The sequence below is a fragment of the Paenibacillus oleatilyticus genome (genome assembly GCF_018998565.1).
In the GTDB taxonomy this organism is placed as follows: Bacteria; Bacillota; Bacilli; order Paenibacillales; family NBRC-103111; genus Paenibacillus_G; species Paenibacillus_G oleatilyticus.
Genome location: NZ_JAHNZO010000026.1, coordinates 57,672 through 114,487, shown reverse-complemented (window position 1 = coordinate 114,487; position 56,816 = coordinate 57,672). Strand labels below are relative to the sequence as shown.

The following is a 56,816-nucleotide window of genomic DNA, read 5'->3' as shown; positions in this document are numbered from 1 at the left end:
GGCTTCAGCAGACGAATGAACGCCAGCAGCGGCTGCGACATCCATTTCTTGGGATGGACAAACAGCTGCAGATCAAACCGAATATCGGGGTGGACAAATGGCAGCACTTGGAGGCGCCCGCGCCGCACCTCCTCTTCGACGACGATCTGCGGAAGAAGGGCCACGCCGAGCCCGTTCATCACGCACTGCTTGATCGCCTCCGGGTTACCCAGCTCAAAGCGGATGAGAAACGAGACGTTGTGCGCTCTTAATACGTTCTCGAACATACCCCGGTAATTGCAGCTTTCCTCCGACATGATCAGCTCGACTCCGTTCAGATGATCTACGCTTACACCGCCGGATAATTGCGTGAGCGGATGGCCGGGCGGCGCAATCAGCACCAGGGGCTCTTCCCGAATCGTCTCGCAGCGAAGAGCGGGGTCGACCGGCTTGCCGTCGAGCAGCAGGCCGATATCGAATTCCCCCTCCTTCACTTTGCTGACGATCAGCGACTCGCGTTCCGCTTGGATATGGATGTTCAATTCGGGAAACCGTTCCCTCAGCTGCTGCAAATAAGGCGGAAGGTAGTAAGCCGCCAGCGAATCGATCGTGCCGATCGTCAACGTCCCGCCGACCTGTTTTCCTACGATTTCTTTGGATTGCGCATACAAATCCAGCATCTGCACGGCGAGCTTCAGCAGCACTTCGCCGGGCGGCGTAAGCCGAAGCAGCCTGCCGTGACGCTCGAACAAGGAAACGCCGTATTCCCGCTCCAGCTTCTGAATTTGCATGGTGACACTGGACTGCGCATAGCCAAGCTCCTCGGCGGCCCGGGTAAAGCTTTGGCGTTTCGCAACCTCGCGAAACGTCTGAAAATATGTCAGATCCATGTGATGTTCGCCCCTATTATCAATATTATTGATGATAACTATCACTTATTATAGCTAACTCCGATGATTCAAACCATGGTAAAGTAGAGCCAAAGAAAAATTATTCGAACCCCATGGAGGAATGTAAAAAATGCTAACCCAAGAGCAGCTAACTGGTGTTTACGTCCCGATCGTCACCCCGTTCGACAGTAACGGCGCCGTAGATCTAACTTCATTCGAGCGGCATGTTCGCTGGCTTGCGGACCGCGGCATCCATGGCCTGGTCGTCAACGGGACGACGGGAGAATCGCCGACGGTAGCATGGGAAGAAGTCGAGGCTTTGGTAAAGACCGCCAAGAACGCAGTCGGCGGGAAGCTGCCGGTAATCGTCGGCACCGGAACGAACGATACCGCTTCGACCGTGAAGCGTACGGAGCTTGCGAGACGGCTGGGTGCGGATGCCGTGCTTATCGTTGTCCCTTACTATAACCGCCCGTCGCAGGAAGGCATCGCCGCCCATTTCCGCAAAGCGGCGGAAGTCGGCGTCCCCGTCATCGCCTACGATAACCCGTCCCGTACCGGGGTGGGCCTGACGGCACAGACGGCCGGAGCCATCCTCGAACTGGATGGGGTGATCGGTCTGAAGGATAGCTCCGGCGGCATTCAGCTGCTTACGGAATTGTCCCGCTTGAACAGCAAACCGGTGCTGTGCGGCGACGACTCCTACGCTTACGCGATGCTTTGCTGCGGGGCCAAGGGCGGCATCCTCACCGCCTCCAACGTAGTGCCGGAAGCTTTAGTAGAAATGCACCGGCAATTCGCCGAAGGGGACTCGAACGGCGCCAAACAAATGTTCGAAGGACTGCTTCCGCTCATCCGGCTTCTCTTCAAGGAATCGAACCCGGCGCCGGTGAAGTGGATTCTGGCTCATCGGGGCATTATCGCCTCGGAGGCTCTCCGCCTGCCGATGACGGGCATCAGCGCAAAGCTCCGGCAGGAGCTCGAAGCTTATTGGAACCGAATCGGTGAGCCGGTAAAGTAAACCGGTAGTCTGAACAACATCAACCGCCAGACGCACGAAAAAGCCCTCCGCTGCAAGCGGAGGGCTTTTTCGGACCCAAACCTAATGTTTCATACGGGAAAACAAATCGATAAACGCCCCGCCAACGAGCCAGTAGCTCACGATGCAGCTAAGCACGATGAGGATAACGTTTTTCAAAAACTTCATTTCTTCAACTCCAATATCATTTAGGTTCGCCAACGATAGAAGCGCCAAGCTTCACCCGCTTCCGGCGTACGGTGCCTAAGTACGGCTCCAGACGTCTTTGGACAGAAGGACCGTCATCTATTAGACGATTGAACCTGGCAATAAGTTTCAAGCAAATGTTCTCTCAGCCAGAACCCCGGATCACAGGCGGCGCAAAACGGCGGTGAGACGACGGATGCCTTCCTCGATCCGGTTCTCCGGTTCCCGGGCGTACGACAGCCTTAACGAGCTGCCCTCCGCGCCGTATACGCTGCCGGGCATGACCGCGACGCGGTGAGCCTCCATCTCCCGGACAAGCTCGCCGTCTGGGATTTTCCGGTTCAGCTTGCACCACAGGTAATAGCCGCCCTGTGGCACGATCCATTCGGCCTGATTCCCGAGATGCTCCTGCAGCGCGGTCAGCATCCGGTTGCGGCGGCGCGTCAGCGCCTGACGCAGGTCTGCGAGGTGACCCTGCCATACGCCCGACGTCAAGTATAGCTTCGTCACCTCTTGAAGGATCGTACTATAGCCGTAATCCATTTCCTGCTTCGCTTCGGCCAGCCGGCTCGCGACACCTGCCGGAGCTACGATCCAACCAGCGCGGAAACCGGGCGCGGCCATCTTGGACAGCGTGCCCATATATAGCACATAGCCGCTTCCGGATGATAGCGCCTTAAGGGATAGAGGCGGCGGTGCAGCCCCTTCCAACGCTAACAAGCTGTAGGGGTCGTCTTCGACGATGGGGATGCGGCGCTCCTCGCACAGCTCCAGCAGCCGCCGGCGGCGGGAAAGCGAGAGCGTCGTTCCGGTCGGGTTCTGATAGGTCGGATTGACGAAGATCATCCGGATTTTATGCTTGTTATACAACCGGGCCACTTCCTCAGGAATGAGACCGTGCTCGTCCACTGGAATTTGAAACAAACGCAAGCCTGCCGAGACGAAGAGCGCGCGGGAGTAAGCGTATGACGGTCCTTCCAGCCCGACCGCGTCGCCCGGGTTCAGCAGACAGTGCGTCACGAGATGCAAAGCCTGTTGGGCACCGGATGTCAGCAAGATTTCGTCCGGAGCGGCATTCACCCGGTACTGCTCCTTCAGATGCGCGGAGATCGCCTCCCGCGTCTCGGCTTCTCCTTTCGGATTGGCATAATCAAGCGGCATCGACAGCGTTAACCCCCGAAGCAATGCGCTGAGCTGCTCTGACGGCAGCAGGTCGGCCGACAGCTCTCCTCTGGAGAAAACGATGGTATCGGGAGCTGCTGCGATCTCCCGGATCCGCCGGACAATCGCCAGCGTCGGCACAAACGAGCCTCCGCTAACATATGAGTGCCAATTCAAGCCGCGCTTCGGTGTATCGCCCCATAACGTTTCGCTTACATGCGTGCCGCTCCCTTGCGTGGACTGCACGAAGCCTGATGCGCGCAAATCGGAGTAAGCCGCCGTGACGGTGCTGCGGTTAATGCCGAGCCGCACGGACAGCTCCCGTTCCGTCGGCAGCGCCGAACCCGGCAGCAGTTGACCGGAAACGATCTGCTGTTCAAAATAACGGGCGATTTGCCGGTACCTCGGTTCCCGGCTATCCGTATCTAACCTCCAGTTCACACGCATCCCCTCCAGGTTACCCCAGTATACGCCAAATTGGCTGAAGATGGTACCCTCCAATTGGATGCATACAATCTTCACCAGCTCTTTTATGCTCTCATTAGAACAAAATCGTCAGGTCAGGGAGGGCTCATGAATGTGGTTTGGGGAGAAAAAATACGCCTGGGGGCTTCTCGCGGTCCTCTGGGTTTTCGGCTGTATTGCAGCGTTATCCCGATTCGTCATGGCATACTACCAAGCAGCCATTACCGAGGATTTCGCCGTGGGGCGCAGCTTCATTTCGCTGTCCTGGTCGCTGAACCTGCTGATCGCTGCGCTGTGTATGCCGCTCGGCGGGTGGCTGGTCGATCGTTTCGGTGTCAAAAAGGTGATGGTGCTCAGTACGCTGCTCGGTGCGACGGGCTCCAGCGTGGTCTTTTTCGTACATCATCCCGTCGCCTTCTTTATCGGCTACGGCATCATTACCGGTCTTGTCGGGATCGGTTCGACCACAGTGTTCACGCTCGTGCTCCATTGGTTCAAGCGCCACCGGGCGAAAGCCATGACGATCATTAACAGCGCTTCGCCGCTAGGCCTCGCTATCGTCAGCCCGATTTTCATCAGCTACGAAGGACAGCTTACGTGGGAATACGCCTTCCTTATCACCGCCGCACTCGGGATCGGACTCGTTCTCCCCAGTACGCTGTTGTTCATCCGTGACGGGAGGAATTCCGGGAAAGGGACGGACTCCAGAGCGCCGGCTCAGGCCGCAGAAGCTTCAGGTCAGCCAGAAGAAACGGGCCAAACAGCCGCCCCCTCCCGGTCCGGGCTTCCGCTGCGCAGGCTGAGGGAGAATTTCGCGCCTTACTTCAGCTCCCCGGTTATCCCGGTCGTCATGTTCGCTTTATTCACCTGCGGGTTCAATATGGGCACCGTCGAAATGAACATGGTGGCCATTCATCAGCATGCGCACGTTCCCGGCACAATGATCGCATCGGCGCTCAGCCTCCTCGGGGTCATGGAGGTGGCCGGTTCGTTCGTGTTCGGCTATTTATTGGACCGTATTTCGCGGGCGCTCGCTCTGGCCGTATTATACGGCTTCCGGGTCCTCGGGTTCATGCTGCTCTGGTTTCATCTGGATTTGTCTCCGGTTCTGTTCTCCGTCTTGTTCGGCGCAACCTACATCGGCGCTATTCCGGGGGGACTGCTGCTTGCCGGGGAGACGCTCAAAGGAACGTCGACGCAGACCGGCTTTCTTCTGCTGTTCCATCAAGCGGGCGGTATTATCGGGGCGTTGATCGCCGGATTTTTGTTCGACAGCTTCGGCAACTACCAGTCGCTGATCGGGGTGAACATCACGATCGCCGCACTCGTGGCCGCCGGCTACGCCTGGGTACATCTCCGCAGCCGGAGCAAGCGCGAAGCCAGCCGGCCTTCTGCAGCGCAGGCCTGAACGGAGGCTTCAGTCCCGCTGCTGTTCCAAACCGACCCCCGGCATCATGCAAAACGCCGCCAGCGCTTCTGTACCAAGGAAAGGTACAAGGCCGCTGACGGCGACTGTTTTATTGCCTATTCGATTCAGCCTGTGCGCTTACACCCAGCCGCGGGCTTCCATCGCTTTGGAAATCCGCTCCATCGAGATCATGTAAGCGGCCGTACGCAGATCGGTTTTGTATTGAGTCGCCAGATCTTGAACCGCACGATACGCTTCCGTCATCGCCGTCTTGAGCTTGAGGTTTACCTCTTCTTCGCTCCAGTAATAGTTCATCAGGTTCTGAACCCATTCGAAGTAGGAAACCGTCACGCCGCCGGCATTCGCCAAAATATCCGGAATCACCTTCACGCCGTTGCCGAACAAAATTTCGTCCGCTTCCGGCGTCGTCGGTCCGTTGGCTGCTTCCGCCACGATGCGCGCTTTGATCTGCGCGGCATTGGCCGATGTAATGACATTCTCAAGCGCAGCCGGCACCAAAATATCGACATCCAGCTCCAGCAGCTTCTCCGGTTGAATGGCGGACGACGCGCCGTATGCGGACAGGTCTCCCTGATCCTTCAGCTCCTCCACGCGGTTCATATCCAGTCCTTGCGGGTCGTAAATCGCGCCGCGCGAGTCGCTGACGGCCACAATGCGGCAGCCCAGCTCCGACAGCAGCTTCGCCGCGATCCGGCCGGCATTGCCGAAGCCTTGAATGGCTACCGTCGCGCCTTCCGGCGTCTTGCCCATATCCTTCAGCGCCTCTTGAATCGTGAAGACGCAGCCGCGGGCCGTCGCTTCGTTTCTTCCCTTCGAGCCCCCGATAATCAGCGGCTTGCCGGTAATGACGCCCGGGCTGTTGAAGCCCTTCAAACGGCTGAACGTATCCATCATCCAGCCCATAATTTGCGGGGTGGTATACACGTCCGGCGCCGGAATGTCTTTCTCCGGTCCGACGATATCGGCGATCGCTTCCATGAATCCCCGGCTGACGCGCTCCAGCTCGCCCTTGCTCATTTCGCGCGGGTCGCAGATGACTCCGCCCTTGCCGCCGCCGTACGGGAGGCCGACAACGCCGCATTTGAAGCTCATCCACATCGACAGTGCCTTAACCTCGTCCAGCGTTACGTCCGGATGGAACCGGATGCCGCCCTTCGTCGGACCGACCGCATCGTTATGCTGGGAGCGGTAGCCTTCAAATACGCGAACTTCGCCGTTGTCCATCTTCACGGGGAACGTGACGGACAACACCCGTTTTGGGTGCTTCAGAATTTCTACGGCCTCTTTGGGCAAGTTTAGTAGAGAAGCCGCATGCTCGATTTGCCTTTGGGCGATTTTAAACGGATTTAGATTTTCGGCAGTCAGTGTAGTTACAGTCATCGATTCATCTCCATCTCCTTCTATGCTTTAACGTAATACTGAAATAATGAGTTGTTTTTTATTCTATAGGTATCGACTTCCACTTTCAACCGTTTTTTTTGACAAAATTCCGCAAATTACAATAAGCGTCAGAAAACTTCAAAAAACCTTTCACTATTTGTTATTTTTACTCTAAAAATAATGTATAATATAATTGACATCTATTCAAAATTTATCTGGTGGAAAGAGGAAAACATGCTGACGTTTGAGGAAAAGATCGCTGTAATCGAATCGTTTGCGGAGCTGGAGAGGAAAAACGTGTCCTTGGGCCGGGTAAACTACCACTACGAGCAGAGCGCTCATGACAAGAAGACCGTTGTGTATCACTTGCATCCGAACGGCAACGGCTTCGTCTATGCCGGCCATCTGTCCGGTTACGACATCGATGAGCGGGGAATGGTGAACATCCGGGATTTCACCGCAGACGAGCTTCGATCGATTGTCGAAGCCTCGATCCGCTCCCTTGCGCCCAAGACGGAAAAGGAACAAGCCGTTACCGGCGACGCGGAGATTGAAGAACCCTGGATCGGCCCGGATAAGCAGACTTTGCTGCTGCTGTACGAAAATGAGCTGTGGTGCGTCTACGCCGGCTTGAATCTCGAAGCGGCCTTCGAGACGTACGGAGAAGCCGAAGAGTATTTAGCGGAGGAAGGCTTCTCGCGGCAATAGGCCCCGCCTGAGGATACCGGCAACGGATAAGGTCGGCTCCGCAGCCCCGGCCAGGTCCATCACAGCAAAATGACGCCATTCCCCGTCGGACTGGCGTTTTTTCATTTCAACCGCCGCTTCCGTCTCGGGCCAGACCCATAAAGACATGTAATGAGAGACATACCAAGTAATAGACGAAAAGAAGCCCCGGCCGGGAATACGACCCGGACAAGGCTTCCACGAACACCAGCTTCCTCAAGAACGCGGCGGATCAACGCAGTCTGCGGGACCCGACTTCCGCTCCGTAATCGGCATCGTAGGTGCTCGCATTCCTCGAGTTATTGGCACGGAACGTATCGTATACCTCGTTGTCAAGGTCAGCCCGGGAGTCTACAAGCACAAGGATGCTCCCTTCCTTCACAAATTCGTTGTAGCGCTTCGCTTCGTCCTCAGGAATTCCCATGCCGATCAATCCACCGACGATCCCGCCGGCCCCCGCGCCGACAGCCGCCCCGGTTAAGGTCGCCGCAATTGGGCCAGCCGCAATAATCGGCCCTACGCCCGGGATTGCGAGCGCGCCAATCCCGGCCAACAGCCCGGCGATCCCGCCCAGCATGCCGCCTGTAGCCGCGCCTGCCGCGGCACCCTCCGGCGCTTTGGACCCGGTCTGATCCGCCACGGCGGATACGTCCTTCTTATCCTTCGCAATCACGGATATCTCATCCGCCCGATAACCTTGCCTTTTCAAGCCTTCGATAGCCCGAATCGCTTCCTGCTCGGTCTGAAACACGCCTACGATTTTTTTCTCGTTGTTCATGGTCATGACCTCCTCGGTTGGTAACGAACCGACAAGCGGTTCGTCGGCGTTTCGAAGCCGGACGGCCTGCCGCGCTTCGACGCGGGCCCGCCCGAATCGGCGCCTCTGGCAGCTTTCCGCTACACAGCTTCTTACCCCGAGGAAGGACAAGCTAATCATTCGGCTTTTCACCGGAGCCGTTTCTACGGATAGGCACATCTGACCCGATCACGCATCGCAAACCAGCACAGCTTCCCTCTTGCGGGTCACCGCGGCCGAACCGCGAGACGGACTTCTTCGATCCGTCAGCTCCCCTTCTCCGACCGTGGTCCGTCTGACGGGGCACTTGCTTCCGTGACGGCTTCAGCGGACCTTACAGCTACCCGTTTCAGGTCCTCCACGAACAAACGCATAAGTCCCGGCCTGCGCCGGACGGCGAGCGGATGGTAGCTGACGGTCGTCGGCAGCCCGCCGATATCGTACCAGCTCCCCCTGAGCCGTTTGACCTCCGCTTCCGAATCTTGAAAAAACGCCTGTACCGCCACGTTCCCCAAGCAGATCATAAGCTTCGGCCGCTTCAGTTCCAACTGCGAAAGCAAGTGTGCCCGGCAGCTATTCCTCGCGGCTTCTTTGTCGTATTTGCGAATCGGCCGGCATTTCAACACATAGGTCACGTAAACGTCGTTCATATCGAGTCCCGCCTCCGCCGCACCGAGCTGCAGCGTGGCACGGGTACCGCAGACGAAAGCGCGGCCCTCCCGGTCCTCCCGCGCCCCGGGATTATCCAGCAGCATGATGACCCGGCCTTCCGGATTGCCTTCCCCCCATATAACGCGAGTCCGCTGATTCGCCAGCTCGCATAGCCGGCAGGAGGCCGCATACGGCGGTGCGGCTTCCTCCGGCAGAGCAATTGGATCGTTGTCGGTCATGGATTCGGCTTCCTTCCCGATAAGATTGTCGGTTTACAGGATGTTCCGGAAGTTCTGCGTTTATGCATGTGGCGTGGCACAGTCTTCCATGGCTTCCTCAGACGAAGCCCGGCTAGCGAAAAAGCCGAATCACCCCCCGGCTTCGTCGGCTTTCGCATGTCGCCTCCGCTACATCCGCTCCACGATTGACCGGGCCATCCACACGCCGGCTGCACCCGCTTGGGCCAGCCCCCGGGTCACACCCGCGCCGTCGCCGCCGCAGTATAAGCCGCCGATCACCGTTTCAAGGTGCTCGCTCAGCTTCGGCCGGGCCGAGTAGAACTTCGCCTCCACACCATAGAACAGCGTATGGTCCGATGCGATGCCCGGCGTCACTTTATCCAGCGCCTCGACCATTTCGATCAGACTTTTCATCGTATTGTACGGCAGCACGAGGCCCAGATCCCCCGGAACGGCCTCCTTCAGCGTCGGCTCCAGAAATCCTTCCTGAATACGCCCTGCCGTCGAGCGCCGTCCGCGAATGATGTCGCCGTACTTCTGAACGATCACACCGCCGCCCGACAAATCGTTCGCCCGCTTACAGATTTCCCGCGCGTACTCGTTTGGCTTGTCGAACGGCTCGGTAAACCGATGGGAGACGAGCAGCGCGAAGTTCGTATTGAGCGAGCCGAGCGCCGGGTCCTTGAAAGCATGCCCGTTCGCCGCCATGACGCCGCTGTGGTTCTCGACCACGACGTGCCCCGACGGATTGCTGCAGAACGTCCGCACCCGTGTGCCGACCGATGTGTTGAAAATAAATTTACCCTCGTACAAATGCTCGTTAATCTCGCGCATGACAACATCGGACGTCTCCACCCGAACGCCGACGTCCACTTGGTTATTGAACATCGGAATGCGCCGCTTGCGGAGAATTTCCGTCAGCCAAGCCGAACCGTCCCGTCCCGGCGCGACGATCACAGCGTCCGCTTCCAGCTCCTCGCCGCTGGATAGCACGACGCCTTGCACCCGGTAGCCTTCCGCTTCTTTCACCGTCAGCACGTCGGCCACTTCCGTCTTGAAGCGCATCTCGATATGCCGCTTCAAATAGTCGTTGATCGACTTCAGAATTTGCAAATTTTTCTCGGTGCCCAAATGCCTGACTTGCGCCCGCAGAAGCTTGAGTCCGGCCGCGTAGCCGCGCTGCTCGATCGAGCGCACGACCTCCGTCATCGGGTCGGTGATCGTATCCGGAGCGCCGTGCCGCAGATTGAGGCCGTCGACGTAACGAATAAGCTCCAGCACCTGCGACGGCGGCAAATAATCGGTCAGCCATCCGCCGAATTCCGTCGTAATGTTGAACTTCCCGTCGCTGTAAGCGCCCGCTCCGCCGAACCCGGCCGTAATCGAGCAGGCCGGCAGACAGCCCGCGTACTCCTTTTTCCCCGCCGGGGGAGGACAAAGCCGGATCTTCTCTTCCAGAATCGGACACCGGCGGCTGTCGATATCGTGTCCTTTATCGATTAACAAAACGCGCTTGTGAGGCGCTTTCATCGTCAGCTCATAAGCGGCAAAAATCCCCGCCGGTCCAGCCCCAACAATAATCACATCAAAGCGATTGCTCATCTTCTTTTTCCCTCCATCGAACGAATAATCTCGTGCCTACCCGTCCGGAGACGCAAAAAATCCCGGCCTCGAACGGGTATGGAAAACCCGCCGCTCGTAGCCAGGAATTGTCGGTTCCTTGTAGAGACCCCCGGCCCGTCATGCCGAAGATATACGAACAGTCTCATCTGTGACGCTTATTCGGTTTACGTAAATTACGTTACCGGAATTTCAGATCGGCGTCAAGGGATTCTGTTAATTTTGTTCGTGTTTTACACAAAAATTAAACGAATACCCTGTAATCTCGTCCAATACAAAATAAAATCACGAACATTATCGCTTTTACCCGCTTAATATTTCTATCGTTCAATAGCCATGCGCCCCTAAATCTGTTGACGAGCCTTTTTTGCGGCCGACGAGGCGTCTATCGCCGGAGCCAGCAGCAAGCAGCTCGATGCCATGGCGGAGATCGCGGCGTCGGCCAGGCATTTGCCGGGGATGGCTCAAGAGCTTCAGCAATCGATCCACCGTTTTAAAGTTTGAGCCGGTAAGCAAAAAACGGCCCGGGCGGCTTCTCAAGGAAGCACACCAGGCCGTAAACGTTACCTGAACATATCCGCATGCTCGCGCAGAAAAGCATCCAGCGTACGCGGCTCTCTGCCGAGCAGACGCTTCACGGTATCCGTAGGCTTTTCCGGCAGCGCCACCGACATAGACTGGATTTCCGCCACATGGTTCGCGAGCCAGAGAGGCATATGGCCGAACTCCATCAGATCGCGGCGCAGCGCTTCGGGGTCCATATTGATGTACCGGACCGGCTTGCCGAGCAGGGCAGACAGCTTGTCCGCAATTTGCGGATAACTGAAAACCTCCGCCCCGGTAAGCGTGTACACATGGCCGGCGGCCTCACGGTTGGTCAGCGCTTCTGCGGCAACATCCGCAATATCCCGGCAGTCGATGAAATTGCACGCCGCATCGCCCATGCAGCCGTAGAATACCCCTTGGTGGATAACGGTCGGCGCCAGACGCTGCAGGTTTTGCATGAACGCGTAAGGACGCAGCACGGTAGGCGTGAGTCCGGATTCGGACAAAAATTTCTCGATTTTGTGGTGCCATCCCGCGACGGCTACCGGGGCGCTCGGGTCGTAGGCGGGACTGGATACTTTTACGATATGCCCGATTCCGGCTTCGGCGGCCATACGAATGATCGAAGTCTCCAGCTCCACCTGTCTCGGACTGTTGGACATCGCCATGAAAAGCTGGCTGGCCCCTGTGAAAGCGCGCCGCATCGACTCAGGATCGGCTGCGTCGGCTGCTGCAACCTCAATCGTCGATCCGCCCCACTCCCCAAGCTGATGACGCAGCTTCTCCGGCTCTCTGCTCAGCGCCCGCGCGGGCACACCGAGATCAACCAAACGTTTCACAAGCGCACTGCCAATCGTACCTGTTGCTCCTAGAATAACAATCATCTTTATCTTCTCCTTTGATTAATTAGTTTTTGGCTGCGGCGAGCCGCCAGCGCCAGAGCATGATTGTGCTTGCTATCGCTCCGGACATCGGGAAATCGAGCCATACCCGATCAACCCAAGCCGCAGGATCAAACGGCCGCACGATCCCGAACAAATAAGCCGTCACCCAGGCAGCCAATAAACCGAAGGCAATACCGCCCAAGGTAAAAGTCCCCGTGACAATCAGGCGATTCGCACCGGCAACCCAACGATTTTTGCCTCCCGCGCTTCGCAGCCAGAGGCCCAACATCCAGGCGATCAAGGCCGATGCTCCGCCAATGGTGGTCAGCGCCGCAATTTGAAGCCCCTTGTCGCCGGTAACCAATCCTCCGATTCCCGCCATGACGGCGGGGGAGATATAGGCCATGGCCACTTCCCGCCACAGCACAAAGCTTTTTGCGCGACAACCGGCAGACGCGATGTAAGGAGCGCCTCCCCGCTTATCTACGGATTCCATCCTGTTCATGCACTTGCTCCTTTCTTGTACTCATGTTGTTCGACACTTATTTATGCCGCATATAATTAGGAACCTAACTATATGTAGGTGAAAATGGGCTAGTGAACCTAGCCCGTTTTACCCTTTGCTTCCGTGTTGCTTTTTGTTGAATTCGCCCGTCGGTTTGTCCGGTTTGATCGTCTCGTCCGTAAGTGCCGAGATGCCTTGCGTTACCCGCCCAAGCAGGTCAAGAAATACGCCGCGCTCCTCGATACTGAGAAGGCCAACCATCGCTTCCAGCCTCGCGAAGTGCTCCGGGGCCATATCTTGAAGCCGCCTCGCTCCTTCCTCGGTCAGAACGACCGATCTCTGGCGGCCATCTTGAGCGCTGGTCCGGCGGGATACGAGTCCGTCCCGCTCCAGAGTGTCGATCAGCCCTGTCATTGTAGCGCGCGTAACACCCAAATTTTCCGCCAATTGCGACGGCAACGCTTCTCCCTCGTTATCCTCCAGTTCGACCAGCACACGGTACCGCCCTGTCGATAAACCGAATCTTGCAAAATGGACCTCGGAGGCATGCCCAAGCTTCGTTCCTGCTGCCAACAGCCTGGTAGCGACAAGAATGGCCTGTGCGTCAACGTCCAGCCCATAACGCTCAAGCTGCTGCTTCGATTGGACAAGCGAGGGAATCGCGTCATTCTGATTCCAAACTTTGTTATCTTTAGCCATGAATATAGTATGGCACCTAACTAATTTGTTGTCAAGAAATTTTTTCCTGTTCGCCGAGCTTGAGCTTGAATCTAGGGATACCGCACATTCTAATGATACTTACTATCTTGCCGAGCTTGCTCAAGGTTCACATGGAGTAATTCAACCCGGAAATCCATCTCCATTCGGTGAATGAGCGTGAGGATATCTTCCATTGTCAACATATGCAACGATTTTCCACGCTGACGAACAATACTTTTGAGTGTGAAAATAACTTCTTGGCACGTTTGAATCTGCAACAGCAGCTTAGCTTCTTCGCCCAACAAGATCTTATGCTTGGCTGCACCTTCCATATTTGTCCCTCCTATCAATGTTTTGATACTTTTATGAGTCTTACCCTTAAGAGTATGTAAATATTATATTACCTTTAAGCGTAAGTTTCAATGATATCTTTTGATTCTTATGCTATAGTAATTGTGAGTTATACTGTTAAACGTAACTTCTCTTTGGCGGAGGAATACCATATGAAAATCAAAATCCGATTGAAGGAACTGTTAGAAGAAAGAGGAATTAGCCAGCGGCAGCTCTCATTAAGAATGAATATGCGCCCCGCAACCATTAGCCATCTTTGTTCCGATTCCGTAGACAGAGTCTACATTCGCACGTTAGAGCAAATTTGCGAAGCCTTGGATATTACCGTAGACCAACTTATTGTCTCGGTAAACGAGAAAGAAGACGCGACCAATAAATAACATACCTGCGCAGCCTTCTATACGGCTGTAGAGCCATCTATTTTCTACGCACACCCTATGTTGGCGCTATCTTAGGTATGCAAAAAAAGGCACCTTCCTCCTCGATTTCCTCCCGCATCCTACACATCAATGAGCAGCTTATAGAGCTGACGGTTTCTTTCTATATGAATCGTATCACCCACAACTGACGCCGATTGTAGTAAAATGGAGATGGCATTCTCACTCCGCCTATATAGTAGGAAGCGTATTGCCGCATACAAACCGGACAAGGATTGCATTTTGACAGATTGAAGGGATATGAAAAATGAAACGCATGTTAGGCAAATTGCTCAACAATTACTGGAGCCCCTATGCCGCGATGGGAATTGCAGGTATTCTGAGCGCACTCTACTTTGGAATTACCGGAACCGTATGGGCTGTCACCGGCGAATTTACTCGTTTGGGAGGTCACGTTTTACAGCTTTTCGGCGTGGATATTTCCAATTGGGCCTATTACGGCTTGATTCGCATGGACGGAACGACCTTCAGCAGAACAGACGGCTGGATCGTGTGGGGCATGTTCATTGGCGCCTTGATTATGATCTTGCTCAGCAATAATTTCAAGATAAGAGTTCCGAAGCAAAAGCGCCGATTGCTGCAAGGGCTGATTGGCGGATTCATCGCGGGTGTTGGCGCCCGTTTGGCGCTAGGCTGCAATCTGGCTGCCCTCTTCACCGGCGTGCCTCAGTTTTCATTTCATGCTTGGATATTTATGATCGCTACCGCAATCGGCACTTACTCGGGCGTTAAAATCGTCAATACAAGATGGTGGAAAGGCAAGCCTGTCCTGCAAAAGGGCAATATAGCCCAAAGCGCTGCCAAGGCCAGAAAAATTCAACCCATTGCCGGGACCGTCGTTGCATTGTTATATGCATGTCTTATCGTTTACTTTTTTATCTCCGGCCGCACGATGTTGGGCGTAGCCGCTCTATTCGGGGCTGCATTCGGCATTTTGATTGAAAGAGGGCAAATTTGCTTTACATCTGCGTTCCGCGATTTATGGATCAGCGGGCGGGCCACCATGACGAAAGCAATCACGGTCGGCATGGCAATTAGTTCCGTGGCGACACTGCTCATCATCCTGATTTACGGCTTGGACCCGATTACCAAGATCGCCGCACCAAGCACATTTGTCGGCGGCGTGCTGTTCGGCATCGGCATCGTACTGGCTGGCGGCTGCGAGACAGGCATGATGTACCGGCTGATGGAAGGACAAATCGTGTTCCTGCCCGTATTTATCGGCAACATTATCGGGGCCACGGCCCTCGCCTACGCCTGGGATCATCTCGGTGTCTACAACGTGCTCGTACAAAACGGCGCCAAAATCAATCTGCTCACGACCATGGGGCCAGCCGGCGCGCTGCTGGTGACCTTGATCTTGCTGGGTATCGGATATGCCGTAGCCGTATACTGGCAAAAAAACTATCGCTTCGGCGTTGGATTCAAGAAAGGGGACTATAACAATGTCGGTTGAAGTTGATTTCACGTTGGATCTTAGAGGGGAATCTTGTCCATACCCTGTTATTTATACGCTGGAAACCTTACGGGACATGAAGAAGGGGGAGCTGCTTCATGTGATTGTCGACTGTCCGGCGGCTTTCCGCAACATCCCGGAAGAAGTCGTCAAGCACGGCTATACGTTCACGCAGGAACCTGTCAAAAACGGGCAGGATTTAAACTTTTATATTCAGGCGTAAAAACCAAAGGATTAGGTGCGAAAAATTCGCGGCCTAATCCTTTTTCTTATTGCGGTTTCGGCTATTCTATCGGCAATTTAGGCGTTGGCTCAACATTTGAGGTGTCATTTCCAAGTTAATGTATATCCTCCTACCTAGTGCATTGATATTCATAATGTCATGCCTCAGCATTGTTCTTGTTAAAATCATCTGCAAAAGGGTTATTTTCCGGCTCCACCCTTTCGATTTTTACTATTCCCCTCCATAAGATGATATAACCCTTCTTATCTCTTCTTCATGTTTCTCTCCAATTGATGATGACTAAAAAGCAAGACTAGACTTGTTAAGCGAACGGGCAGGATACCTATACGGTTTTGACGAATATGATGTTTTATACCAGAAATAGGAGGGATTCCTATCGGCTATCAAGCTATTAATTTCGTTGAAAAATTATCCAAGTTCAGCGGTCACTGGTCTCCGAAAGTCATTGGCGAAATGAATGACTATCAATTTAAATTGGCCAAGATTATAGGGGACTTTGTATGGCATGATCATCCAGATACCGACGAGGTTTTTATCGTACTCGAAGGGGAGATGTTCATTGATTTTCGGGATGGGCGGGTGAAAATTTCCCAAGGCGAGATGTTTATTGTCCCCAGAGGAGTTGAACATAAACCATTCGCCGACAAGGAGTGCCATGTCATGCTGGTGGAGCCTAGAGGTATCGTAAACACTGGCAAGACTGAGTCACATTTAAGGGCACCCAATGATGTTTGGATCTAGCGCATTTGGCTTCGTTAGCTTACCTCGTCAGGGAACGAAGAACGATTCAAGCTTGGGGTTAATCATTGGTGCTATTAAAAAAAGGCCCAAGCTGCGCTTTCCTAAGCGCACTTGGACCGTTAGCATTCTACGTCGTAACCGGTGTAATGTTCCGTGCTTTAAACACTTCGCTGACCACATTCAAGGCCCCGCATGCTTTCGGGAACCCGGCGTAGCCTGCGCAGTGCAGGACGATCTCCAAAATTTCCTCCGGCGTCAAGCCGACGTTCAGCGCTGCATGCACATGGAACGGCAGCTGCTCCGTCGCTCCCTGCGTGATGAGCGAGGTGATCGTAATGATCTCCCGCTGCTTCAGGTCCAGCGTCTTGCGCGAATACAAATCGCCGAATCCGAAGGATACGATCTGATGCGCCATATCCGGGAAAAAAGCGCCGATATTCCCGATCGTCTGCGCTCCTTCCTCTCCGACCATCTCCACTAACGTCTTCATACCTCGTTCATACCGTTCGGCGTTCGTCAACCGGTCTTCGCTTCCCATCGTACTCACCTCTGCTTATGTATTCATGGTCTTAACAAGGTTACCCGCGCGCCATCGTCGGCGGAATTTCCAGCGGGTCGGCCATCACTTCGATCACGGCCGTACGCCTCATCGCCAGCGCCTGCGTCACCGCAGCATGCAGCTCGGCTTCGGTCGAGCAGCGGAACGCTTCCGCTCCCATCGCTTCCCCGAACTTGGCGGCGTGCACCGGCACCGTATAATTCGTCCCGATCGCGCGGCCCAGATGCCGGGCCATCCCTTTCTCCACCATATCCAGACTGCCGTTATTTATCACAACGAAAATGACCGGAGCGCCGGCATTCACTGCCGTCGATATTTCGGTGCCGTTCATGAACAAGCATCCGTCCCCGGTCAGGCAGACGATCGTTTTGTCCGGCTCCGCAAGCTGGGCGCCGACGGCATACCCGATCGCGCGGCCCATCGTCGCATACACTTCTTCGAAGTAGAACGTCCCCGGCACCTCGATATCCAAGTGCTTCACCGCATAAAAGGAATGACTGCCCGCATCGCCGTACACCACGGCCTCCTTCGGCAGCGCTGACCGCAAGACGCGCATCGTCTGCCGTCCTGTTAGCCAGTGGCTCTCCGCCGGCTCCTCCGCTTCGGCGGCTGGTTTCGACGCGGCTGCAACCTCGGCATAAGAGCTTGTAAGCTCTACCCGACGGCCATCCGTCAACCGTAGCAGCTCCTGAAGATTGCGCTTCAAGTCTCCAAGCACCGGGAGCACCGGTACGGGTACCGCTTTGCCGATAAACGTCGGCTCGTAGTCGAAATGGATCATCCGCTGCGGATACATGTCCGGCGTCAGTCCGGGCAGCTCCAGGTCGCTGAGCTGGCTGCCCACGACAATCATTACGTCGACGCCTTCGCTCATATAGGCTTTGGACGTCTCGTTGCCACCAAGACCGAACGGTCCGAGCGACAGCGGATGCCTGGATACGAACGCGCCCTTGCCGCCTGGCATTGTCATCACGGGAATATTCCATCGTTCGGCCAACTGCCGGAGCTCTTCGTAGGCCCGGCAAGCGTGTACGCCGCCGCCCACGAACAGCACCGAACGCCTTGCTGCATCAAGACATTCGATCACTTGATCAAGGTTAGCGGAAAGAATGGCCGGATAATGCGTCGGCAGCGGAATTTGAAAAGGTCGGACTTCCTCTGTCAGAACGTCCAAGGGGATGGAGAGATGGACGGGGCCTTTCACCCCGGTGCAGGCTTGTTCGATCGCATGGCGCAGGTACGTCTCCAGCAGCTCGCCGCGCTCGACGCGCGCGCTGAATTTCGTTACCGGCTCAAACATCTTGACGAGGTCGGTGCCGAACAGCGTGCTGTCCTGCCCGAGCACCTTGCCGATCTCTTTGATCGGCGGCTGCCCGGTCAAGAACAGGACGGGAACGCCCGTCGCCTTCGCTTGTCCCGCGGCGGTCAGCATGTTGACGCCGCCTGGCCCCGCTGTGCCCAGCGCCGCGCCAAGCCGCCCGCCTTCGAAAGCGTACCCCGCCGCTGCGAACCCTGCACCGCCTTCATGCTTGCTCAGCACGAAGGCGATGCCCTGCCGGTCCATCTCCATGACCAGAGGCGTCACCGGCTTTCCTGGGATGCCGAATACATGGGTAACGCCCCATCGAATCAAATGCTCCACTAATAATTGAGCCACAGTTTTCATGGTGATCCCCTTTTTTTGAAAGCATCAATATTTTCTTTTGACCTTCTCCTGCAGCTCCTGAAAATGCAGCTCGAACTTCTCTGCCGGGATCGGCTCGCTGAAGTAGTATCCTTGCACTTCGTTGCATTTTTGGTACTGCAGGAAACGGAGCTGGTCTTTCTCTTCGACGCCTTCCGCAATAACCTCCAGCCCCAGATTGTGCGCCATCGCGATGATGGTGCCGACGATGTCCGAATCGTGGGAATTCGTCATAATATCCCGCACGAACGACTGATCGATCTTCAGGCGGTCGATCGAAAACTTTTTCAAATAATTGAGCGAGCTGTACCCCGTTCCGAAATCGTCGATACTGATCTGGACCCCGAGACCATGCAGCTGCCGCAGCGTCGGAATCGTATGCTCCACATCCATCGTCATCGTTTCGGTAATTTCCAGCTCAAGGAATTTCGGTTCAAGCCCGGTCTCCTCCAAAATGCTTTTGACCGTCTCGGCCAAATATTCTTTGGAAAATTGCTGGGAGGACAAGTTCACGGCGACGCGCATCGGCGGCAGTCCTTTTTCCTGCCAGCTCTTGTTCTGCATGCAAGCGGTGCGCAGTACCCATTGATCCATCTGGATAATAAGTCCGGTTTCTTCGGCTAACGGAATGAATTCATAAGGAGACACGAGCCCGCGTTCGGGGTGCATCCAGCGGATCAGCGCCTCGGCGCCCTTGATATCTCCGGTTTTGATATCGATTTGCGGCTGGTAATACAGCACGAATTCGTTATTGTCGATCGCTCGGCGCAGCGACGTCTCCATCTTAATCTTCTCGTGGGACTTCGTCTGCATGTCGTCGGAATAGATGACATATTGATTTTTGCCGCGCTGCTTCGCCCGGTACATCGCCGTGTCCGCATGAATCATCAGCATCTCGATGTCGAGACCGTCGTCCGGGTAGAACGCGATGCCGATGCTGGCCGTAATATGAAACTCGTACCCGTTCATGTTGAACGGATGCTGGAACAGGCTCAGAATGCGCTCGGCCCGATGGACGACCTGCTGCTCGTCCGTCACGATCGGGAACAGGAACATAAATTCGTCGCCGCCCATGCGCGCCACCAGATCCGTCGCTTCAAGACTGCACGTCAGCCGCTCGGCAATTTGCTTGAGCAGCAGGTCTCCGTTGGAATGCCCCAGCGTGTCGTTGACCAGCTTGAAGCGGTCGAGATCCAGGTACATAATGGCGATGCCCGACGGATGGAGCCCTCGCTTCGCCCGCTCCAGCAGAGGGACAAGCACTTGTTTGTAGTACCTCCGGTTCGGCAGCTTGGTCAGATCGTCGTGATTGGCCAAATAATTGTATTTCTCCTCCGCCTCGTACCGGTCCGTAATGTTCCGGAATTGGCCGAAGGCGCCGATGAGCCGCTTATACTCGTCATAGATCGGGAACGCGTCAAACAGGCACACCGTGCGCGTCCCGCTTCCCTTGCGCTCGAAGCTGATTTGAATATCTTCGTACTTTTTCCCGTGGCGGATTACATCATAGATGTATTGCCCCATGGGTTCAAGACACAGCACCGACCTCCCCAGCGTTTGCTCTTTGGACAGACCTGTAAGGTCTTGAGCAAAATGATTAAAATCCGTAATTTCCCCCTCTTTATCGGTGATAATGATGCCGTTGCGCGTGTTGTCCATCAGAATCTGATTCATAATGTCCAGCTTGCGGTTCTGCTTGCGAAGCATCAGCTCCCTCTCGATCGAGTCCACGGTGGTGGACAGCATGGTCACCATCAGCGGATTCTGGTATTCGAGCGCTGTCATAATGATAAGGCTTCCGAGCAAATTGTTGGCATCGGTATAATGAAAAGCTACGGCGTAGCAGGCGGTTTGATGCAGGTATTCGTGGTAATGATCGGGACCGATCAATTGGATGGCGTAGCCGCTGTGCTTCAAAGAAAGGGTCACCACATTGGTGCCCATGACTTCCTCGGAGAATTGAATGCCGGTGCGGATGCCAAGCTGATTGATCATGTTCTTGATGGTTTCATCCCCCATCATATGCAGGATGAATCCCCGTGCGTCGGCAACCGACAACAAGATCGGCGTGCCCTTCATCGAATCCAAAATTTTGTTTCCAAAAAACTGGACGACGGACAAAATTTCCTCGTAGTCCTGACGCTTGTCCTCCAGCTCTTTCGGCGTCATCACGACTTTGGGAAACGGAATCTCTTTCGGATTCATCCCCGCATGGTCACAAAACGACTTGGACTCCATAATGTAGTTACTTAGCGACATACCCCCACCCTCTTCCAACGTGACATAAGGAATGTGCGATTCCCTTGTAAAACGATATGTATATAGTATACTTCGCCACAAGAGCGGCGATAGTGAATAGGGAAACCAACTTTCATGTCCGCTTTATTCTGATGGCGCGTTGAAGTGGCTTAGCGAAAGCGGAAGGTACGGCACCTCGCCGCTTGCCTTTTTCGGGCTGGTTCTCGGTCTTGGCGGTGCGCGGGGGACTGCAACAAAAAAACGGAGGCGTCATGTGCGTCTCCGTTTGTTAGCGTGCGATGATGTACTTCTATTGAATTGCATGCAGAACCATGCTAAAATGGAGATTGGTCGCCACCTATATTGTGGTTCCACTCTTTAAATTTACCCACTATCATAATAACACATGCACTCGGCGATTGTCAAATCTTTTGAAAAAAGGGGCGGTAACGTGGTTAACATGCAGCAAGTGTGGCAGGAAGAGCAGGAGCGGGTCGAACGGGTAACCCGGGACATCGGCAAGCGCATCGACACCCTCCAGCGGGAGGTCGGCGAGCTGAGGTCGGATATCGTCGATATCCGCAAGCATTTTTGGGACGATGTAACCGTCAACCTGGACGCTCCCGACGAAGTCATAGAAACGTACGCAAGCCTCAAGCAGCAGGCGGAGGTGCTCACCGGCCGCGAGCACAGCCACCGGCAAGCCCAGAAGCAACTGACGAAGCTGAAACGATTGCAGACGACCCCATATTTCGGACGCATCGATTTTGTGGAGGACGGGGAGCGGCGCGCCGAAGCCGTGTACCTGGGCATCGGATCGTTCCTGGACGAAAGCGGCGAGCAGTTCCTGATCTACGACTGGCGCGCTCCCGTATCGAGCCTTTACTACGACTACCCGCCGGGACCGGCGCAGTATGAGACGCCCGGCGGCGTCATCTCCGGCGAGATGGAGCTGAAACGGCAATATATTATTCGCGACGCGGTCATCCGCAGCTTGTTCGACACCGGCGTCACGATCGGCGACGAGCTGCTGCAGGAAGTGCTCGGCAAGCACTCGGACGCCCAGATGAAGAGCATCGTCGCCACGATTCAAAAGGAGCAGAACCGGATCATCCGCAACGAGCGCAGCCGGCTGCTGATCGTGCAAGGCGCGGCGGGCAGCGGCAAAACGTCGGCCGCCCTGCAGCGGGTCGCGTACCTCCTGTACCGGTACCGGGAAACGCTGAGCGCGGAGCAGATCGTGCTCTTCTCGCCCAATCCGATGTTCAACAGCTACGTCTCTACCGTACTGCCCGAGCTCGGGGAGGAAAACATGCAGCAGACGACGTTCCAGGAATATCTGGAGCACCGGCTCGGCGGCACGTTCCGTGTGGAAGACCCGTTCGAGCAAGCGGAGTACACGCTGACGGCGGCCGGAGACCCCGGCTATGAAGCGCGAATCGAAGGGATTTTGTTCAAAGCGGGCACTTCCTTCATGCATATGTTGGAGCGGTATGCGGAGCGGCTCGGAAGAGAAGGGCTGCTGTTCAAGGACGTGAGCTTCCGCGGGGAGCCTATCGTCGCGGGCGGACAGATCGCAGCCTATTTCTACAGCCTCGATCCGGCGCTGCCGATTCCGAACCGGATGATCCTGACCTCCGAATGGCTGCTGAAGGAGCTGAAGCGGCTGGGGCGGCGGGAGCGGTCCAAGCCGTGGGTCGAGGACGAGATCGAGCTGCTCGACAAGGAAGCGTACCTGCAAGCCTACCATCATTTGCAGCGCAAAAAACAGTATGCCGAAGACACGTTCAACGACTTCCAGCGCGAGCAGGAGCTGCTGGCTATGATGGTCGTCCAGGAGCATTTCAAACCGCTCCGCGTGAGCGCCAAGCGGCTCGAATTCATCGACATTCCCGCCGTGTACCGGCAGCTGTTCGCCGAGCCGGGACGCTTCGCGGACCTTGCGTCCGAAGCCGGTCTGCCGCCGCATTGGGAGGAAATATGCAAGCAAACGGCGGAGAAGCTGGAGCGCGGCGAGTTGGCCAGCGAAGATGGGGCGCCGTATTTGTACTTGAAGGAGCGGATCGAGGGCTTCCAGACGAACAACACGGTCCGCCACGTCTTCATCGACGAAGGACAGGACTACACGCCGTTCCAATTCGCGTTCATCCGGCGGCTGTTCCCGCGCAGCAAAATGACCGTGCTTGGCGACTGGAACCAAGCCATCTACGCGCACGCCTCCGCCAATACGGACGGCTTCGCGCCGCTGACTTCGCTGTACGGGCCGGAGCATACGGAGACGAACGTGCTGACGCGAAGCTACCGCTCGACGCGGGAGATCGTCGAGTTCACCCGCGGCCTGCTGGCGGACGGCACGGCCATCGAGCCGTTCAACCGCGGCGGCAGCCTGCCGGTTGTCACGGAAGCGGCGGATCAGGCCGATCTAAGCGCCAAGGTCGCCGGGCGTATCCGGGCCCTGCTGGCGGATGGCCACAAGACGATCGGCGTCATCTGCAAGACGGCGGCGGAGAGCCGGGAAGCATGCGACGCGCTGCAAGCCGCAGGGGTCCCGCTTCGCCTCGTCGGGACGGAGACGGCCTCCTTCGAGCCCGGCGTGCTGGTGATCCCGTCGTACTTGGCCAAGGGTGTCGAGTTCAACGCGGTCGTCATCTACAACGCCTCGATGGAGCAATACGGCCGGGAAGCCGAGCGCAAGCTGTTCTACACGGCCTGCACGCGGGCGATGCACGAGTTGTACGTGTACCACATCGGCGAGCGCAGTCCGTTTCTGGACGGCGCTTCCCCCGACACTTATACCGCCGGTCATTGATCGGTGGCACGAATAAAGCCTCCGGCGAGCCTAGGGATGCTGAGTCCCGTCCATAGGAGCCGGAGGCTTTTTTTAAGTTACGCCAATATCGTTATTTCAGGCCGTCCAAGAACGGACGGTGGCTGTTGACAAAGCCATAGCCGCTGGCCGCATCCCAGTTGATGGACCAGGTCATGAGTCCTTTGAAGCCGGGATAGCCGGCCGGGTTTTGCAGCTTGTAGCTGCCGCCGAACGACGTGCCCTTGACGAGATACGTGATCGCCTTCTGCACCTCGGCCGCCGGCGTATATCCGCCTCCCGCCGCGCTCGGCACCGCAGGTACGCCGATGGCGACCTGCTCCGGACGCAGCGCCGGGAATACGTTGTTCGCATTGTTATTGACAGGGAAGCCCTTCAGCAGCATCTCGGCCATGGCGACGTGGAAATCCGCCGTGCCTTGCGCGTAAGAGCGGCCGTCAAGCCCCATCATCGAGCCGCTGTTGTAATGCTGAACGTGGATATAGTTCAGCTTGTCGCGCAGCGCGTGGATGATCGGCAGATACGCGCCCCAAGGGCCGCCGTAAGCGCCCATCCCGCCCTGCACATACGCCGTCTCCGGCGCCATCGTCAGCACGAAGCCGCTGCCGAACGTGCTGCTGAGCGTACGGACAGCGTCAATCAGGTTCACGATGCCCGGCGTGGTCGGGTTTTTGAAGTCCGTATCGCCGCCGTTCAGCGCGACCGAACTGCCTTCCAGATCGATATCGATGCCGTCGAAGCCGTACGTCTGGATAATCGAGGTCATCGTGCTGATAAATTGCTGCTTCTTCGTCGCGTCGGACAGCGTAACCGTGCCGTTGGCACCACCGAGGGAGATCAGCACCTTTTTACCCTGACTCTTCAAATACGCGACATCCGCTTTGAATTCGTCCACCGTCGCATTGAATGGTGTAAAGGCAATCGTGCCGCTGCCCGGAGAAACCGGCTCGGCAAAAGCGACGTTGATCACGTCGTATTTCTTCGAGACGTCCCGCAGCTTGAGTACCGAGGACCCGTTATCGAAGTTGTGCCAATAGCCGACGACGATCTTGCCTCCGCCTCCGGACGGCGCCGGTTCGGTCTTCCCTTGCACGCTCGCACCGGCTGAAACGTTGCCGGCCGCATCCTTCGCCTTCACGATGAACGTATACGTCGTGTCGGCGGCAAGTCCGGCCACCGTCGCCGTTGTTCCCGCGACGCTCAGGCTGCCGGAGCCGTACTCCACCGTATAGCCGGTGACACCCACGTTATCCGTGGAAGCTGTCCAGGACAGCGAGATGCTGGAGGACGTTTTGCCGGTGACGGCCAGATTCGTCGGCGCCGTCGGCGGCTGCGTATCGCCGGACGCCGGGTCCGTCGTTACCGTGACGGCTTGGCTTGCGGCAGATACGTTGCCGGCCGCGTCCTTCGCTTTCACCGTGAACGTGTACGCCGTGTTCGCGGACAAACCGCCGATCGTGGCGGTAGTTCCCGTCACGCTCGCCGCGACCGCGGACCCGTTGTACACGTCGTAGCCGGTGACGCCTACGTTATCGGTCGAAGCGTTCCACGCGAGGGTTACGCTGTTGGACGTTTTGCCGGTCGCCTTCAAGCCGGATGGAGCGGTCGGCGGCTGCGTATCCGTTCCGCCACTGCCGCCGGCCTTCCACAAGGCCGGGACGTTCGGCGGCTCCCAGCCGGTCAGCGATGTATGCGGTTGCAAGCAGGTGTACGTCTGCCCCGCATACGTAACCACCTCGCCGGCTTTGTAGGCGGTGTTCGGCTGCCACTCGCTCGCGCCGAGCGCCATCGCCGGAATCAGACTAAGCAGGAGTAAAGCGACTACAGTTAAAGAAAACGCTTTCCTAAAGGTGCGCCGAAGCGCGATTTGCGCAAAGCTCATTCATTAATCCCTCCTGAAATATGAATAAAAAACCCGGAATACCCTCCACCAAACGACGACGGCTGCGGCAGGCTCACCCCCTTTCGAACTGGGCTCGTACTCTCATTTAACCATGGCTTCGGCAGGGCAGTAAGGGATACATTCCATTTTTTAGGGGATAAAATTGTGCAAAAAACGGTGACCGCCAAAGCCTTAAACGAAATGCTGCAAACAATAAAGTACACAACGAAAAGAGAAGGATGCGCTCCTTCTCTTTTTTGTTCATTTTTCTTCTTTCCGCAGTTCCTCGGCTTTCTCCCAGCTCGTGAACCAATCTTCCCAGACGATGTGACACAACGACCCGTTGACGGCAACAACCGTTCCCCTCGCCCCGTCCGGGATAAAGATGACGCAATCCCCCACCGCAAACATGCGCAGCTACCCCAGCCGGAAGATGATCCCGTGACCGCCCTTGGGGTATTCCCATTTGATGTTCTGATGCGGGCAGCCGATGCGGCAGCTTCCGCATTCGTGACAGCCCTCGTACCCGACGTGCATCCGGATCTCCTCCCATTTGTACACTTCGGCCGGGCAAAAAATCGTACAGATCTTGTCCGGGCACTTCGTCGCGCAGATATCGTAGTCGAGCACGTGAAGATGGGAGTTCGTATCCGCCTTGAACCGGATCAAGTACTGCTTCTCCTCGATGGTCTGCCCTTTTCCCTTGGGCTGGTCGCTCATTTCATCACCCTCCATGCCTTGAACAAGTCTTGGGCGATCTTGAACTTCTCGCCGGCGGTGCCGATGCCCTGCCAGATTTTGCGCTGCTTCTCCCTCTTGCTCGTGCCGTCGACGGTGAACAGCTCGCCCGCCGCCCGGTTCATGAGCGGGATATATTTTTCGAAGTAATGCGGGTATTTCTCAAAATGATGCGTCGCGTCCTTGTACTTCTTCAAGTCTTGGCCGACGAAGCTGTCCAGCAGCCGAGCCCGGTACTTGTCGAGCCGCGCGGCGGAATAGTCCCCTGCTTCCTTCGCTTCCAGAATCGTCTCCGCCGCGAGCACGCCGGACGCCATCGCCATATTCGAGCCTTCGCGGTGAATGGCGTTGACGAGCTGAGCCGCATCCCCGACCACGATCACGCCGTCTCCGACGACCTTCGGCATGGAGCGGTAGCCACCCTCCGGGATCAAGTGGGCCAAATATTCCTGCTGCTCGCTGCCCTGGATATACGGACGCAGGATCGGATGCGTCTTGACGTATTCCAGCAGCTCGTACGGCTTCAGCTTGCGCTTGATCAGCCCGGACAGCATCGCTCCGACGCCGATGTTCAAGCTGTCCTTGTTCGTGTACAGCCACGCCGTGCCGAGAATGCCATGGGTGGAATCGCCGAAAATCTCGAACGTACAGCCTTGGTCGCCTTCCAGACCGAAGCGGTCTTCGATAATTTTGCGGTCCAGCTTCAGCACTTCCATGACGGCCAGCGCCACTTCGTCCGGACGGAACTCCTTATGGAAACCGAGCGACTTGGCCAGCAGCGAATTGACGCCGTCCGCGAGCACCACGACGTCGGCATACAGGTCTCCATCCGGGCGGTCGGTGCGGACGCCGACCACGCGTCCGTCCTGGGTGATGCATTCGAGCACGACCGTCTCGTTGATCAGCAGCGCGCCCTGCTGCACCGCCTTGTCCGCAAACCACTGGTCGAACTTGGCCCGAAGCACGGTGAAATTGTTGTACGGCTCCTGCCCCCACTCCAGCCCTTTGTAGCTGAAGGTGACCGCCGATTCTTTATCCAGCATCATGAACCGCTGCTCGACGATCGGCCGCTCGACCGGCGCGTCCTTGTAAAATCCCGGAATGATGTCTTCCATCGTTTTGCGGTACAGAACGCCGCCCATGACGTTTTTCGAGCCGGGGTACTCCCCTCGCTCGATGAGCAGAACGTTTACGCCCGCTTTGGCTAACGTATAGGCGCACGACGTCCCGGCCGGACCTGCGCCGACCACGATTACGTCGAATTTTTCAGCCATATTGAGGCACCTCGCTTTGCAGCGCTTTTTGGAACGCTTCGATCAGCAGCGGGACGATGACGAACGCATCGCCGACGATGCCGTAATGGCAGGACCCGAAGATCGGAGCGGCGGGGTCCTTGTTGATGGCGATAATGAGCCCCGAATTCTGCATCCCGACCAAATGCTGGATCGCCCCGGAAATGCCGATGGCAAAATAAATTTTTGGCGTCACAGTGACGCCCGTCTGCCCGACCTGATGATGATGCTCAATCCATCCGGCCTCCACCGCATCGCGGCTTGCCCCGACGGAAGCGCCCAGCGTTTCCGCCAGCCGGTGAATCAGCTCGAAGCCGGCCGGACCGCCGAGCCCTTTGCCTCCGGCGACGATCACGTCCGCTTCGTCGATCCGCACCCGCTGCGTCGTATCGCGGACGATCTCCAGCACCTTCGTGCGCAGGTCCTCTTCGCGGACGGAGACGGCTTCCTCGACGATGTCCCCCTTGCGCTTCGGGTCCGGGGCCAGCCGCTTCATGACCTTCGGACGCACGGTAGCCATTTGCGGGCGGTCCTTTTTGCACAAAATCGTGGCCATAATGTTGCCGCCGAACGCCGGTCGGCTCGCTTCCAGCAGCCCGCTCTCCGCATCGACGTCCAACTGCGTCGTATCCGCCGTCAGCCCCGTCGCGAGATCCGTCGCCACGGCGCTGGCAAGGTCCTTCCCCGTCGATGTCGCGCCGAACAGGAAAATTTCCGGCTTGTGCTTCTGGCAAGCTTCGATGACGGCCCGCATGAACGATTCCGTCCGATAATAATGAAAGATCGGATTGTCGTACAGGTAAACGGCATCCGCTCCGTATGCGATGACATCGGCGGCCAGAGGCCGGACGCCGTCGCCGATGAGAATGCCCGCCAGCGGCACGCCGCGCTTATCCGCGAGCTTCCGCCCGGCCCCCAGCAGCTCCAGCGACACCGGCGCAATCGCGCCGTTCTTCTGCTCGATGAACACCCACACGCCGCGGTAATCCTGAAGGTTCATCCGGTTTCACCTCCGTTTTGGACGCGGAAGAGCTCTTTTTTCTCCAGCAAAATCGACAGCAGCTTGCCCGCCTGTTCCGCAGGGGTTCCCTCCAGCAGCTCTCCGCCCTTCGGCTTCTCCGGCGGCCATACCTTGGCGACGATCGTCGGGGAGCCTTTGAGCCCGAGCTTCGTGCGGTCCACGTCCTCCAAGTCGTCCACGGACCAAACGACCGGCTGGTAACGCGCCGCCCGCAGCATGTTGGGCAGCGGCGAATACGGGATGTCGTTGATGTCCTTTTCGACGGAGAACAGACACGGCAGCGTCGACCTTACGACCTCGTAGCCGTCCTCCAGCTTACGGTGGATGATGGCGTAGCCTTCATCCTTGTTAATTTCAACGATCTTGCGGACGTTCGTCAGCGGCGGAATATCCAGTCTGCGAGCGATGCCCGGACCGACCTGGCCGGTGTCTCCGTCGATGGTCATTTTGCCGCAGAGGATCAGATCGATCGGCTTGATCTTGGCGATTTTGTCGATCGCCTTCGTCAGCGAATAGCTGGTTGCCAGCGTATCCGCCCCGGCGAATGCGCGGTCGGTGATCAGGTAGCCTTCGTCCGCGCCGATCTCGATGCATTTGCGAATTGCCTTGACCGCGGGCGGCGGTCCCATCGTCACGACGGACACCGTTCCTCCGTACCGCTGCTTGAGTCGCACCGCCTCTTCGACGGCATGCGCATCGTACGGATTGAGGATGGCCGGCGCGCTGGAGCGGTCCATCGTGTTCGTTTTCGGGTTCATCTTGATGATTTTCGTATCCGGCACCTGCTTGATACAGGCGACCAAATGAAGCATCGGCAGTTCCCTCCTTGTCGGACGCTTCGGTTCTCGACAGCGGCCCGCGAGACAGGCAGTCTTCCCCGGGGCCATGTCCATCTTCTCTTTATCAATCTATTGGCTGTCCGCTCCTTTTATTCGGCGATATGAAAAAAAGAAGCCGTCCGTCCTGCAGAACGTAATCGTGTTCATTGAAAAGACAGGCTGGCTTTTATGGAATACAAGGCGATCATGTACAATAAGCCGATAAAGTAGGCGATGCTCAAGGTCGAATAAAGCGCATACTGGATCTTTTTGGATCTAGGGAGATGAACCAAATAATTCGGCAAGGGTCGGAAGGCGGCTTTACAGAGCAAATAATGGAGCGCCCTTCTTCGCAAATTGAATTCGCCCATCAGGGCCTCGATCGTGCGGAGTCCGTCGCTGGGCAGCAGCGGATTGGCGTTAAACAAAAAGATCGTGAATTGAATTCCCAGCAATACCTGGAACTGATCCCCCCACCAACCGCTGCTCGAAAGAGAAATTACTGCGGATATTGCCGCTCCGGCCAAATCAAAAACAGGCCCGACCCACGCTGCCATGGCCCGGTCGTATTTATTCCGCAATCGGTAGGTATCCGTTGTATCCACATAGGCAATAGGAAAAATATAGTACAACAACCCGATACCCGCTTGGCGAATTTGGATTCCAAATTTTTGCAGAACGACTGCATGCGCCATTTCATGTAAGCACAGGTGAAACATGAGCACAGGAATAATAATCAGCCAGGACAGACTGCCGGATATCGCCGGAAAACCGCGGTAACCGAAATAAAATGCAACCATACAAGCTGCCAGCAAAGCGACAGTGCCGCAAGCCAAATAGAGCGAGCTTCTCGGTATAAGCTCCAGCCAATTCGCGAGCGGAGCGGGGAATGCCCTGGCGGAAGTAATAAGCGGAATTCGAAGCACAGGCCGCTTCTGCAAGCTGCCGACGGAACGACGGACCCCTTCCTGGGGAATCGGGTCCGTATTCAACATGCGGGCCTGTCTGAGCTGTTCGAAAAATTTATCGACCGCAGGCTTAACCTCCTCGGAGGGTTTACGGTAATCTTTCATCAACCGCTCGATTACCTCGTCAACGGTAAGCGACTGGTTGATCCATTCCACTACTTTTATGCCTAGAGGAGATATTCTCACATAATTTCCTGCGTTGGGATTGTAGAGCATGGGCTGATCATTCATTCCATAGACAAGCTCAACGCCATCCGCCAGTCGGGTCTGATCGTCTGCCTGCTCCCGAACCTTTTGCGCCTGCATTCCTTAGGGTCCCCCTCCTGTCCGGAGAATAAAAAACGAACAAGGAAAGTGCCTCCAGAACTTTACCATCCTGGAAGCACCGTTTCGATAACTTCATTCAAAGATTAAGCCGCTCTTTTCTTAAAACAACCGTTACCAGGAACCGTAAGTACCGGCGGTGCCAAAGGAGCCCCCAAGCGTCCCCAAACTGCCCGCCGTCCCCAAACAACCGAGGATGACGGCGGCATCCAATTGCTCAGTGAGTTCCTCCGCATACAGATCCAGATCCAATTCCAGCTCCATTTCCTTTTGCATAGCTCTCGCCTCCCTTGATTAAAACACTATCGTCGGTTCGCCTAAAAATCGTGGCAGCCGTAAGTCCCTACGGAACCAAAGCAGCCGCCTCCGGTACCGAGGGTGCCCGCCGTCCCGAAGCAGCCTAGAATGATAGCCGTATCCATTTGCTCGGAAAGCTCCTCCGCATAAAGATCCAGCTCCAGCTCCTTCTCCATGTTCTCACCTCCTTTCCTGAGGGAGATGGCCAAAAGCGTAGGCGACAAGCTGCATTTCTCGATACCCGTCGATTTTCGCGGTTTCATAAAGATATTTTTGAACGATCCCCGCAAAGATGCATCCGCCGTAGCCTAACGCCAGGGAGGCTAACCACATCCGCTGGGCTGCCATTCCTCCACGCACCAGCAGTTGGCGATGTCCCGAGCTGCCCTGCCGGCATAAGACCGCACCCAGTTTTCCGGTAATGACGACGATCGCCGGGGCTAACGAAAATTCCCGCTGCAAAACCATGTGCTCCAGCTTTCCCGGCTCCATCGCTCCGGCCCTCTCCAGCTCCTGACGATACGGGCAGTACCGGTAAAGCGCCGGAGCAACATTTTCCACATTGCTAACGTATACGACCAAGCCAATGTCCAATCCGGCCTCGTGCTCTTCCCGCCAATCGGCAGCGTCTCCCTGATAAGCGGAATGCAGGATCGTGAAGAGATCCGCTTTGTCGACAGGGCTATCGCTCCACTGGCGGAGAGCTTCTCTGGCTTCGATCGCCCGATAGACGGGAGAGCCTTCACGCAACGGTACGAGCGGAGGAACCTCCAACGAACGCGCTTCTCCGCCCAATAAAGCCGGAGGGATTTCGGAAAAGGCTTGTTTGGGCAAGGCCGTTTTCGTATCCTCAATCAAGTCCGTAACAATCCGGTAAGGTTCGAAACGCAAGTAAAAGCACCTCCTTCTAATAGATCGCCAGCACTCCCGAAATCGTCTCGCTTTTCGGCATAAGCCGCAAGCAGTCGGCAAGAACGTAATCGTCCCATCGGGTAATCACTTCGTTAGGCAAGCCCAGACCATTGGCGGTTACGCTCATCTGAGCCAAGGCGACCCCCGCGTCCAGGCATGCGATCCGATAGCTAAAGGAGTTGTATTTCACGGATACCTTTCCCACGTTGGAAGCCGCGACGAGCAATACGGCAGGCGCATTCCCCGTTGCGGGTTCAACCGCTTCCCTAATCAGGGCCTCCGCTTGTTCTCCGGACAACGCCTCGATCCAGGCTAGCGAATGCTTCTGGGGCTCATAAAAATATACTCCCGCCCCAATCCCTTCCACGCGGCGAACGACCAGATAAAGCTCGACCGAGCCTAAATTGCCGCCTGTGGCGGACCATCGATTGACTTGTCCGTTCTCCAGTGATTTGATCCCCGCGCCGTACAGGGCGAGCAGTGCAAGCTGAGGCAGCGTAACCGGTGGGGACAGTGTTGACGAGGTTTGTCCGTTCGCCAAGCTTGGCAGCGTTCTTTTCTCTGGCCTTGGAAGCTCACGGTAAGGCGGCAGGTCTAGCATGGGAAAATTCGTAACTCGTTTAAAGCTTCGTATCAGCTCGGTATTGCTCGCTCTATAGTGGATCTGATGACTTTTGGGCGTGGTCAGGTTGTGCGATGGAAAAGCGACCGAATGTTCATAGACGACGGCCAGAGGCACTTCTTCGCATATGAAACGATCGATGGGACGGCAGCGGCATCCGGGAACAAAAGGCAATCGAAGCTGACGGGTTTCCCAATTCCCGAAATCGAGTTCATACACATACTGTCCGGAAAACAGAGGATTGATCCGGCTGAGGCAGTAGATGATTTCCTGGAGGGTGACGCAGACCCAGAACTCCGTCATGTCGGATTCCTGCCTGATCGTCCGATGCATGCGCGGGTGAGCCTTCTCAACACAGCAATAACAAGGGGTCTCTCCCCGCTCGAAGTAAAACAGCTCCCCTTTTTCCCCGGATACTTCGCTAAGCAGCCAGCGAATACGATGCCCGGCGCAAAATTGATCCAGCTCCCGCATCTGCTCCGGCTGAAAAGAGCCGTCGTTAAACACAACCATCAGCGAAGCCTCCCCCTCCAAAGGAAAGGCTTCCCCCGGCAAACGAACGCGAACATCGATCAATCCGATCCGCCTGAGCTCCTGCTCAAGCAGGCTTCCCCATGGAGAAGGCGCGAAGATTTCCAGCTTCGCTTGCGACAGTCGGTATATGGCCTCGGCCCCGCTTCGGTTGACTCGGGTCGTATCCACATGCCGCCGAAAATAGTTAAGCGTCTCCTTGTCGTATCGGCTTGTATCGATAGCGTGATCTGCCGCCGCATCCTCCAATAACCCCCGCGCATACAAAAAAACAACGGTTTGATACAAAACCTCCTTGCTGCAGGCAGGAAGCGCATGTTGCAGGTCGTCCAGAGTCCGGGTCCCGTCCAGCAGCGGCAATAAAACCGGCAAAAGGGTACCGGTCGATTTGCCGCCCAAAACTTGCCGTTCCTCCGTCCCTTCAAAGAGAAATTTCTGGCCGGAAAGCGGAAGCATCGCGACTTCCCGAAGAAACCGCGGGTAAACCGGCACACGAAATTGCATATCGTTCCGAATGGCGTTGGCCATATGCACCGCATCAATCTTATGGGCTGTTATCATCGGCTCGGCACCTCACCCTTGAGTAAATATGGACTCATACTTATCCAGCAGCACGTCATAGCTTCGTGTCGTTTCCTCCCTTTGCAAGCCGCAATGCGGACAACCGTGGAACCCGGTCACTTTTCCTTTGCGGGTCGTTCCCCGGATCACATGAATCTCGTAGACGGTACCCGCCTCATTCTTCATGTTGCACCGCATCCGGCGCTCGATATCCAAAAACAAGTGGACCGCCATTCCGGCATGCGCTTGCAGGAACCCTTGGGGACCCAGTCGGAAATCCCGGACATATATATCCTGGGACTCAAGAATATACTTCCCGTGTGGAGCATGCTGAATTTGCCGTTTGGAAAAACAGGTGTAGCATCCTTCTTGTCCGGGTACGACGACCGGACCGATCGTTAAGGCGGGATGATCCATGATGATCGGGACCCATGGCGTTCTCCAAGCGCCAGACAGCTTGTCCATTAATCGGCCAAGCGAGGACACCGGACGCCATGAAGCCACGATATGGAGCCGGGCATGCGGCCAACCGGCAGGGTAATACATCCCGTTTTCGTCCGCTTGCGTAATGACGACATCTTGCATTTTAGCTTCGAGCCTCCGGGCGACTTCCATTCCAAAAGCGCCCACAGCGATGATATGAACCGTGTCCATTTTCCGCTTCACTCCTTACGCAAATGGCTGCGGCCAAGCGTTAAGTTCTTGTTCCCCTCGTACGGCATGCCCCATGAGTTTGGGCGCTTCATATAAACGGGGAGTTCCTAAAAAACGGGCCCGATAGCTGAACGACAGGGGCATCAAGGTCGGAATAATCACCCGTACGGCATATAATCCCGCTCTTTTGGCTTCATCCGTGGTCAGATCTACCGCAAACACCTCGTGTCCTTTGGACTTCAGCCGGTTCACCAGATTCGCAAGATCGGTTCCCGGATGCCCCGTATCCAGCGCGCGAATTCCGGACAAATTCTTGCTAGCCGGGGTCCGGAGCAGAAAGTCATAAGCCGATAATCTTTCATGACTGCCCATATAGGTGGCGCCATCGTATACTTTCATAAAATCGTCCAGATGTTCCGGGTGCTTCATTCCGTTCTGCAACGCGATGCGGGATGATGCGGATTCTCTCATTAATTTTGTCAATGCGTGATAGGGATTGAGTTCAGTGGAGCACATAACCATAGCGGCTAATTGCTTATTGTGAGGGGCAAGTTGAACGCTGTAAAACGTAGGGATTCCAATGTCGGTCGTGGCATCGAAAAAAATTTGCTGAACGTGTCGGTTTCGCTTCAAATTGTCCAGATAGGGCTGCACCCATTCCGGATAAGCATCCAGGCGAAGCCTGGGCAGCTCCAGTTGCTGCAGCCAAGTGACCGCAATCGCATCGCGTTCGATCACCTCGCAGATGGCGCCTAGCAGCGCCTGTTCCAGAGTACGGTGGGCCGCACAGCCGGTAGAGATCGGCAGCCATATGTTCTCCCCCGCACTCATCGTATCGAAGTTGAGATAGACCATGATCGCCGGCAGCCAAACCAAGCGCCCGTCGGTTAAGGAAAGGCCCCGCACCCATCGGATGGGGAGGTTCTTATCCGGCTTTTGCAGCGGACATCGCGGATGGCGCAGCTCCGAGTCCGAGCATCTGGGGATACGGTCCAAATCCAAAGCTTCTCCTTCCAGCTCCCGGCCCGTCGCCCAAATCATTTGCTTCTCGTCGTAGATACAGCTCGCATAACGCTCCAGCGTTTCGGCAACCGCTCTTAATCTGGCTTCCTCCCCGGTCAAGCCGCTGCCCGCGCCGTCGGCGGAAAAAGCCATCGTGGGAATCACGGCGGATATATTTCCCGTTAATCCGCTATACACTTCATAAGAGGGTTCGCCCGGCAGCGGGGGCAGGGAGATTACGTTTTGCAGCAGCCCGCCGATGGGTTGAACCAGCTTTTCGACAAAATGCATGGTCATCCTCCGATCCGGAACGATTTTTTGGCATTTTTGCGGGCGTCCTTACGACGGCCTCTTTCTTGGTCGGAACGATCGTCCCACTGAAAAGTATACCGAGCGATGACCAGAAACAGCGCTGCCGTCGCCGTCATCACCAAGCAATCGACAACTAAAGACGCCATCGCTTCCGTCCCGGTATTGACGAATTTCCTTAAGCCGTCGCCGAAATAAGTTAAGGGCACGTACTGCGAGAACGTTCTAATCAAAGGAGGCATCCATTCCAGCGGGTAAAATAAACCGCAAACAATCATTAAAGGCCCCATAATCAGTCCGATAACGCCGTTAACCGCTTCCTGGGAGCGGAGCATTCCTCCGAGCATGTAGCCCAAGGAAAAAAACATCAGCAGCCCAAAACCGGAGACCATTAATATTCCGGGCACGGACTCCGCGGTCACTATGCCGGTTTGAAAACTGTAGACCAGCATGATCGCCACTTGAATCATTGCAATGACGGCCCTGACCAAAATTTGCGATGCGACCAGGTTAAACCGATTCACGGGCGTCAGGGCAAACAACCGCAAGCTCCCTCTTTGCCTCATTTGAATAATCGGAACGGAAGTTCCCGTAAGGCTTAAAGAAAGAAAAGCCAGAATCAAGACGGAGGGGAAGGTAAACTTCAATATGTCGAACGGCTTCCTTGCATCCCCTATCGGCTCTGTTACCATCTGCGGTCCGCCGGTCGGATGAAGCTGATCGTATAGCAGGCTTTTCAAAATCAGAACGAGATCTTCTTTATTCCGGTCGTAGACCAGTCTGACCGATCCTTGCGCGTCCAGCGTGCGCGGCAATACAACGGCGGCATCCAGCTCTTTCTTCGCAAATTTGGCGGTCAGCTCCGCTTCTTCGGCATTCGATGCCTGAAACCGGTCATGCTGCCGAAGCTGTTCCGTCAGACTTTGCACCTTAGCGTCGCTTCCGGATGCCATAACGATCCCTACCTTGATCGGGGCAGGCTGGGATTGATAAGAAATGAAAGCAAATAGAGCAATAAACATAAAGGGAAAGACAAGCACAAAGAAAAACGTCGTCCTATCGCGTACCAATTCCCGATAATTCATAAGAAACAGCTGGATAAACGCATTCCAGTTCGTCTTGATACTCGCTTTGTTCATGCTCCCTCTCCTGTCAGAGATTTGCCGGTCAGCTCCAAAAAGACGTCCTCCAGATTTCCCCGTTTGATCAGCAAATGCGTCCAGCTCCCGATATTAAACTGGCCGCTGCACAAGCGCGCTACGGTAGCGTCCGAATTCGTCGAGACCAAAGCTACTCTTGTCCTGCCGGAAGCGCGGTCCTGAGCGGCTGAGCTAATTTCGGGAAACGATTCGATCCATTTCAGATCGCACTCGTCTTCCGTGTAGAACTGAACGATTTTTTCGGTACAGTAGGTATGGATTAATTCGTCCGGCGTGCCTAAGGCGATCATCCTCCCTTGATTCATAATCGCCACCCGATTGCACAGCGCTTCGGCTTCTTCCATCGAGTGGGTAGTCAAAACGACCGTCCGCTTTCTCTTTCGAAACGCCAAAATCGCCTCCCATAAATCGCGTCTTGCTCTGGGGTCTAGCGAGCTGGTGGGCTCGTCTAAAAATAAAATTTTCGGGTCGGAAACTAAAGCAACGGCAATCAGCACTCTTTGCTTCTGCCCGCCCGATAAATTTTTGACCAAGGTGTCCGCTTTATCTTCCAGACCGGTTAGCGGAATCAGTTCGCGGTAATCCAGGCCATGTCCGTAAAAGCTTGAAAATAGCTTTAAGGTCTCCTTCACCGTTAAATGAGGCAAAAGACTGGCCTCCTGGGGCTGTACGCCTATTATTTTTTTGATCGCGTTGCGGTCCGACTGTGCATCCCATTCAAAAATGCGAATGGTTCCGCTGGTCGGGTTTCTCATGCCGACGATGCTCTCAAGCGTCGTCGTCTTTCCCGCCCCGTTCGGACCGAGAATGCCGAAAATTTCTCCTTCCTCAATCCGTAAGGTAAGACCTTCTACGGAAGTGACAGACCCGTATCGCTTGGTAACTTCTTTGAGATTTACCGCCGCTATGGTTTGTGCCAACCTTAAAACGCCCCCTATCCCATCGAGGCTACGAAACGCCCGAACCAATAAATGTAATTAAATCCAAATAAATAATTTTTATCCCAATTAAAAATAGCATAGGAGATTGAAAATAAGAATAGGCTCTTTTTCCTATATATTTTGGTTTTGTTTACAATTATTTACTTTATTCGCACTTGGAAAAGCCCGGCAGCAGCACCCTTTTGCATCAAGTGTCTGTTGCCGGGCTTTACGGCCCCTTTATAATTTCGGCAGCACCTGCCGGGCGCCGAGAAAAATCCAAGTCACTATTACAAAAGGCAAAGTCAAGGTCGGCATCCCATACGACTGAAACCACGTATTCAATCCGGCCGTCACGGGTACGGTACTGACGGCAGCCAGCAGGCCAACCAGCAGCGCCGGACGCTTCCTGGCGTTGAACACAGAGGATACCGCCATCATCGTCAAAACTGCGTTATACCCAAATATTCCGAGATTCAGATTCGTAATTTCCGCTCCCATCAAGTAGGCTGTCGGCCAGGCGATAGCGGTCCCCAAGACCGCCAATAGCCCCAGGCGCCAATTTGCCAAAAATATGCCAATAAGGATGAGGATTCCGGACAAGAAGCCCGTCTGGAAATAGACCTGATCAATCCCGTTGAGCAAGCCCGAAGCCAGATCGATCTTCCCGGCGGTGTTCATATGCCAGTGGGCAAGATCCTGGGGAATCAGCCCCGGGTCAAGCCGGAGCGCACTCAAATGATACGATGCCAGCAGGAAGAGCCAAGTCACCACCGTATACGGGAAGGTAAGGACCGGTATGTTGGTACGCTTGAACAAATGCATGAACGCGGCCGTACATAACGTGCCGAGAGCGGCTGCCCCCAGAATCGTGGCGAGATTGGCCGTCAGGAAGGTGGATAAGCCAAGCCCGGTTAGAACGGCATTAAATCCGAACAATCCCTGATGGACGGCCGACTTGTCGGCCCCGCCCAGATAACCGACCGAGGTGCCGATCATCGCGGATAGAAGGGCGATCACGCCCAGCTTGACATGAACCGTCGCCAAGGCGATGACAATAATAAGGCCTGTCCAGGCATTCTCGATCAGGATCACTTGGGAGACGCCCTTTAAGGATGCAAGGACAAAAGGAACCGGGTTCCATTTCAGATTGAGCGCATCAGCCTGAAGCTGTCTGTTCAGAATAGTAATTCCTCCTTTCTAGCCCCACTTCTCCTCAATTCGGAATACCCGCCATATTCCATACGAGACCGACCAGGTCAGAATGAAGAGGACGACGAGGATATAACCGACCGAGCCCAGATCCAGATTTTGCATATAGCTCCAGAAAGCGCCCTCCAGACAGAACTGTTCTGCCGAGGTTTGCATAATTTCAACGAATGCAACGAACAGGGCGGCAATAACGGACATAGCCGTCACCGTCAGGTTATAATACATTTTGCGTATCGGCTTGTTAAAAGCCCATTGATAGCTGGACGTCATAAACACGCCATCCGCCGTATCCATCAGACTCATGCCGGAGGCGAATAAAATCGGCAGCGACAGGACGCCGATCCACGAAATGGAGCTGCTGGCCGCATTCTGGGACATGGCGAGCAGTCCGATCTCCGATGCCGTATCGAAGCCCAGGCCAAACAGGAAGCCAATAAAATAAATATGCCAGCTGCGGCCAACCAGTTTGAACAGAGGACCGGTCAAGCGAGCTATGAAGCCTCTTGAATCCAGAAGCTCCTCCAGCTTCTCTTCCTGGCCGGGCATCTGTTTCAGCTGCCTGAATATCCGGTACATATGCACCAGAATGAACAGGTTGATGAGCCCGATCAGCAGCAGAAATAGGCCGGAGACGGTTGAGCCGATCACGCCTCCCCATTGCTCCATCATCGGCAGATTGCTTTTTACCCAGTTCATGGAGACGACAACCCCAACAGTTAACAACAGGACGACGGTCGAGTGGCCAAGCGAAAAATAAAAGCCTACGCCTTCCGGGTCCCTCTTCTGCTCAATAAGCTTGCGAACCGTGTTATCAATCGCCACGATATGATCCGCATCAAAGGCATGACGAAGCCCAAGGGTATAGGCTAGTACGCCAAGTCCCAGCATGGCCGGATGATGCGGAAGGGCGGCGAGCAGGAATGCCATTCCGAGGATATGAAGGCCCACAACGCTCCCAAAATATTTTATCCAGGGTTTGCCCGCTAGTGTACGTCGTAGCAGCATCATTTCACGGCTCCTCAGGCGTTAATTTAATATTTTCTGAGAAACACAGGCTTAAGCCCCAGCCATTGCTCGCGAACCAGCCTTTGGCAGGCCGCAAATAACCGCTCAATATCTTGTGTGGACGAAGCGAGTACACGCACCGAAAATCCGGGGACGGGGAGCATGGACAGTCCCACTCTGCACGGGGCTGTCCCGGCGTCCATGGCCTCATAGAGCTGATCCGGAAAATCCGAAGTCATCTGTTCCCCGACGACGATCAGCGACCCGAAATGAGTGTACCCCTCCAGTAAACCAATGCCTGTCAGGTCATGCTCCGAAGGAGCCAGTCTCACCTGATCGTATACGGCCAGATCACCGTCGACATAAATTTCCGTTTTCAATCTGAGCTTGTCGTAGCTGAATAGTTCGCCATCCGGCGACCATCCGGGTGTTACGATATCACTGAAGATGAGCGTTGAGCCCCGCTCCATCCGAATCGTTGTCTTTTGCTTGTACTGGGCATGCCGGTAAGCAATGAGCGGATCGGGTACATATTCCAGGAAGCTGCCCTTCTTCATCCTGATCTCCATATCCTGAACCGGCGCCGTATTTCGGGTCTTGTACACTTTGGTCGACGATTGGGTCGTGAGCAATAGTCTGGCGTCTTCGGCAAGCTCGATATCCAGCTTGTACCGGTCACCGTCCACATATCCGCCGCCCGGATTCAAAATATAGTAATGCGGCTGTCCGGATTCGTCGGGATACAGTGGGCGGGTCAGCTTGAATGCATTTTCATAGTACAAATCCGTCGCAATGGTCTTCCCTTGCTTAGGCGCAACCGCCAGCCGCAGATATCCCGTCCATTCCATGGTTATTCCAAGCCTGCCAGCATGGCATTGTCCTTGATCCATTGGATGACTTCATCAAGGCCCTGATTGTCCTTCAGATTGGTGAATACAAACGGCTTGTTCCCCCGGAACGTATGGGTATCCTTAGCCATCACTTCCAGGCTTGCGCCGACATAAGGCGCCAAATCGATCTTATTGATAATGAACAGATCGGATTTGATCATACCCTGTCCGCCTTTACGTGGAATTTTCTCGCCCTGCGCCACGTCGATAATATAGACGGAGAAGTCTACCAGCTCGGGGCTGAACGTCGCCGCCAGGTTATCGCCGCCGCTTTCCACGAATATAAGCTGAACCTCCGGATGCCGCTTCACCAGCTCATCAATGGCCGCGAAGTTCATCGACGCATCCTCCCGGATTGCGGTATGCGGGCAGCCACCTGTCTCCACGCCAATGATCCGGTCTGTCGGCAGTACGCCGTTTTCCATCAGGAATTTCGCATCTTCCTTGGTGTAAATATCGTTGGTGACGACAGCCATGCTGATGTCATCGCTCATGTACCGGGTTAATTTCTCGACAAGCATGGTTTTGCCGGCGCCGACAGGACCGCCGATTCCGATTCTGATTGCTTTCATATCCGTTCCCTGCTTTCTGTGATGGTATGATGGAAATAGCGATGTCTCTAGGACATGAACAATCGCACGTGCAGTCGCTCATGGATCATTTGGGAGCATTCAAGGCCCGGAGAGGCGATGCCCAGATCGTCCGACTCTAATTGTCCGATTCTGTCCACCGCCTGAATCAGTTCATCCTGAAGCTCATGAATGAGCTGCTGCCCGTCGGTTTGCCCAAGCGGGATGCCTCGAACGCCATTTTGAATTAAACTGGTCGTGCACGAGAATAAGTAAGACAGCAGCGCCTGGGATGGCGAAATTTCAAAATGCCTTGCCAGCAGAGCGAACACAATAGCCGGATGACCGAAGGAAAGTTCGGCCCGGACCCGCTGCTGGTAGTCAGCCAGAGAAGGCGACCGGTACAGATCGTTGCCCAGCTTCAGCATCCGCTCCCCCATTCGCTGGCTCGCCTCTCGAACCTCCCTCGGAAGAAGCTGGGCGAACAGGATGCGGTCAATCTCCCAGACCTTCTCCGGCTCGCCCGCCTGAAGCGCTTCGGATACAAGGCGAAAAGCCAGCCCATCTGAGTAGATGAGCTGCTCCCGAATATAGACCTCAAGCCACTTTTTGAAGCTGTGTTTGTCCGTAACCTTGCCTTCCTGCATATACGTTTCCAGTCCGAAGGAATGACTGAACGCTCCGGTCGGCAAATTCGAATCACACCATTGAAGCAAAGTGAGCCATTGCTTATCCATGGCTGTGGCCGATATGGCGGAATGCCCGCTTGACCTGCCTCTTCTCGCGGGAAAATGGAATGCCCTGCTCCTGCAGAAGCTCTTCCACCAAAAAATCGTATTGGATCAGCATCCCATCTCCTTCGAATTGAGCCGGCAGATGGCGGTTGCCAAGCTTATGGGCAATATCGCCCATCTCCTGCAGTGTCCGCGGACGAATGACAAGAAGATCATCCGGAACCACATCGATCATGATGAGGTTATGATCATCCATGTACAGAATGTCGCCGGCTACGAGGTCTTTCGCTTCTTTCAACCGAATGCCCAGCTCCTTGCCATGGTCGGTTGTCACGCGTTGGATTCTTTTTACCAGATCGCTGCTTTCCAGATATACTTTTTCAATATGACGCTTCTTCAGCTCTTCGCTGCTTAGCTGATCAACATGGGTTACCACTTGTTCAATAATCATCGGGTTCACCTCAGAATAGGAAATAGCGCTGTGCCATCGGCACAACATCAACGGGCTCGCAGGTCAACAGCTCACCATCCACGCGCACTTCATACGTTTGTGCATCCACCGTGATCTCCGGCGTTTCAGCGTTATGCTTCATATCTTTTTTGCTTATATGGCGAATACCGTGGACCGGCAGCACCATTTTTCGCAAGCCCAGCTTTTCATGAACGCCAAGCTCATAAGCTGCCTGGGACACAAAGGTGATGGAGCTGCTTTGCAGCGCTTTGCCGTAGGACGCAAACATGGGGCGGTATAAAATCGGCTGCGGCGTCGGAATGGAGGCGTTAGCGTCTCCCATCAGGCTGTGGACGATCATACCGTTCTTCATGACCATCTCCGGCTTCACCCCGAAAAAGGCCGGTTCCCAGAATACGAGGTCCGCCATTTTACCTGCTTCGATGGAACCTACGTAGCTGCCGATCCCCTGAGCAATAGCAGGGTTAATTGTATATTTGGCTACGTACCGCTTGACCCGCTCGTTATCGCCAACGCCGGCATCTCCCGGCAGCTTGCCTCTTTGCTTCTTCATTTTGTCGGCGGTCTGCCAGGTCCGCATAATGACTTCCGCTACCCGGCCCATCGCCTGAGAATCGGAGCTCATAATGCTGATAATGCCAAGATCGTGCAAAATATCTTCGGCGGCGATCGTCTCTCTGCGGATACGCGAATCGGCGAAGGCGATATCTTCAGGCACCTTGGGGCTTAGATGATGGCAGACCATCAGCATATCCAGATGCTCGTCGATCGTATTGACCGTGAACGGACGAGTCGGATTGGTTGAGGCGGGAAGCACATTGGCGTAGCCCGCCATCTTGATAATATCCGGGGCATGTCCTCCTCCGGCGCCTTCCGTATGGAAGGTATGGATGACTCGGCCATGAATCGCAGCAATCGTATCCTCGACAAAGCCGAACTCGTTCAGCGTATCGGTATGGATCGCCACCTGAACATCATATTCGTCTGCGACACGCAGCGCATGATCGATGGTCGAGGCCGTAGCGCCCCAGTCTTCATGGATTTTGAGGCCGATCGCTCCGGCACGCACCTGCTCGGCCAGCGGCTCTTCGGCTGATCCGTTCCCTTTGCCCAAGAAGCCGACATTGATCGGGAGACCTTCTGCAGCTTCGAGCATCCGATAGATGTTCCACTCTCCGGGTGTACACGTCGTCGCCTTCGTGCCCTCGGCAGGGCCTGTCCCTCCGCCGATCAGCGTAGTCACACCGGAGGAAAGGGCGGCTTCGACTTGCATCGGGTTAATAAAGTGGATATGGGTATCGATGCCGCCTGCCGTTACGATTTTGCCCTCGCCGGCAATGATTTCGGTCCCTGCGCCGATGATCAGGTCCACACCATCCATCACCAAGGGGTTGCCGCTTTTGCCGATTCCGGCAATTTTCCCGTCGCGGATGCCAATATCCGCTTTATAGATCCCGGTATAGTCCACGATAATCGCATTGGTGATGACGACATCCATAACCCCTTCTGCGCGCACGGCCAGCGGATGCTGTCCCATGCCGTCGCGTACCGACTTCCCGCCGCCAAATTTGGCTTCTTCCCCGTATTGTGTGTAATCTTTTTCGATCTCAATGAACAGCTCCGTATCCGCCAAACGGACGGCATCTCCAGTTGTCGGTCCGTACATATCTGCATATTGTCTTCTTGACATACTGAAACTCATCATGGTTCCTCCCTTATCCTTCTGCTGTAAACTGTGCGATGCTGACCGCGTACGTCTATCTGTTCACTGAGCCTTCGGTTTTGTTATTGAATCCATACACACGGCGTTCTCCGGCAAAGGGGATCAGCTCTATCTTTTTTGAATCGCCGGGCTCGAAGCGCACGGCTGCACCGGCCGGGATGTTGAGCCGCATGCCAAAGGCAGCTTCCCGATCGAACTCGAGAGCTGTGTTTACTTCGTAGAAATGGTAATGAGAGCCTACCTGAATCGGACGATCCCCCGTGTTAAGCACCTCGAGGGCGATACTCTTTTTTCCCGCGTTGCAAACGATGTCGTCATTCCGCAAAATATATTCCCCTGGGATCATATCCAATTCTCCTTCTCTTCTGCATGATGGATGGTCAGATCAAACTATTTGATCGGTTCATGAACCGTTACAAGCTTCGTCCCATCCGGGAATGTGGCTTCCACTTGCACGTCATGGATCATTTCGGGGACACCTTCCATAACATCCTCACGCGATAGCACCTTCGTGCCCTCTCTCATAAGCTCCGCAACGGTTTTCCCGTCCCGCGCTCCTTCCAGAATTTCATAAGTGATCAACGCGATCGCTTCGGGATAATTCAGCTTGAGCCCTCTCCCCTTCCGGCGCCTTGCCAAGTCGGCCGCTACCACAATCATTAATTTCTCCTGCTCTCGAAGCGAGAGTTTCATAATTCAATCCTCCTTGTAGGAATTGTGTGATGTTGAGCCCAATTGGTTTTTTTTCCTGTAAAACAAGATTATTCTAGCGCCGTGATATTAAAATTAGATTAATGGAATATTATTCTAAGGTAAAATATTTACATTTAAATTAATCTTTTTACTTCTTCGACACAAAAAAGGGTGCCCCTCAGCCATTTTCATAGCTTTGGGGACACCCTCTTTTGCGTTAACGGTAATCGCCGCATTTTTTCTTAACCCGCCTATTCTTTTTTGTCGAAGTTTTCCACGATAAACTATTTTCGACAAATTACCAAAAATCCTTCACAGCTTGTTTACAACCCCTCTTCCCACCCCCTACTTTTTTTAAGGTTCCTGTAAGGTTCCTATTAAAACGCTGTAAGGTGCGGCGAACTATAATCGTTCTTGTAAGAATACAAGGAGGATTACTTCATGAAAACCATCTTACAAGCAAGCAACGTTCAAAAAATATACGGTACGAAGGAAAACCAATACAAAGCGCTGGAAGATATCGATCTGGAAGTGAAGGAAAGCGAGTTTATCGGCATCATGGGGCCTTCGGGGGCGGGGAAATCCACCTTGCTCAATATTTTGTCCACCATCGATACCCCGTCGTCCGGAGAAATCGTTATTGCCGGTCAAAATATCGTCAAAATGAACGAGGAACAATTGTCGGACTTCCGCCGCAATCAGCTCGGCTTTATTTTTCAGGACTATAACCTTCTCGATACGCTGACGGTCAAGGAAAACATCCTGCTGCCGCTCGCCTTGTCGAAGGTTCCGGCCAAAGAAATCGAAGCGCGCGTCCATGAAATCGCCGATACGTTCGGCATCCGGGACATTCTGGGTAAATACCCCTATCACATCTCCGGGGGCCAGAAGCAGCGGACGGCCGCGTCGCGCGCCATTGTCGCCAATCCGAGTTTAATTCTAGCGGACGAGCCGACGGGCGCATTGGATTCGAAATCGGCCACCAGCCTGCTCGAAAGTCTGACCCTGCTCAACGAACGGCATCGATCGACGATCATGATGGTGACGCACGATGCGTTCGCCGCCAGCTTCTGCAAGCGAATCTTGTTTATTAAAGACGGCAAAATGTACGCCGAAATTCATAAGCTGCAGCAATCGCGGCAGGAATTTTTCCAAAAAATATTGGATGTCCTCGCTTCGCTTGGAGGTGGGCGGTAAATGACGCTAGTTCAGCTTGCCGGAAAAAACATCCGGAAAAACTTCACCAACTACTTTCTATACTTCGCTTCGATGATTTTTAGCATCGTCATCTACTTCACGTTCGTGTCGCTAAAATACGATTCGACGATCCTGGCTACATCGGACACGTCGCCCAAAATCAGCTCCGCCTTTACCGGGGCTTCAGCGGTCTTGATGATTTTCGTCGCCATATTCATCTGGTACTCCAATGCCTTCTTCACCCGCAAGCGTAAAAAAGAAGTCGGCCTGTACTCGCTGCTCGGCGTGCGGAAGAAGCAAATCGGCCGGATGCTGTTCTACGAAAACCTGATGATGGGCCTCTTGGCTCTCGTGATCGGCATCCTGCTCGGGTCGTTATTGTCCCGAGGGTTTGTGACGATTCTGATGAAGGTCATGGGCTATGATGCGATGGCGAATTTTCATATTTCGCCGCAAGCGGTGATCAACACAATCGTCGTATTCACCGTGATCACCGTCATTACGTCGCTCCACGGGTACCGATTGATCTACCGGTTCAAATTAATCGAGCTGTTCCAGGCGGACAAAGAAGGGGAGCAGGAGCCGAAAGCCTCCTTGGCGATGGCGCTGTTAGCCGTACTCTGCATTGGGATCGGCTACTGGCTGGCGCTTCAAAACATATTGGAATCCGCCGCTTGGCGAAACATGGGCTTCATGGTGACGCCACTCGTGATCGTGGTCGCCGTGATCATTGGCACGTATTTATTGTACAGCACCTTCATCGTGTACCTGCTGAAGATGGCGCGGAAAAACAAAAAGCGATTTTGGAACGGCGTGCAGATTATCAGCACCTCCCAGCTTCTGTACCGCATGAAAGGAAACGCCCGCACGTTAACGATTATCGCCGTCCTGAGCGCGACGACACTGACGGCCGTCGGAACGGCGTACAGCTTCTATTACAACAATCGAAGCAGCGTCGCGCTTGCCGATCCGAACAGCATGATGTTTATAGCGGAGGACCAACGCATAGCAAGTGAAGTCCAAGACCGGATCTCGCGCGATCAGAAGCATGAGGTTGTGTATCATGAGCGCATTCCGGCCCTGCAAATGAAGGTAGATATTACGAGCCTTAACAGTAAAATTTCCAGCGATATCGTGAGCTATACCGTCATTTCCAATACAGCTTTTAACAAACTGGCGGAGCTCCAGCAGCGAAAAGATTCGCTGGCGCTGCAAGGACAAGAAGCGGCCGTACTGGATGCGGGATATTACGAAGGGCTGTCGCCTGAATATGTAGGCTCGACGGTGTCCTTGAAGGCGAAGGAGCTTGCGGAGAACGTTACCTTCACAAGCCTGAAGCGGTACAACGTCCTCAATCTTCGAACAGCGAATACGACCGTCGTCGTCAGCGATGAGGTCTTTGCCAAATTGCAGAAAGAAACCCCCATCCTGAATTTGGAAGCTTACAAGATGACGCACGAAGACGACGCGAAGTCCCTAACGAGCGAGATTCAATCCATGCTGCCGCGGGAAGCGCACTTTTCCAGCTTCTATACGGATTATGCCGCCGGTATGGAATCGAGCGGGCTCATCATTTTTATGGGCGGGTTTCTGGGATTGGTTTTTCTGGCCGCCACGGGGAGCATCATTTACTTTAAACAGCTTACGGAAGCCAACGCGGACAAGGACCGTTACGTCATTTTGCATAAAATCGGCGTGAACAAAAAAGAAATTCGCAAATCGATCGCCAAACAAATCTTATTCGTCTTCGCCCTGCCGTTAATCGCGGGAATTGCGCATTGCGCCGTCGCTTTAACCGCTTTATCAAGACTCATCCAAACGAACCTGGTGATTCCCGTCTTGATCTGCATAGGCGCTTACGCCTGCATGTACATCATTTATTACTTCTTAACCGTCAACACCTACTACAAAATTGTAACCAAATCGAACGCATAACATGGAACGGGAGAGGACCTATGAAAAAAATCATCATTTCTTGCATCGTCATCGCGGCTCTTTTGCTCGGGGGCTTGTTCTTCCTACAGAACGTCAATCTGAACCGCTTAGGAGCGGACGTCTATTATACGCAGATTCAAGGACAAGGAAAGAAGCTTGAAGATAAAATCGACAGCGGAGAAATCATGGTCAGATATGAATACGAGCTTCCGGCTTTCGATAAAAACGGGCAGCAAAAGACATTTAAGTTCTCCGCCCCCAAGCAGCTTCGGGAGAAAGCGTATCTCAGCCTGTTTGTGAAGGACGGAAAAGGCGTGACCTCCTACGAGGAAGTAACGAAAGAAGAGCTTCCCGGGAAAGCAAGTCAGCAATTGCAGTAAAACGAACAATCGTAAGGAGCCAACCACTATGAACCCATCCATCCCGCAGCAAGAAAGGATCGCAGCCCTGGATATCATTCGGGGGCTTGCGTTATTCGGAATCTTGTTTATCAATGTCAAAGGATATATCGTCCTCACCGAAGGGATGATAATACCGGAGAACGCCGGAATTAATCAAGTCATCGACACCCTGATTCTCATGTTCGTGGAAAAGAAGTTTTTCTCCATCTTCTCGTTCCTGTTCGGCGTCGGCTTCTACATCTTCGCCTCGCGCGCCGAGCGCCGGGGGGACAAGCCGCTCTGGCGGTTTGCCCGCCGCTTACTGGTGCTCCTCCTCATCGGCATTATTCATGCCTTTATCTTCTGGGGCACCATCCTGCCTATTTACGCGTTGATCGGTCTGCTGCTGCTGCCATTTTACCGGGCCAAGGTGACGACGATCCGTAATTGGCTCGGAGGCATCACCGGTGTATACTTGCTTGCGCTCATCTCGAAGCTCGCGATGGGGGCCGCAGTTCCGCTATCCAGCGTGATCGATTTTGTAATCTCGGATACGACTTTAATCTTCATCATGTTCTTGGCCGGGTTTCTTGCAGCAAAAGCTGATTGGATCAGACGGATCGGAGAATTGAAAAAGCAGATTCGACTGGTGCAGTTCGGGTCCTTGCCGGTCTTCGCCGGGTTGTCGGTCTGGATCTGGATGACTGCCCAGCATGGAACGGATGAGCTGAAGCTCATCATTTCCTTGAGCGCCATTCCCGGAGTCTTGTTGTATGTGACATCTCTGTTTCTGCTTCTTGAGCATCGGACAGCCCGGACGATCCTTCAACCCTTCGCACGCGTAGGCCAAATGGCGCTGACGAATTATGTCGCACAAAGCTTAATTGGATCATTGTTCATCTTACTCATGGGCCTGGAGACAGTGTCCCCAACCAATGTGGTCCTCATCGCCTGCCTGATTATGATCGTGCAGCTCATCTACAGCAGCCTGTGGTTCCGCTATTTTAAGATGGGCCCGCTGGAAAAAGCATGGCGGTTTATGACGTACGGCAAAAAGCAAACCGTTAAATAAATCCGGACAATGCGCAATGAAGCTGATGCAGCACGGCTTTCTTGCGCATTTATTTCATGCCGCTTGATAAATGAAAAAAAGTGCCGCATACTCACACATAACAGAATTGCATTCCACACCTTTCCCTTCCCAGGAGGCACGATGACATGTCGATCAACAAAAAGGTATTGATTATAGACGATGAGGAAGCCTTATTGAAGCTTGTGGCCACGGTCCTGCGCAAAGAAGGCATCGAGCATGTCATCACGGCCACGACGGCGGAAGACGGTTTCGCTCAATTCCAGCATAAGCAGCCGGATCTTGTGCTGTTGGACATTATGCTGCCGGATGGGGAAGGCTATGACGTGTGCAGGCAAATTCGAGCGGTCTCGAAGGTTCCGATTTTATTTTTATCGGCCAAGACAGAGGAAATCGACAAAATTTTAGGCTTTGCCATCGGCGGCGACGATTATATTACCAAGCCGTTCAGCCCCAAAGAGCTGGCTTACCGCGTCAAGGCTCAATTGCGCCGAGCCGATTATATGCAGCCGGAGGCCGCGCAGGATACCGTCTTAACGGCGGGCCCTTTTGCATTGAACGAACAAAAAGCGGAGTTTTTAAAGAACGGAACGAGCATCGAATTAAAGCCGAAAGAGCTCGGATTAATGAAGTATTTTCTCCAGCACGTCAATAAAGTGATCAGCAAAGAAAGGCTTTACGACGCCGTCTGGGGGGAGGATTTTATCGGCATCGACAATACGGTTATGGTCCATATCCGGAGGCTGCGGGAAAAAATTGAAGAGCAGCCTTCGCAGCCCCGCTATTTAATTACCGTCAAAGGCTTGGGCTACAAGCTGGCCATCGAGGATGAATAGGCTATGAAATGGAAGTTAACAGTAAGATATCTGATCTCGGTTGTCTTCGTCGTCATCTTCATTATTTTCGTCAACCTGTTCCTTATGCTTGCATTTTTTACGGCTCGGTCTGTGCTAAACATCCCCTTCTTTCAAGAAGAGGAACACTCTCCCGAGCAATTTACACGACAGTTTCAGGATCGGATCGTGATTTCCGGCGATGCACCGACGATTGCCGATACAGGTAAGGAGGAGCTAAGCAGCAGGAACGCATGGATTCAAATTTTGGATGAAACCGGCAAGGAGCTGTTCAGCTACAGGGCGCCGGAAGGGCTGAAGAAAAACTACACTCCCTCGGAAATCGTGCAAATGTACAAGTACAAGGAAGTGAATGGCGAGACGACGGTTTTTGTCGGAGACAAGAAAGTGGGCGGCCGCGCCTACAGCTATTTGATCGGGATGGAAAACCGCAATATCAACCGGTATTTTATTTTGTACGATAATCAATCGTTGTTTGGCATGGTGAAGGTTGGCGGCATCGTTCTCGTTATCGATATTTTGATTACGCTGCTGATCGGGTATTTCTTGAGCAAACAGCTGACCAAGCCGCTGTATACGCTCATCGACGGGATCAAGCGGCTGGCAAGCAATGAATATTTTCATGCCCGGCCGGCGGGTGTCTTTAAGCAAGTATTTTCGAATATCAATCATTTGTCCAATCAGTTGAAGGCAAATGAGTCGGAACGCAAAAAATTGGACCGGATGAAAGAGGAATGGGTTACGAATATTTCCCACGATATTAAAACGCCTCTGGCCTCGATTCAAGGCTTTGCCGAAATGATGAAGGACCCGGATTACCGCTTTACCGAAGACGAAATCAGGGAATACGCCGACATTATCGAGAAAAAGTCGCTTTATATTAAAGAGGTCATTGAGGATTTAAGCTTAACGACAAGATTGAAAAACAAAGAACTGACGTTAAACAAAAAAGCGACCAATCTCGTCGTGTTATTGCGAGATATCGTGATCGATATCGTCAACGACCCGAAGTACGCCAAGCGTCATATTGAATTTCATGCCAATCAAGAGAACATCCCGGCAGAGGTGGATGAAATTCTTGTGCGGAGAGCGATCCACAATTTAATTTATAACGCGCTCATCCATAATGACGCCAACGTGAACATCACCGTCCGGATTGAAAAGACCGATCGGATTCACATTGTCATCCAAGATAACGGCAAAGGCATCCGAAAAGAGGAGCTCGACAAAATCTTCGACCGCTATTACCGCGGCACCAACACCGGAGACGCGCATAAAGGCTCCGGACTCGGCATGGCGATAGCCAAAGATGTTATTCAGGAGCACGGTGGAGAGATAGCAATTCATAGCGAGGTCGGCCGCGGGACGACGATTGACATTCAAATGTAGACTCGGTTCGTGACGAGGGGAAGGGAGCGCGGCATGGCCGGCTCCCTTATGGTTTACTTGACGAGGACTTTAAGCGGGGAAGACTTCGTAGTACCGAATGAGTTCACCAGCTCGCACGTATAAGTATACGTTCCGGGCTTTTGGTTCGTGAAGGTTTTAACCGCCTTTTGCGCTTGCGAGCTGTTGTCCGTCAGCTCTTCCTCATAGATCAGCGTATCGTTCTCATACAATCTCCACGTGTCGCCGTTATTGCCCCACCACATGTTCATCGTGATCGCATAGTCCTTCTCGTTGTTCCAATTATTGTGGCTCAGGCTGGGGGAACCGGGAACATCGGTCGCCTTCACCGATCCGCTTGCATTGCCGATTTTGACGCCAACCTTCATGGCGCTGCTGCCGGGGACATTCACGTTCACGGAAATTTTCGTATCGGTGCCTTCATAAGTCGCGCTCGAAGGCTTCGTTTTCGGGCCGAACGACGTATTGAAACCGCTTGCGTAATAGTGGTCGTATGTGCCGCTCTTCTTCGTATCGAGCTGGCTGTAGCCGAGCGTGCCTTCGTTGGCTTCTTCGAGATCGACCAGCTTCCGCTGTTCATTCGTATTGCCGCTCTGCGTCTCATCTACGTGCCAGACCGCGATGCCCGGCTTTCCGCCCTTGAGCGACTTTTCCAGTGCCCGGTCATATCCCACAAACCCGCGGTTTTCCAGCAGGAAAAACTGTCCCGGCGTGCTTGTGTTGATTTTGACGACGTTGTACGCATTCGGATTCGCCGGCTGAATCGTGTTGAGCGTATACGTATACGAGCCGTTCGCGCTCACTTCCGTCGGCTTCACCCACCCGAGCCGGTATTTGGACCAAGCGTCCATATGAACCGGTGTGGAACCCGCGTAGTTGTTTCCGTAAGAGCCCCATGACCCACCGGCCATCAGGCTGTGCGGACCGACACCCATGGAGGAATTATCCGTGTCATACAGATCTGGAAGACCGAACAAATGACCGGTCTCGTGAACAAGCACGCCCATCGTCGCCATATGGTCGTCGTGGTTTTCGCCTTGCTGGATATACTCCAGATTCACCGTTTTGCCGTCTCCCTGCCATGTTCCAGCGGACCAGCGGTGCGCCCACAGACTCGGCGTCTTACCGCCACTGTAAGCGGCTTCATAACCGGCCGTGACGGTTACCAGAAACAGCTCGTCCCGTGTGACTTTGCCATCGTTGTTCGTGTCGAAGCTGGCAAAATTGACGTACGGATCGGCAGCCGCTATGGCGTCCCTGACGATTTTTTGGTTGGCCGCTCCGGTGTTGCCTCCCGTATTCGGGTGAGGATAGCCGAGCTTGACACGAACGACGCCGTCACCAGCCGTGCCGTACGATTCCGCCGCAGGGCCGATCGTCATTTTTCCTGCGCTGACCTCTTTGTAGTAGTGCTTCACCGTGCCTTCCTTATCGCCGAAAAATTTGTCGCTCCACTCGCTATCGGAATATTTCATGCCGATATCGGTGAAATCCACGAGCATTACAAGCAGCTTACGGGAGCTGCCGGTGTTGATCGGCGCAAGGGACGGGCCGGGGTCCGGTTCTCCGAGAAACGGCGCGACGTTGGATTTGATCTTCTCCACGATCTGCTGATCCTGCGCCCACTGCTTCACCTGCTCTTGCTTGAGCGTCTGATCCGGTTTCGGGTCAATGTTCACCCTTTTTCCGCTTGGTTTTAACGAAATTCCTTCAATTTCGGCATAATTCCAAAAACCGTTCTTGTCCTGCACTAATACGTCGTCATCCACCCCCTTCGTCCAGTTCAGCCACTCGTCACCCTGCAGAGCCGCTTGGAACGTCTCTCCTGTCGGCTGCTTGAAGACCTCCGTTCCGCCATAAGCCGGAACTCCCAAGCTCACCGATGCGGAGCCGAAGTAGGCCAAACCAGAAATGATTAGACCGCATGTTAATTTCTTCAATTTACCATACCTCCCTTATTTTTACTTCCTCTTTAGTATAAGGGATACTTTAGCGGCTGGGATGAGTTGATAGAACTACTAGAGAGTATTTATTTTATACGCCTACTCGGCTAGTTGACCTTCGATGCATGGGAATTTTATCCTAAAATATTGACATCACGCCCGATACTCTGCAGCCTGAATGTCGAAACAACTCATCGATTGTGTCGAAAAGGATGGCCGACGGTCAATAAAAAGCCGGCCGCCTCCAATGGTCAAGGAAACCATGGAAACGGCCGGCGGTGCAGGTCAAGCTGCGTGCCGTAAACGGGTATCGTTACGAAATGGAAAACTTGGCGGAGAAGTTCATTTTTTTCACAAAAGAGCTGTTTGCTCCGGCCTTAAACTGAACATACAGCGGACCGTTCTTTTGCGCTGTAAAAATACGTCCGTAAGGGGTATTCGTATTGTAAGTCCCGAGCGCTTGACCGTCCGCGTCATAGACGGTATAAGTAATGGGGAACCCCGAGTTATAGACGAAAACGGTAAGCTCTTCTCCTTGATTCAGGACAAAAGCTTCTTTTTCGGTTTCCTCATAAGAAGTCAGCGAATAATATTTTACAACCTCTTTTGCTTCCAAATTCGCAGCGCTGCTAGACGCGGTTGTACCGGCAGATTGGCCGGAAGCGCCGACAGTACTGATGTCCGTTGGATTGCTTGCCATAACCGAGGCAGAGACGGACAGCACCAGGGCCATCGATAATGCGGCAGAGACGATAGTCTTTTTCATAATTTCCCTCCAAAGGATTATATTTGTAAACACAATCCTATTCTACCATTGACCATGATATATTTCAATTTTTTGGTAGAAACATAGACCCAAGGAGGTTTTATGCATCACGTCTGTCCGAGACTCCGATCTCCGGTCTTCATGAACTCGTACGCCCCCCGTTACCCCGCCTGCTTCGCTTGAACCGCTCCTCGCGACCTCCTGGCCGACCTTGCCCCGCGGATCGCGTTGAGGTTCACCAGCAGAATGCCGACGATGATCGTGATCCCTCCCGCGACGGCCTCCCAAGTGACCGCTTCTCCGTACAGCAGAGCGCCTAACGCAAAGGCGATTAACGGCGAAATATAGAGCCACGTTGTCGGGAAGAACGGATTCGTCTTCGCCACGAGCCAGTAAAACAAGCTGTGGCCCATCATCGACCCGACCACGGTCAAATACAGCAGCGCTCCGATTCCCTGTCCCGTTGCCAAGGCGTTCAACGGCTCGCGTTCCGTGAACAGGGACAGAACGAGCAGCAGAATTCCCCCGTGCATCATTTGTATGGCGTTCAACGCCAACGGCGACGTCTCCGGGTACCGCACAAGCGCCCGCTTGGCATAAAGCGCGCCCGACGCATAGGACAGCTCCCCGATCAGAATCGCGCCGCAGCCCACCACCCAGAACAGATTCGTCTCTACGGACAGGTTCGGCGCTACCAGCAGCCCCACTCCCGCAAAGCCGAGCACGCACCCGATGACGGAGCTGCGGCTTGCCTTGTTCCGCAGTACGATGCTTTGAATCAGCAATAGGAAAATCGGCCCCGTCGCAGATAAAATCGCCGCCAGTCCGGAGCTTACATACTGCTCGGCCCAATACAGCGTCGCAAACGTGCCGAATGTCAGCCCGATCCCTGTCGGCAGCAGGTCCTTGCGCCACAATAGCGAGAAGCGCACTTTTCCCGTGGCCAACGCCCAGACAAAGATAATCGCGCCCGCCAACAGGAACCGCATGCCGGCCGAGAAGAACGGAGAAAGTCCCGCGTCGATCCCTACCTTAATCATCAAAAACGTCGTGCCGAAAATCAAACACATCACCGTATAGCCTAACCACACCATGTCTCTCTCCTCCTTCTATTTCTCCATCATAGAAGAAGGGGCACAGAACAGATCAATCATCGCAGAACAGATGACGAAAAAAAGTGCTACAATGGAGATCAAGAAAGGAGCGTGCGACGCGTGAACAAAATTTACCCATCCGCCGCCCAGCCTGCCCGGCTGTACGAGAGCGTCTGCGACGACATCCTGAAACGGATCGACCGAGGGGAATGGAACGAGCTCGGCAAGCTTCCTTCGATCCGCGAGCTCGCCCAGGAGCTGGGCGTTCACCGGCTGACCGTGTTCAAAGCCTACCAGCTGCTGAAGCAGAGCGGCAAAGCGTACGTGAAAGACAAATCCGGCTATTATCTCAACACCGGCAGCTTGCCGTCCGACCTGACGGCGATGCCTGCCGTACATTCTCATATTCAGCAAAATCCACTATCGGACATCCAGCGGGTTCCGGTGGTTTATCAGTTCTCCCAGGCGCTGCTCGATCCGAATCTGCTGCCGAATCAGTACCTTTCGGCCTACGTCAAGCAAGCCTTCGATCTGTATCCCAAAGTGCTCGGAACCTACGCGCCTGTCCAAGGTGATCAAGAGCTTCGCGAGGCGATGACCGAGTACTTGGCGGCCGAGCACCGCCTCGCTCTTACGCCCGGTGAGCTGCTGATCACTTCCGGGGCGCAGCAAGCGCTGGACCTGCTGGCCAAGACGCTGCTCAAGCCGCGGGATGTCGTGCTTGTAGAACGTCCGACCTATGGCGCGGCGATGGATATTTTCCGCAGCTACGGCGCGCAGCTTGCCTCTGTGGAGATCCATCCGCACGGCTATGATTTGGAGCAGGTAGCCAAGCTGATGAAGGAGCGCAAGCCCCGCTTCTTTTATCTCAACCCGACATTTCACAACCCGACGGGCTATACCGTGTCCGCAGAGCAGCGGAAGCGCCTGGTCGAGCTGGCGGCAGAGCACCGCTGTCTTCTGGTGGAGGACGATGCGTTTCACGACATTTACTTCAAGCAGCCACCGCCGCCACCGCTGTTCGCCTATGATACGGAGGGCTATGTCGCCTACATTCGCAGCTTCAGCAAGTATATCGCCCCCGGCTTGCGCATCGCCGCCGTGGCAGC

Annotated in this window: 55 protein-coding genes and 1 riboswitch (2 of these 56 cut by a window edge); of the genes, 15 read left to right on the top strand and 40 right to left on the bottom strand. The window is 54.5% G+C overall.

The annotated features are described in order from the left end of the window. Positions 1-869 carry the 5' portion of a LysR family transcriptional regulator gene (locus KQX66_RS27345; RefSeq protein ID WP_216796033.1) on the bottom strand. It extends 4 nt beyond the left edge of the window, so only the first 869 of its 873 coding nucleotides appear in the window; it begins with the start codon at positions 867-869; its stop codon lies beyond the left edge, outside the window. A gap of 130 nt (positions 870-999) precedes the next feature. Here KQX66_RS27345 and dapA point away from each other — a divergent pair, with 130 nt between their 5' ends. Next, a complete protein-coding gene (dapA, locus tag KQX66_RS27340) occupies positions 1,000-1,890 on the top strand; it encodes a 4-hydroxy-tetrahydrodipicolinate synthase (protein ID WP_216796032.1) in 891 nt (296 codons plus the stop codon). Between the two features lie 366 nt (positions 1,891-2,256). Here dapA and pdxR read toward each other — a convergent pair whose 3' ends face one another. Continuing rightward, positions 2,257-3,696, bottom strand: a complete 1,440-nt coding sequence (gene pdxR / locus KQX66_RS27335; RefSeq protein WP_308647284.1) for a MocR-like pyridoxine biosynthesis transcription factor PdxR — start codon at positions 3,694-3,696, stop codon at positions 2,257-2,259. Positions 3,697-3,832: 136 nt separating this feature from the next. Between pdxR and KQX66_RS27330 the strand changes: the two genes are divergently transcribed. Then, positions 3,833-5,128, top strand: a complete 1,296-nt coding sequence (locus tag KQX66_RS27330; protein ID WP_216796031.1) for an MFS transporter — start codon at positions 3,833-3,835, stop codon at positions 5,126-5,128. Positions 5,129-5,266: 138 nt separating this feature from the next. Here the strand turns inward: KQX66_RS27330 and KQX66_RS27325 are convergent, their stop codons facing one another. Beyond that, entirely contained in the window at positions 5,267-6,529 is a 1,263-nt protein-coding gene (locus KQX66_RS27325) for a Glu/Leu/Phe/Val family dehydrogenase (protein WP_216796030.1), read from the bottom strand. A 234-nt stretch (positions 6,530-6,763) separates the two neighbouring features. On the opposite strand from KQX66_RS27325, the gene KQX66_RS27320 reads away from it, so the two are divergent. Further along, a complete protein-coding gene (locus KQX66_RS27320) occupies positions 6,764-7,237 on the top strand; it encodes a hypothetical protein (protein WP_216796029.1) in 474 nt (157 codons plus the stop codon). Positions 7,238-7,487: 250 nt separating this feature from the next. On the opposite strand, the gene KQX66_RS27315 is transcribed toward KQX66_RS27320, so the two are convergent. From KQX66_RS27315 to KQX66_RS27285, 7 genes are all read right to left on the bottom strand, one after another. Next, the gene (locus KQX66_RS27315) at positions 7,488-8,033 is read right to left on the bottom strand and encodes a general stress protein (RefSeq protein WP_216796043.1); all 546 of its coding nucleotides are present in this window, start codon (positions 8,031-8,033) and stop codon (positions 7,488-7,490) included. A 284-nt stretch (positions 8,034-8,317) separates the two neighbouring features. Then, positions 8,318-8,941, bottom strand: a complete 624-nt coding sequence (locus KQX66_RS27310) for a uracil-DNA glycosylase (RefSeq protein WP_216796028.1) — start codon at positions 8,939-8,941, stop codon at positions 8,318-8,320. 168 nt (positions 8,942-9,109) lie between these two features. Further along, positions 9,110-10,543 (bottom strand): NAD(P)/FAD-dependent oxidoreductase, encoded by a 1,434-nt coding sequence (locus KQX66_RS27305; RefSeq protein WP_216796027.1) that lies wholly within the window; start codon positions 10,541-10,543, stop codon positions 9,110-9,112. Positions 10,544-10,620: 77 nt separating this feature from the next. Then, positions 10,621-10,720: riboswitch (purine riboswitch) on the bottom strand. Between the two features lie 404 nt (positions 10,721-11,124). Then, positions 11,125-11,991, bottom strand: a complete 867-nt coding sequence (locus KQX66_RS27300; protein ID WP_216796026.1) for an SDR family oxidoreductase — start codon at positions 11,989-11,991, stop codon at positions 11,125-11,127. Positions 11,992-12,013: 22 nt separating this feature from the next. Then, positions 12,014-12,496, bottom strand: coding sequence for a hypothetical protein (locus tag KQX66_RS27295; RefSeq protein WP_306665894.1), 483 nt, complete (start codon positions 12,494-12,496; stop codon positions 12,014-12,016). Between the two features lie 108 nt (positions 12,497-12,604). Further along, positions 12,605-13,195, bottom strand: coding sequence for a MarR family winged helix-turn-helix transcriptional regulator (locus tag KQX66_RS27290; protein ID WP_216796025.1), 591 nt, complete (start codon positions 13,193-13,195; stop codon positions 12,605-12,607). Positions 13,196-13,284: 89 nt separating this feature from the next. Continuing rightward, entirely contained in the window at positions 13,285-13,527 is a 243-nt protein-coding gene (locus tag KQX66_RS27285) for a hypothetical protein (protein ID WP_216796024.1), read from the bottom strand. 171 nt (positions 13,528-13,698) lie between these two features. Between KQX66_RS27285 and KQX66_RS27280 the strand changes: the two genes are divergently transcribed. The 4 genes from KQX66_RS27280 to KQX66_RS27265 all read left to right on the top strand — a co-directional run bounded on the left by KQX66_RS27280 (position 13,699) and on the right by KQX66_RS27265 (position 16,424). After that, positions 13,699-13,926 carry a helix-turn-helix domain-containing protein gene (locus KQX66_RS27280; RefSeq protein ID WP_216796023.1) on the top strand — a complete coding sequence of 76 codons (228 nt, stop codon included), beginning with the start codon at positions 13,699-13,701 and terminating at the stop codon, positions 13,924-13,926. Positions 13,927-14,230: 304 nt separating this feature from the next. Further along, entirely contained in the window at positions 14,231-15,439 is a 1,209-nt protein-coding gene (gene yedE / locus KQX66_RS27275) for a selenium metabolism membrane protein YedE/FdhT (RefSeq protein WP_216796022.1), read from the top strand. Continuing rightward, positions 15,429-15,662: a sulfurtransferase-like selenium metabolism protein YedF gene (yedF, locus tag KQX66_RS27270; RefSeq protein ID WP_216796021.1), complete on the top strand. Its 234-nt coding sequence runs from the start codon at positions 15,429-15,431 to the stop codon at positions 15,660-15,662. Before yedE ends, yedF begins: the two co-directional genes overlap by 11 nt. A gap of 396 nt (positions 15,663-16,058) precedes the next feature. After that, the gene (locus tag KQX66_RS27265) at positions 16,059-16,424 is read left to right on the top strand and encodes a cupin domain-containing protein (RefSeq protein WP_216796041.1); all 366 of its coding nucleotides are present in this window, start codon (positions 16,059-16,061) and stop codon (positions 16,422-16,424) included. A gap of 127 nt (positions 16,425-16,551) precedes the next feature. Here the strand turns inward: KQX66_RS27265 and KQX66_RS27260 are convergent, their stop codons facing one another. Genes KQX66_RS27260 through KQX66_RS27250 form a run of 3 tightly spaced genes read right to left on the bottom strand, consistent with a single transcriptional unit; the run spans position 16,552 to position 20,926 of the window. After that, positions 16,552-16,962: a carboxymuconolactone decarboxylase family protein gene (locus tag KQX66_RS27260; RefSeq protein ID WP_216796020.1), complete on the bottom strand. Its 411-nt coding sequence runs from the start codon at positions 16,960-16,962 to the stop codon at positions 16,552-16,554. Between the two features lie 40 nt (positions 16,963-17,002). Beyond that, entirely contained in the window at positions 17,003-18,649 is a 1,647-nt protein-coding gene (locus tag KQX66_RS27255; protein ID WP_216796019.1) for a thiamine pyrophosphate-binding protein, read from the bottom strand. A gap of 24 nt (positions 18,650-18,673) precedes the next feature. Further along, a complete protein-coding gene (locus tag KQX66_RS27250) occupies positions 18,674-20,926 on the bottom strand; it encodes a putative bifunctional diguanylate cyclase/phosphodiesterase (RefSeq protein ID WP_216796018.1) in 2,253 nt (750 codons plus the stop codon). Positions 20,927-21,365: 439 nt separating this feature from the next. Between KQX66_RS27250 and helD the strand changes: the two genes are divergently transcribed. Continuing rightward, positions 21,366-23,714 carry an RNA polymerase recycling motor HelD gene (gene helD, locus KQX66_RS27245; RefSeq protein WP_216796040.1) on the top strand — a complete coding sequence of 783 codons (2,349 nt, stop codon included), beginning with the start codon at positions 21,366-21,368 and terminating at the stop codon, positions 23,712-23,714. Positions 23,715-23,805: 91 nt separating this feature from the next. On the opposite strand, the gene KQX66_RS27240 is transcribed toward helD, so the two are convergent. The 24 genes from KQX66_RS27240 to KQX66_RS27125 all read right to left on the bottom strand — a co-directional run bounded on the left by KQX66_RS27240 (position 23,806) and on the right by KQX66_RS27125 (position 45,041). Beyond that, positions 23,806-25,614, bottom strand: coding sequence for a fibronectin type III domain-containing protein (locus KQX66_RS27240; RefSeq protein ID WP_216796017.1), 1,809 nt, complete (start codon positions 25,612-25,614; stop codon positions 23,806-23,808). Between the two features lie 261 nt (positions 25,615-25,875). Continuing rightward, positions 25,876-26,025, bottom strand: a complete 150-nt coding sequence (locus KQX66_RS27235; RefSeq protein WP_216796016.1) for a hypothetical protein — start codon at positions 26,023-26,025, stop codon at positions 25,876-25,878. A gap of 6 nt (positions 26,026-26,031) precedes the next feature. Next, on the bottom strand, positions 26,032-26,334 hold the full coding sequence (locus tag KQX66_RS27230) for a ferredoxin family protein (RefSeq protein ID WP_010500576.1): 303 nt from the start codon (positions 26,332-26,334) through the stop codon (positions 26,032-26,034). Further along, positions 26,331-27,626: an FAD-dependent oxidoreductase gene (locus KQX66_RS27225; RefSeq protein WP_216796015.1), complete on the bottom strand. Its 1,296-nt coding sequence runs from the start codon at positions 27,624-27,626 to the stop codon at positions 26,331-26,333. Before KQX66_RS27225 ends, KQX66_RS27230 begins: the two co-directional genes overlap by 4 nt. Next, positions 27,619-28,644: an electron transfer flavoprotein subunit alpha/FixB family protein gene (locus tag KQX66_RS27220; protein WP_216796014.1), complete on the bottom strand. Its 1,026-nt coding sequence runs from the start codon at positions 28,642-28,644 to the stop codon at positions 27,619-27,621. The genes KQX66_RS27225 and KQX66_RS27220 overlap by 8 nt, the downstream gene beginning before the upstream one ends. Further along, positions 28,641-29,477, bottom strand: a complete 837-nt coding sequence (locus KQX66_RS27215; RefSeq protein ID WP_216796013.1) for an electron transfer flavoprotein subunit beta/FixA family protein — start codon at positions 29,475-29,477, stop codon at positions 28,641-28,643. The genes KQX66_RS27220 and KQX66_RS27215 overlap by 4 nt, the downstream gene beginning before the upstream one ends. A 170-nt stretch (positions 29,478-29,647) precedes the next feature. After that, entirely contained in the window at positions 29,648-30,757 is a 1,110-nt protein-coding gene (locus KQX66_RS27210; protein WP_216796012.1) for a PqqD family peptide modification chaperone, read from the bottom strand. A 132-nt stretch (positions 30,758-30,889) separates the two neighbouring features. Next, the gene (locus tag KQX66_RS27205) at positions 30,890-31,051 is read right to left on the bottom strand and encodes a thiocillin family RiPP (protein WP_010500571.1); all 162 of its coding nucleotides are present in this window, start codon (positions 31,049-31,051) and stop codon (positions 30,890-30,892) included. A gap of 41 nt (positions 31,052-31,092) precedes the next feature. Then, complete coding sequence (locus KQX66_RS27200) at positions 31,093-31,248, bottom strand: thiocillin family RiPP (RefSeq protein ID WP_157261643.1); 156 nt, start codon at positions 31,246-31,248, stop codon at positions 31,093-31,095. A 4-nt stretch (positions 31,249-31,252) separates the two neighbouring features. Then, positions 31,253-31,963 (bottom strand): nitroreductase family protein, encoded by a 711-nt coding sequence (locus KQX66_RS27195; protein WP_216796011.1) that lies wholly within the window; start codon positions 31,961-31,963, stop codon positions 31,253-31,255. Between the two features lie 16 nt (positions 31,964-31,979). Further along, complete coding sequence (locus tag KQX66_RS27190; protein WP_216796010.1) at positions 31,980-33,698, bottom strand: SagB family peptide dehydrogenase; 1,719 nt, start codon at positions 33,696-33,698, stop codon at positions 31,980-31,982. A gap of 12 nt (positions 33,699-33,710) precedes the next feature. After that, positions 33,711-34,352 (bottom strand): TOMM precursor leader peptide-binding protein, encoded by a 642-nt coding sequence (locus tag KQX66_RS27185; RefSeq protein WP_216796009.1) that lies wholly within the window; start codon positions 34,350-34,352, stop codon positions 33,711-33,713. A gap of 15 nt (positions 34,353-34,367) precedes the next feature. Further along, on the bottom strand, positions 34,368-35,645 hold the full coding sequence (locus KQX66_RS27180) for a YcaO-like family protein (protein ID WP_216796008.1): 1,278 nt from the start codon (positions 35,643-35,645) through the stop codon (positions 34,368-34,370). Between the two features lie 2 nt (positions 35,646-35,647). Next, positions 35,648-36,802, bottom strand: a complete 1,155-nt coding sequence (locus tag KQX66_RS27175) for an ABC transporter permease (RefSeq protein WP_216796007.1) — start codon at positions 36,800-36,802, stop codon at positions 35,648-35,650. Continuing rightward, positions 36,799-37,743, bottom strand: a complete 945-nt coding sequence (locus KQX66_RS27170) for an ABC transporter ATP-binding protein (RefSeq protein WP_054974533.1) — start codon at positions 37,741-37,743, stop codon at positions 36,799-36,801. The genes KQX66_RS27175 and KQX66_RS27170 overlap by 4 nt, the downstream gene beginning before the upstream one ends. Positions 37,744-37,983: 240 nt before the next feature. After that, positions 37,984-38,892, bottom strand: coding sequence for an urea transporter (locus KQX66_RS27165; RefSeq protein WP_216796039.1), 909 nt, complete (start codon positions 38,890-38,892; stop codon positions 37,984-37,986). Positions 38,893-38,943: 51 nt separating this feature from the next. Then, positions 38,944-39,963: a HoxN/HupN/NixA family nickel/cobalt transporter gene (locus KQX66_RS27160; protein ID WP_216796006.1), complete on the bottom strand. Its 1,020-nt coding sequence runs from the start codon at positions 39,961-39,963 to the stop codon at positions 38,944-38,946. A gap of 23 nt (positions 39,964-39,986) precedes the next feature. Next, a complete protein-coding gene (locus tag KQX66_RS27155) occupies positions 39,987-40,808 on the bottom strand; it encodes an urease accessory protein UreD (protein WP_216796005.1) in 822 nt (273 codons plus the stop codon). A 2-nt stretch (positions 40,809-40,810) separates the two neighbouring features. Then, positions 40,811-41,422: an urease accessory protein UreG gene (ureG, locus tag KQX66_RS27150; protein ID WP_216796004.1), complete on the bottom strand. Its 612-nt coding sequence runs from the start codon at positions 41,420-41,422 to the stop codon at positions 40,811-40,813. 47 nt (positions 41,423-41,469) lie between these two features. Continuing rightward, positions 41,470-42,156: an urease accessory protein UreF gene (locus tag KQX66_RS27145; RefSeq protein WP_216796003.1), complete on the bottom strand. Its 687-nt coding sequence runs from the start codon at positions 42,154-42,156 to the stop codon at positions 41,470-41,472. Then, positions 42,149-42,604 carry an urease accessory protein UreE gene (gene ureE / locus KQX66_RS27140; RefSeq protein ID WP_216796002.1) on the bottom strand — a complete coding sequence of 152 codons (456 nt, stop codon included), beginning with the start codon at positions 42,602-42,604 and terminating at the stop codon, positions 42,149-42,151. The genes KQX66_RS27145 and ureE overlap by 8 nt, the downstream gene beginning before the upstream one ends. A gap of 10 nt (positions 42,605-42,614) precedes the next feature. Next, positions 42,615-44,327, bottom strand: a complete 1,713-nt coding sequence (gene ureC / locus KQX66_RS27135) for an urease subunit alpha (protein ID WP_216796001.1) — start codon at positions 44,325-44,327, stop codon at positions 42,615-42,617. Between the two features lie 55 nt (positions 44,328-44,382). After that, entirely contained in the window at positions 44,383-44,694 is a 312-nt protein-coding gene (locus KQX66_RS27130) for an urease subunit beta (RefSeq protein WP_216796000.1), read from the bottom strand. Between the two features lie 44 nt (positions 44,695-44,738). Further along, positions 44,739-45,041, bottom strand: a complete 303-nt coding sequence (locus KQX66_RS27125; RefSeq protein ID WP_216795999.1) for an urease subunit gamma — start codon at positions 45,039-45,041, stop codon at positions 44,739-44,741. A gap of 441 nt (positions 45,042-45,482) precedes the next feature. On the opposite strand from KQX66_RS27125, the gene KQX66_RS27120 reads away from it, so the two are divergent. From KQX66_RS27120 to KQX66_RS27095, 6 genes are all read left to right on the top strand, one after another. After that, positions 45,483-46,238: an ABC transporter ATP-binding protein gene (locus KQX66_RS27120; RefSeq protein ID WP_216795998.1), complete on the top strand. Its 756-nt coding sequence runs from the start codon at positions 45,483-45,485 to the stop codon at positions 46,236-46,238. Next, complete coding sequence (locus KQX66_RS27115) at positions 46,239-48,173, top strand: ABC transporter permease (protein ID WP_216795997.1); 1,935 nt, start codon at positions 46,239-46,241, stop codon at positions 48,171-48,173. It begins immediately after the preceding gene. A gap of 20 nt (positions 48,174-48,193) precedes the next feature. Beyond that, on the top strand, positions 48,194-48,553 hold the full coding sequence (locus KQX66_RS27110) for a YxeA family protein (protein ID WP_216795996.1): 360 nt from the start codon (positions 48,194-48,196) through the stop codon (positions 48,551-48,553). Between the two features lie 28 nt (positions 48,554-48,581). Then, positions 48,582-49,625 carry a DUF418 domain-containing protein gene (locus KQX66_RS27105; protein ID WP_216795995.1) on the top strand — a complete coding sequence of 348 codons (1,044 nt, stop codon included), beginning with the start codon at positions 48,582-48,584 and terminating at the stop codon, positions 49,623-49,625. 146 nt (positions 49,626-49,771) lie between these two features. After that, positions 49,772-50,479 (top strand): response regulator transcription factor, encoded by a 708-nt coding sequence (locus KQX66_RS27100; RefSeq protein WP_216795994.1) that lies wholly within the window; start codon positions 49,772-49,774, stop codon positions 50,477-50,479. Between the two features lie 3 nt (positions 50,480-50,482). Continuing rightward, a complete protein-coding gene (locus KQX66_RS27095) occupies positions 50,483-51,886 on the top strand; it encodes a sensor histidine kinase (RefSeq protein WP_216795993.1) in 1,404 nt (467 codons plus the stop codon). Positions 51,887-51,939: 53 nt separating this feature from the next. Here KQX66_RS27095 and KQX66_RS27090 read toward each other — a convergent pair whose 3' ends face one another. The 3 genes from KQX66_RS27090 to KQX66_RS27080 form a co-directional block, all read right to left on the bottom strand. After that, positions 51,940-53,844, bottom strand: a complete 1,905-nt coding sequence (locus tag KQX66_RS27090; protein WP_216795992.1) for a M6 family metalloprotease domain-containing protein — start codon at positions 53,842-53,844, stop codon at positions 51,940-51,942. Between the two features lie 316 nt (positions 53,845-54,160). Continuing rightward, the gene (locus KQX66_RS27085; protein WP_216795991.1) at positions 54,161-54,613 is read right to left on the bottom strand and encodes a hypothetical protein; all 453 of its coding nucleotides are present in this window, start codon (positions 54,611-54,613) and stop codon (positions 54,161-54,163) included. 161 nt (positions 54,614-54,774) lie between these two features. Then, positions 54,775-55,707 carry a DMT family transporter gene (locus tag KQX66_RS27080; protein WP_216795990.1) on the bottom strand — a complete coding sequence of 311 codons (933 nt, stop codon included), beginning with the start codon at positions 55,705-55,707 and terminating at the stop codon, positions 54,775-54,777. Positions 55,708-55,827: 120 nt separating this feature from the next. Here KQX66_RS27080 and KQX66_RS27075 point away from each other — a divergent pair, with 120 nt between their 5' ends. Next, a protein-coding gene (locus tag KQX66_RS27075; protein WP_216795989.1) for an aminotransferase-like domain-containing protein crosses the window boundary here: on the top strand, positions 55,828-56,816 show its 5' portion. Its footprint extends 427 nt past the window's final position; only the first 989 of its 1,416 coding nucleotides appear in the window; it begins with the start codon at positions 55,828-55,830; its stop codon lies beyond the right edge, outside the window.

What these genes read in the sequence shown, in the direction of transcription:
- KQX66_RS27240 (WP_216796017.1), bottom strand. Translation starts at nt 25,614, where the DNA reads ATGAGCTTTGCGCAAATCGCGCTTCGGCGCACCTTTAGGAAAGCGTTT.
- KQX66_RS27120 (WP_216795998.1), top strand. Translation starts at nt 45,483, where the DNA reads ATGAAAACCATCTTACAAGCAAGCAACGTTCAAAAAATATACGGTACG.
- KQX66_RS27155 (WP_216796005.1), bottom strand. Translation starts at nt 40,808, where the DNA reads ATGGAATGGACGGGATATCTGCGGCTGGCGGTTGCGCCTAAGCAAGGG.
- KQX66_RS27300 (WP_216796026.1), bottom strand. Translation starts at nt 11,991, where the DNA reads ATGATTGTTATTCTAGGAGCAACAGGTACGATTGGCAGTGCGCTTGTG.
- KQX66_RS27280 (WP_216796023.1), top strand. Translation starts at nt 13,699, where the DNA reads ATGAAAATCAAAATCCGATTGAAGGAACTGTTAGAAGAAAGAGGAATT.
- KQX66_RS27085 (WP_216795991.1), bottom strand. Translation starts at nt 54,613, where the DNA reads ATGAAAAAGACTATCGTCTCTGCCGCATTATCGATGGCCCTGGTGCTG.
- KQX66_RS27325 (WP_216796030.1), bottom strand. Translation starts at nt 6,529, where the DNA reads ATGACTGTAACTACACTGACTGCCGAAAATCTAAATCCGTTTAAAATC.
- KQX66_RS27105 (WP_216795995.1), top strand. Translation starts at nt 48,582, where the DNA reads ATGAACCCATCCATCCCGCAGCAAGAAAGGATCGCAGCCCTGGATATC.
- ureE (WP_216796002.1), bottom strand. Translation starts at nt 42,604, where the DNA reads ATGATTATTGAACAAGTGGTAACCCATGTTGATCAGCTAAGCAGCGAA.
- KQX66_RS27235 (WP_216796016.1), bottom strand. Translation starts at nt 26,025, where the DNA reads ATGTTTGCGGTGGGGGATTGCGTCATCTTTATCCCGGACGGGGCGAGG.
- KQX66_RS27210 (WP_216796012.1), bottom strand. Translation starts at nt 30,757, where the DNA reads ATGCAGGCGCAAAAGGTTCGGGAGCAGGCAGACGATCAGACCCGACTG.
- KQX66_RS27160 (WP_216796006.1), bottom strand. Translation starts at nt 39,963, where the DNA reads ATGATGCTGCTACGACGTACACTAGCGGGCAAACCCTGGATAAAATAT.
- KQX66_RS27255 (WP_216796019.1), bottom strand. Translation starts at nt 18,649, where the DNA reads ATGAAAACTGTGGCTCAATTATTAGTGGAGCATTTGATTCGATGGGGC.
- yedF (WP_216796021.1), top strand. Translation starts at nt 15,429, where the DNA reads ATGTCGGTTGAAGTTGATTTCACGTTGGATCTTAGAGGGGAATCTTGT.
- KQX66_RS27190 (WP_216796010.1), bottom strand. Translation starts at nt 33,698, where the DNA reads ATGATAACAGCCCATAAGATTGATGCGGTGCATATGGCCAACGCCATT.
- ureG (WP_216796004.1), bottom strand. Translation starts at nt 41,422, where the DNA reads ATGAAAGCAATCAGAATCGGAATCGGCGGTCCTGTCGGCGCCGGCAAA.
- KQX66_RS27125 (WP_216795999.1), bottom strand. Translation starts at nt 45,041, where the DNA reads ATGAAACTCTCGCTTCGAGAGCAGGAGAAATTAATGATTGTGGTAGCG.
- KQX66_RS27115 (WP_216795997.1), top strand. Translation starts at nt 46,239, where the DNA reads ATGACGCTAGTTCAGCTTGCCGGAAAAAACATCCGGAAAAACTTCACC.
- KQX66_RS27260 (WP_216796020.1), bottom strand. Translation starts at nt 16,962, where the DNA reads ATGGGAAGCGAAGACCGGTTGACGAACGCCGAACGGTATGAACGAGGT.
- KQX66_RS27080 (WP_216795990.1), bottom strand. Translation starts at nt 55,707, where the DNA reads ATGGTGTGGTTAGGCTATACGGTGATGTGTTTGATTTTCGGCACGACG.
- KQX66_RS27175 (WP_216796007.1), bottom strand. Translation starts at nt 36,802, where the DNA reads ATGAACAAAGCGAGTATCAAGACGAACTGGAATGCGTTTATCCAGCTG.
- KQX66_RS27100 (WP_216795994.1), top strand. Translation starts at nt 49,772, where the DNA reads ATGTCGATCAACAAAAAGGTATTGATTATAGACGATGAGGAAGCCTTA.
- KQX66_RS27225 (WP_216796015.1), bottom strand. Translation starts at nt 27,626, where the DNA reads ATGGCTGAAAAATTCGACGTAATCGTGGTCGGCGCAGGTCCGGCCGGG.
- KQX66_RS27315 (WP_216796043.1), bottom strand. Translation starts at nt 8,033, where the DNA reads ATGAACAACGAGAAAAAAATCGTAGGCGTGTTTCAGACCGAGCAGGAA.
- helD (WP_216796040.1), top strand. Translation starts at nt 21,366, where the DNA reads ATGCAGCAAGTGTGGCAGGAAGAGCAGGAGCGGGTCGAACGGGTAACC.
- KQX66_RS27230 (WP_010500576.1), bottom strand. Translation starts at nt 26,334, where the DNA reads ATGAGCGACCAGCCCAAGGGAAAAGGGCAGACCATCGAGGAGAAGCAG.
- KQX66_RS27295 (WP_306665894.1), bottom strand. Translation starts at nt 12,496, where the DNA reads ATGAACAGGATGGAATCCGTAGATAAGCGGGGAGGCGCTCCTTACATC.
- KQX66_RS27285 (WP_216796024.1), bottom strand. Translation starts at nt 13,527, where the DNA reads ATGGAAGGTGCAGCCAAGCATAAGATCTTGTTGGGCGAAGAAGCTAAG.
- ureC (WP_216796001.1), bottom strand. Translation starts at nt 44,327, where the DNA reads ATGAGTTTCAGTATGTCAAGAAGACAATATGCAGATATGTACGGACCG.
- yedE (WP_216796022.1), top strand. Translation starts at nt 14,231, where the DNA reads ATGAAACGCATGTTAGGCAAATTGCTCAACAATTACTGGAGCCCCTAT.
- KQX66_RS27290 (WP_216796025.1), bottom strand. Translation starts at nt 13,195, where the DNA reads ATGGCTAAAGATAACAAAGTTTGGAATCAGAATGACGCGATTCCCTCG.
- KQX66_RS27330 (WP_216796031.1), top strand. Translation starts at nt 3,833, where the DNA reads ATGTGGTTTGGGGAGAAAAAATACGCCTGGGGGCTTCTCGCGGTCCTC.
- KQX66_RS27220 (WP_216796014.1), bottom strand. Translation starts at nt 28,644, where the DNA reads ATGAACCTTCAGGATTACCGCGGCGTGTGGGTGTTCATCGAGCAGAAG.
- dapA (WP_216796032.1), top strand. Translation starts at nt 1,000, where the DNA reads ATGCTAACCCAAGAGCAGCTAACTGGTGTTTACGTCCCGATCGTCACC.
- KQX66_RS27095 (WP_216795993.1), top strand. Translation starts at nt 50,483, where the DNA reads ATGAAATGGAAGTTAACAGTAAGATATCTGATCTCGGTTGTCTTCGTC.
- KQX66_RS27320 (WP_216796029.1), top strand. Translation starts at nt 6,764, where the DNA reads ATGCTGACGTTTGAGGAAAAGATCGCTGTAATCGAATCGTTTGCGGAG.
- KQX66_RS27310 (WP_216796028.1), bottom strand. Translation starts at nt 8,941, where the DNA reads ATGACCGACAACGATCCAATTGCTCTGCCGGAGGAAGCCGCACCGCCG.
- KQX66_RS27250 (WP_216796018.1), bottom strand. Translation starts at nt 20,926, where the DNA reads ATGTCGCTAAGTAACTACATTATGGAGTCCAAGTCGTTTTGTGACCAT.
- KQX66_RS27130 (WP_216796000.1), bottom strand. Translation starts at nt 44,694, where the DNA reads ATGATCCCAGGGGAATATATTTTGCGGAATGACGACATCGTTTGCAAC.
- KQX66_RS27305 (WP_216796027.1), bottom strand. Translation starts at nt 10,543, where the DNA reads ATGAGCAATCGCTTTGATGTGATTATTGTTGGGGCTGGACCGGCGGGG.
- KQX66_RS27200 (WP_157261643.1), bottom strand. Translation starts at nt 31,248, where the DNA reads ATGGAGAAGGAGCTGGAGCTGGATCTTTATGCGGAGGAGCTTTCCGAG.
- KQX66_RS27110 (WP_216795996.1), top strand. Translation starts at nt 48,194, where the DNA reads ATGAAAAAAATCATCATTTCTTGCATCGTCATCGCGGCTCTTTTGCTC.
- KQX66_RS27180 (WP_216796008.1), bottom strand. Translation starts at nt 35,645, where the DNA reads ATGCATTTTGTCGAAAAGCTGGTTCAACCCATCGGCGGGCTGCTGCAA.
- KQX66_RS27205 (WP_010500571.1), bottom strand. Translation starts at nt 31,051, where the DNA reads ATGCAAAAGGAAATGGAGCTGGAATTGGATCTGGATCTGTATGCGGAG.
- KQX66_RS27215 (WP_216796013.1), bottom strand. Translation starts at nt 29,477, where the DNA reads ATGCTTCATTTGGTCGCCTGTATCAAGCAGGTGCCGGATACGAAAATC.
- KQX66_RS27145 (WP_216796003.1), bottom strand. Translation starts at nt 42,156, where the DNA reads ATGGATAAGCAATGGCTCACTTTGCTTCAATGGTGTGATTCGAATTTG.
- KQX66_RS27185 (WP_216796009.1), bottom strand. Translation starts at nt 34,352, where the DNA reads ATGGACACGGTTCATATCATCGCTGTGGGCGCTTTTGGAATGGAAGTC.